This window comes from uncultured Methanobrevibacter sp. (genome assembly GCF_937881195.1).
Classification (GTDB): Archaea; Methanobacteriota; Methanobacteria; order Methanobacteriales; family Methanobacteriaceae; genus Methanobinarius.
The window spans coordinates 1-57,671 of record NZ_CALGFC010000006.1 but is presented as its reverse complement, the minus strand read 5'-3'; the positions used below and the strand labels follow the sequence as shown (position 1 = coordinate 57,671).

General features: G+C 25.5%; 53 protein-coding genes and 1 tRNA gene. 15 read left to right on the top strand and 39 right to left on the bottom strand.

Translation table 11 applies throughout. The features are described 5' to 3' along the window. The first annotated feature begins 92 nt into the window (after positions 1-92). From cbiM to Q0087_RS00675, 4 genes are all read left to right on the top strand, one after another. Positions 93-743, top strand: coding sequence for a cobalt transporter CbiM (gene cbiM, locus Q0087_RS00690; RefSeq protein ID WP_297897248.1), 651 nt, complete (start codon positions 93-95; stop codon positions 741-743). Beyond that, a complete protein-coding gene (locus Q0087_RS00685) occupies positions 744-1,031 on the top strand; it encodes a PDGLE domain-containing protein (RefSeq protein ID WP_297897242.1) in 288 nt (95 codons plus the stop codon). It begins immediately after the preceding gene. Between the two features lie 411 nt (positions 1,032-1,442). Then, the gene (cbiQ, locus tag Q0087_RS00680; protein WP_297897238.1) at positions 1,443-2,273 is read left to right on the top strand and encodes a cobalt ECF transporter T component CbiQ; all 831 of its coding nucleotides are present in this window, start codon (positions 1,443-1,445) and stop codon (positions 2,271-2,273) included. A 17-nt stretch (positions 2,274-2,290) separates the two neighbouring features. Continuing rightward, positions 2,291-3,142: an energy-coupling factor ABC transporter ATP-binding protein gene (locus Q0087_RS00675; RefSeq protein ID WP_297897236.1), complete on the top strand. Its 852-nt coding sequence runs from the start codon at positions 2,291-2,293 to the stop codon at positions 3,140-3,142. A 12-nt stretch (positions 3,143-3,154) separates the two neighbouring features. Here Q0087_RS00675 and Q0087_RS00670 read toward each other — a convergent pair whose 3' ends face one another. Beyond that, a complete protein-coding gene (locus tag Q0087_RS00670) occupies positions 3,155-3,709 on the bottom strand; it encodes a type II secretion system F family protein (RefSeq protein ID WP_297897233.1) in 555 nt (184 codons plus the stop codon). Between the two features lie 567 nt (positions 3,710-4,276). Beyond that, positions 4,277-5,926 carry a CpaF family protein gene (locus Q0087_RS00665; RefSeq protein ID WP_297897230.1) on the bottom strand — a complete coding sequence of 550 codons (1,650 nt, stop codon included), beginning with the start codon at positions 5,924-5,926 and terminating at the stop codon, positions 4,277-4,279. 282 nt (positions 5,927-6,208) lie between these two features. Between Q0087_RS00665 and Q0087_RS00660 the strand changes: the two genes are divergently transcribed. Continuing rightward, positions 6,209-7,528 carry a hypothetical protein gene (locus Q0087_RS00660; protein ID WP_297897228.1) on the top strand — a complete coding sequence of 440 codons (1,320 nt, stop codon included), beginning with the start codon at positions 6,209-6,211 and terminating at the stop codon, positions 7,526-7,528. Here Q0087_RS00660 and Q0087_RS00655 read toward each other — a convergent pair. From Q0087_RS00655 to Q0087_RS00625, 7 genes are all read right to left on the bottom strand, one after another. Next, on the bottom strand, positions 7,517-7,822 hold the full coding sequence (locus Q0087_RS00655) for a hypothetical protein (protein WP_297897226.1): 306 nt from the start codon (positions 7,820-7,822) through the stop codon (positions 7,517-7,519). The genes Q0087_RS00660 and Q0087_RS00655 overlap by 12 nt on opposite strands. After that, on the bottom strand, positions 7,819-8,523 hold the full coding sequence (locus tag Q0087_RS00650) for a DUF2953 domain-containing protein (RefSeq protein ID WP_297897339.1): 705 nt from the start codon (positions 8,521-8,523) through the stop codon (positions 7,819-7,821). Before Q0087_RS00650 ends, Q0087_RS00655 begins: the two co-directional genes overlap by 4 nt. 70 nt (positions 8,524-8,593) lie before the next feature. Continuing rightward, positions 8,594-9,028, bottom strand: a complete 435-nt coding sequence (locus tag Q0087_RS00645) for a GerW family sporulation protein (protein ID WP_297897224.1) — start codon at positions 9,026-9,028, stop codon at positions 8,594-8,596. Positions 9,029-9,334: 306 nt separating this feature from the next. Continuing rightward, the gene (locus Q0087_RS00640) at positions 9,335-10,582 is read right to left on the bottom strand and encodes a tripartite tricarboxylate transporter permease (RefSeq protein WP_297897221.1); all 1,248 of its coding nucleotides are present in this window, start codon (positions 10,580-10,582) and stop codon (positions 9,335-9,337) included. Positions 10,583-11,003: 421 nt separating this feature from the next. Continuing rightward, complete coding sequence (locus tag Q0087_RS00635; protein ID WP_297897218.1) at positions 11,004-11,273, bottom strand: elongation factor 1-beta; 270 nt, start codon at positions 11,271-11,273, stop codon at positions 11,004-11,006. A gap of 1,008 nt (positions 11,274-12,281) precedes the next feature. Continuing rightward, the gene (locus tag Q0087_RS00630) at positions 12,282-12,443 is read right to left on the bottom strand and encodes a zinc finger domain-containing protein (protein ID WP_042702070.1); all 162 of its coding nucleotides are present in this window, start codon (positions 12,441-12,443) and stop codon (positions 12,282-12,284) included. Position 12,444: 1 nt separating this feature from the next. Continuing rightward, entirely contained in the window at positions 12,445-13,083 is a 639-nt protein-coding gene (locus tag Q0087_RS00625) for a delta 1-pyrroline-5-carboxylate synthetase (protein WP_297897334.1), read from the bottom strand. Between Q0087_RS00625 and Q0087_RS00620 the strand changes: the two genes are divergently transcribed. After that, positions 13,010-13,243, top strand: a complete 234-nt coding sequence (locus Q0087_RS00620; RefSeq protein WP_297897209.1) for a hypothetical protein — start codon at positions 13,010-13,012, stop codon at positions 13,241-13,243. The genes Q0087_RS00625 and Q0087_RS00620 overlap by 74 nt on opposite strands. Before the next feature lie 68 nt (positions 13,244-13,311). Here the strand turns inward: Q0087_RS00620 and pth2 are convergent, their stop codons facing one another. Next, positions 13,312-13,653 (bottom strand): peptidyl-tRNA hydrolase Pth2, encoded by a 342-nt coding sequence (pth2, locus tag Q0087_RS00615; RefSeq protein ID WP_297897206.1) that lies wholly within the window; start codon positions 13,651-13,653, stop codon positions 13,312-13,314. A 442-nt stretch (positions 13,654-14,095) separates the two neighbouring features. Here pth2 and Q0087_RS00610 point away from each other — a divergent pair, with 442 nt between their 5' ends. Further along, positions 14,096-15,877: a ribosome biogenesis/translation initiation ATPase RLI gene (locus Q0087_RS00610; RefSeq protein WP_297897203.1), complete on the top strand. Its 1,782-nt coding sequence runs from the start codon at positions 14,096-14,098 to the stop codon at positions 15,875-15,877. Between the two features lie 248 nt (positions 15,878-16,125). Here Q0087_RS00610 and Q0087_RS00605 read toward each other — a convergent pair whose 3' ends face one another. The 8 genes from Q0087_RS00605 to nifH form a co-directional block, all read right to left on the bottom strand. Further along, positions 16,126-16,443, bottom strand: a complete 318-nt coding sequence (locus tag Q0087_RS00605; protein ID WP_297897200.1) for a NifB/NifX family molybdenum-iron cluster-binding protein — start codon at positions 16,441-16,443, stop codon at positions 16,126-16,128. 173 nt (positions 16,444-16,616) lie between these two features. Next, positions 16,617-18,047: a nitrogenase component 1 gene (locus Q0087_RS00600; RefSeq protein WP_297897198.1), complete on the bottom strand. Its 1,431-nt coding sequence runs from the start codon at positions 18,045-18,047 to the stop codon at positions 16,617-16,619. A gap of 288 nt (positions 18,048-18,335) precedes the next feature. Further along, positions 18,336-19,718 carry a nitrogenase iron-molybdenum cofactor biosynthesis protein NifE gene (gene nifE, locus Q0087_RS00595; RefSeq protein ID WP_297897194.1) on the bottom strand — a complete coding sequence of 461 codons (1,383 nt, stop codon included), beginning with the start codon at positions 19,716-19,718 and terminating at the stop codon, positions 18,336-18,338. A 57-nt stretch (positions 19,719-19,775) separates the two neighbouring features. Continuing rightward, positions 19,776-21,161, bottom strand: a complete 1,386-nt coding sequence (locus Q0087_RS00590; RefSeq protein ID WP_297897191.1) for a nitrogenase component 1 — start codon at positions 21,159-21,161, stop codon at positions 19,776-19,778. A 26-nt stretch (positions 21,162-21,187) separates the two neighbouring features. Continuing rightward, positions 21,188-22,582 (bottom strand): nitrogenase subunit alpha, encoded by a 1,395-nt coding sequence (locus tag Q0087_RS00585; RefSeq protein WP_297897187.1) that lies wholly within the window; start codon positions 22,580-22,582, stop codon positions 21,188-21,190. Positions 22,583-22,694: 112 nt separating this feature from the next. After that, positions 22,695-23,063: a P-II family nitrogen regulator gene (locus Q0087_RS00580; protein ID WP_297897184.1), complete on the bottom strand. Its 369-nt coding sequence runs from the start codon at positions 23,061-23,063 to the stop codon at positions 22,695-22,697. A 334-nt stretch (positions 23,064-23,397) separates the two neighbouring features. Continuing rightward, positions 23,398-23,715, bottom strand: a complete 318-nt coding sequence (locus Q0087_RS00575) for a P-II family nitrogen regulator (RefSeq protein ID WP_297897181.1) — start codon at positions 23,713-23,715, stop codon at positions 23,398-23,400. Between the two features lie 322 nt (positions 23,716-24,037). Next, the gene (nifH, locus tag Q0087_RS00570; protein WP_297897178.1) at positions 24,038-24,868 is read right to left on the bottom strand and encodes a nitrogenase iron protein; all 831 of its coding nucleotides are present in this window, start codon (positions 24,866-24,868) and stop codon (positions 24,038-24,040) included. A gap of 646 nt (positions 24,869-25,514) precedes the next feature. On the opposite strand from nifH, the gene Q0087_RS00565 reads away from it, so the two are divergent. Then, complete coding sequence (locus tag Q0087_RS00565; protein ID WP_297897176.1) at positions 25,515-26,669, top strand: homocitrate synthase family protein; 1,155 nt, start codon at positions 25,515-25,517, stop codon at positions 26,667-26,669. A gap of 183 nt (positions 26,670-26,852) precedes the next feature. On the opposite strand, the gene Q0087_RS00560 is transcribed toward Q0087_RS00565, so the two are convergent. The 3 genes from Q0087_RS00560 to Q0087_RS00550 all read right to left on the bottom strand — a co-directional run bounded on the left by Q0087_RS00560 (position 26,853) and on the right by Q0087_RS00550 (position 29,923). Then, positions 26,853-28,004 carry a pyridoxal phosphate-dependent aminotransferase gene (locus tag Q0087_RS00560; RefSeq protein ID WP_297897172.1) on the bottom strand — a complete coding sequence of 384 codons (1,152 nt, stop codon included), beginning with the start codon at positions 28,002-28,004 and terminating at the stop codon, positions 26,853-26,855. 213 nt (positions 28,005-28,217) lie between these two features. Further along, positions 28,218-28,925, bottom strand: coding sequence for a DNA repair and recombination protein RadB (radB, locus tag Q0087_RS00555; protein ID WP_297897168.1), 708 nt, complete (start codon positions 28,923-28,925; stop codon positions 28,218-28,220). A gap of 404 nt (positions 28,926-29,329) precedes the next feature. Next, positions 29,330-29,923: an L-threonylcarbamoyladenylate synthase gene (locus Q0087_RS00550; RefSeq protein ID WP_297897162.1), complete on the bottom strand. Its 594-nt coding sequence runs from the start codon at positions 29,921-29,923 to the stop codon at positions 29,330-29,332. Between the two features lie 415 nt (positions 29,924-30,338). On the opposite strand from Q0087_RS00550, the gene pgsA reads away from it, so the two are divergent. From pgsA to Q0087_RS00535, 3 genes are read left to right on the top strand one after another with little or no spacing between them, the layout of a single operon-like run. Next, positions 30,339-30,923, top strand: a complete 585-nt coding sequence (gene pgsA / locus Q0087_RS00545) for an archaetidylinositol phosphate synthase (RefSeq protein ID WP_297897328.1) — start codon at positions 30,339-30,341, stop codon at positions 30,921-30,923. Positions 30,924-30,954: 31 nt separating this feature from the next. Then, on the top strand, positions 30,955-31,188 hold the full coding sequence (locus Q0087_RS00540; protein WP_297897156.1) for a DUF357 domain-containing protein: 234 nt from the start codon (positions 30,955-30,957) through the stop codon (positions 31,186-31,188). A 42-nt stretch (positions 31,189-31,230) separates the two neighbouring features. Then, positions 31,231-31,476 carry a DUF357 domain-containing protein gene (locus Q0087_RS00535; protein ID WP_297897150.1) on the top strand — a complete coding sequence of 82 codons (246 nt, stop codon included), beginning with the start codon at positions 31,231-31,233 and terminating at the stop codon, positions 31,474-31,476. A 247-nt stretch (positions 31,477-31,723) separates the two neighbouring features. Here the strand turns inward: Q0087_RS00535 and fbp are convergent, their stop codons facing one another. From fbp to Q0087_RS00465, 14 genes are all read right to left on the bottom strand, one after another. Beyond that, a complete protein-coding gene (gene fbp / locus Q0087_RS00530; RefSeq protein ID WP_297897147.1) occupies positions 31,724-32,818 on the bottom strand; it encodes a fructose-1,6-bisphosphate aldolase/phosphatase in 1,095 nt (364 codons plus the stop codon). Positions 32,819-33,153: 335 nt separating this feature from the next. Next, entirely contained in the window at positions 33,154-34,512 is a 1,359-nt protein-coding gene (locus Q0087_RS00525; protein WP_297897146.1) for a B12-binding domain-containing radical SAM protein, read from the bottom strand. A 228-nt stretch (positions 34,513-34,740) separates the two neighbouring features. After that, the gene (gene thiI, locus Q0087_RS00520) at positions 34,741-35,904 is read right to left on the bottom strand and encodes a tRNA uracil 4-sulfurtransferase ThiI (RefSeq protein ID WP_297897144.1); all 1,164 of its coding nucleotides are present in this window, start codon (positions 35,902-35,904) and stop codon (positions 34,741-34,743) included. Between the two features lie 254 nt (positions 35,905-36,158). Beyond that, positions 36,159-37,421 carry a methanogenesis marker 16 metalloprotein gene (locus tag Q0087_RS00515; RefSeq protein WP_297897141.1) on the bottom strand — a complete coding sequence of 421 codons (1,263 nt, stop codon included), beginning with the start codon at positions 37,419-37,421 and terminating at the stop codon, positions 36,159-36,161. A 43-nt stretch (positions 37,422-37,464) separates the two neighbouring features. After that, positions 37,465-40,311, bottom strand: coding sequence for an alanine--tRNA ligase (alaS, locus tag Q0087_RS00510; protein ID WP_297897137.1), 2,847 nt, complete (start codon positions 40,309-40,311; stop codon positions 37,465-37,467). Between the two features lie 773 nt (positions 40,312-41,084). Further along, positions 41,085-41,393: a 50S ribosomal protein P1 gene (rpl12p, locus tag Q0087_RS00505; protein ID WP_297897134.1), complete on the bottom strand. Its 309-nt coding sequence runs from the start codon at positions 41,391-41,393 to the stop codon at positions 41,085-41,087. 141 nt (positions 41,394-41,534) lie between these two features. Then, the gene (locus Q0087_RS00500; protein ID WP_297897132.1) at positions 41,535-42,551 is read right to left on the bottom strand and encodes a 50S ribosomal protein L10; all 1,017 of its coding nucleotides are present in this window, start codon (positions 42,549-42,551) and stop codon (positions 41,535-41,537) included. 1 nt (position 42,552) lies between these two features. Further along, positions 42,553-43,191, bottom strand: a complete 639-nt coding sequence (locus tag Q0087_RS00495; protein ID WP_297897129.1) for a 50S ribosomal protein L1 — start codon at positions 43,189-43,191, stop codon at positions 42,553-42,555. Positions 43,192-43,743: 552 nt separating this feature from the next. Beyond that, on the bottom strand, positions 43,744-44,226 hold the full coding sequence (locus tag Q0087_RS00490) for a 50S ribosomal protein L11 (RefSeq protein ID WP_297897126.1): 483 nt from the start codon (positions 44,224-44,226) through the stop codon (positions 43,744-43,746). Continuing rightward, positions 44,226-44,714: a transcription elongation factor Spt5 gene (locus tag Q0087_RS00485; RefSeq protein WP_297897123.1), complete on the bottom strand. Its 489-nt coding sequence runs from the start codon at positions 44,712-44,714 to the stop codon at positions 44,226-44,228. Before Q0087_RS00485 ends, Q0087_RS00490 begins: the two co-directional genes overlap by 1 nt. Positions 44,715-45,171: 457 nt before the next feature. Then, a complete protein-coding gene (locus Q0087_RS00480; protein WP_297897121.1) occupies positions 45,172-45,351 on the bottom strand; it encodes a protein translocase SEC61 complex subunit gamma in 180 nt (59 codons plus the stop codon). 628 nt (positions 45,352-45,979) lie between these two features. Continuing rightward, complete coding sequence (locus tag Q0087_RS00475; RefSeq protein WP_297897119.1) at positions 45,980-47,062, bottom strand: acyltransferase family protein; 1,083 nt, start codon at positions 47,060-47,062, stop codon at positions 45,980-45,982. Positions 47,063-47,516: 454 nt separating this feature from the next. After that, a complete protein-coding gene (ftsZ, locus tag Q0087_RS00470) occupies positions 47,517-48,662 on the bottom strand; it encodes a cell division protein FtsZ (protein ID WP_323384203.1) in 1,146 nt (381 codons plus the stop codon). A 506-nt stretch (positions 48,663-49,168) separates the two neighbouring features. Further along, positions 49,169-49,750, bottom strand: a complete 582-nt coding sequence (locus Q0087_RS00465; RefSeq protein WP_297897116.1) for a pyruvate kinase alpha/beta domain-containing protein — start codon at positions 49,748-49,750, stop codon at positions 49,169-49,171. Between the two features lie 561 nt (positions 49,751-50,311). On the opposite strand from Q0087_RS00465, the gene comA reads away from it, so the two are divergent. From comA to Q0087_RS00445, 4 genes are all read left to right on the top strand, one after another. After that, entirely contained in the window at positions 50,312-51,088 is a 777-nt protein-coding gene (comA, locus tag Q0087_RS00460; protein ID WP_297897115.1) for a phosphosulfolactate synthase, read from the top strand. Positions 51,089-51,332: 244 nt separating this feature from the next. Further along, the gene (locus tag Q0087_RS00455; protein WP_297897112.1) at positions 51,333-52,256 is read left to right on the top strand and encodes a coenzyme F420-0:L-glutamate ligase; all 924 of its coding nucleotides are present in this window, start codon (positions 51,333-51,335) and stop codon (positions 52,254-52,256) included. A gap of 618 nt (positions 52,257-52,874) precedes the next feature. Beyond that, positions 52,875-53,396, top strand: a complete 522-nt coding sequence (tfe, locus tag Q0087_RS00450; RefSeq protein WP_297897109.1) for a transcription factor E — start codon at positions 52,875-52,877, stop codon at positions 53,394-53,396. A 331-nt stretch (positions 53,397-53,727) separates the two neighbouring features. Then, on the top strand, positions 53,728-54,219 hold the full coding sequence (locus Q0087_RS00445) for a TIGR00295 family protein (RefSeq protein ID WP_297897105.1): 492 nt from the start codon (positions 53,728-53,730) through the stop codon (positions 54,217-54,219). Positions 54,220-54,308: 89 nt separating this feature from the next. Here Q0087_RS00445 and Q0087_RS00440 read toward each other — a convergent pair whose 3' ends face one another. The 4 genes from Q0087_RS00440 to Q0087_RS00425 form a co-directional block, all read right to left on the bottom strand. Then, complete coding sequence (locus Q0087_RS00440) at positions 54,309-54,812, bottom strand: amino acid-binding protein (protein ID WP_297897103.1); 504 nt, start codon at positions 54,810-54,812, stop codon at positions 54,309-54,311. A gap of 786 nt (positions 54,813-55,598) precedes the next feature. Beyond that, positions 55,599-55,673: transfer RNA gene (locus Q0087_RS00435), tRNA-Ile, on the bottom strand. A gap of 351 nt (positions 55,674-56,024) precedes the next feature. Next, positions 56,025-56,321: an iron-sulfur cluster assembly protein gene (locus tag Q0087_RS00430; RefSeq protein ID WP_297897100.1), complete on the bottom strand. Its 297-nt coding sequence runs from the start codon at positions 56,319-56,321 to the stop codon at positions 56,025-56,027. A 328-nt stretch (positions 56,322-56,649) separates the two neighbouring features. After that, positions 56,650-57,558, bottom strand: a complete 909-nt coding sequence (locus tag Q0087_RS00425) for a DUF5591 domain-containing protein (protein ID WP_297897098.1) — start codon at positions 57,556-57,558, stop codon at positions 56,650-56,652. Positions 57,559-57,671: the final 113 nt, after the last annotated feature.

Here is a 57,671-nt window from a genome sequence, read left to right as displayed (position 1 = left end):
GGAATTTTAAAAAGAATATTTTAACAGAATATGAGGTAATACTTTATCAAAAGAAATAGTAGAAAAAGTATTACTTAGGAGGAAATGAAAGTATGCATATACCTGACGGTTTTATACCATTATGGCAATGTGCTATATATTATGTAATATTAATCATAGCACTATACTTCGCTAGTAAATGGGCAAAAAATAATCTTGATGAGAAACGTATTCCATTAATGGCAGTTTTAGCTGCAGGTATCTTCGCAATAATGTCTATGAATATGCCAATACCATTTGGTACAAGTGGACATATGGTTGGAGGTACTTTAGTAGCAATAGTATTTATGGCCCCAGAAGCAGCGATACTTGTATTTACAGTTGTTTTACTTGTTCAAGCATTGTTATTTGGAGATGGAGGAATTACAACTCTAGGAGCAAATGTTTTGAATATGGGAATAATTGGAGGATCAGTAGGATTGTTCACATTTAAAGGACTTAGAAACCATATAGGAAAATATCCTGCAATTGGAATTGCCGCATGGCTTGCAACATTTATAGCAGCAGAAGCATGTGCAGTTGAAATGGCTCTTGCTGGAACATTCCCGCTTGTTTTAGGTCTTGCATCAATGGGAATATATCATGCCTTTATTGGCATAATTGAAGCTATATTGACAATCATTGTAATAATGGCTCTTGAAAAATTCAGACCAGATTTATTAGCATGGAATAAGAAAAATAACTCTAATAGTGGAGCTGATTAGATGGAGAAGAGAGATAAATATCTAATTATAGTTGGAATTATTATATGTATTGTAGTTGCAGGTTTGTCCCCATTTATTGCATCTGGTAATCCCGATGGACTAGAAAAATCTGCAGAGGATTCGTCTGTTGGAGAGAGTGTTGCATATTCTTTTGTTGAATCACCATTTCCAGATTATACAATGGGAGACAGCGTAGCTGGTGAAATAGTTGCTTTAATTCTAGGTATTATAATAACACTACTTATAGGATTCGGAGTAGCATATATAGTTAGAAAACAAAAAACTTAAAATGAAAAATGAAAAATAATATTTATAAGTTAGTTTTATAACTAGCTTATATTTTTTAATTTTATAAATAAGAATTTTAATTTAAATAATAATATTAATTTTTAATAAAATTATTAATCTTTTAAAAATAATAAAACCTATTATAATTATTATAAAAGTATAAGATTAATAATTTTATTTAAATAATAAGATTATTAATTATAAGAATAAAAATATAAATAATATTAAATATAATTTTAAAAAAGAATAAAACTTTTAAGAAATAAAAAATATTTATAAAATTCAATATATAAAATTCAAATAAAATGCGAGATATTAAAATAAGTAAATAAATTTTATATATATGATTTTAAGTTGAGATAACTTTTTTTGCTGAGAAAATTTTAATTTTTATTAACCGGAGAATATTTAATGAATATTAACGAAACTTTAGACTTAGAATCATTGTCATCTCAACACTCCATCATACATGATTTAGAAGGTAGAATAAAACTTATTGCAGTTTTGATTATAATAGTATATACAGTTTTTTCTAATCAGTTAATAGTTCCTTTAGTTTTTGAAATATTTTTATTAATAATGATATTTTTAGCTAAATTATCTTTTAAAAATACATTTATGAGAGTAGCACTACTTTTACCATTTGGTGGATTTATTATATTATTTCAACCATTTATTCACCCAGGAACCATAATTTGGCAGAGCTCTATTTCATGGATACATGTTACTGATTTAGGATTAAATTGGGCAATACTTTTAACCTCTAGGTTGATTGTTTGTTTAACCAGCATTGTATTATTATCTTCAACAAGCCCAATGCAAGAAATTGTTCAATCATTGAGAAAATTGGGAATGCCTCGAGATTTAGCCATGATTTTAAGTATTATGGTAAGATTCCTATTTATTTTTGTTGATGAACTTCAATCAATCCGTAAAGCCCAAAAATCAAGAAATTTTGATATTCATAGTAAGTTGACCCCTTATAAATGGAGAGTTAAACAGGTAGGTTATTCAATAGCTATGATGTTTTTAAAGGCATATGAAAAAGGAGAAAAAACATACTCTAGCATGGTTAGTAGATGTTTCTCTGATAGTTCTGATTTATACCATGTGAGGAAAAATATAAATAAATCAGATTATATTTACATATCCATAATTATTAGTTTAGTGATTATTTTACAAATTTTAGTAACTTTTTATCCAGAATATCTAGGATATTTTGGTGTTGTTTTGTACAAATAATAAGGAAGAGTATAAAAATGAAAGAAACAGTTTTATCAACTGAAAATTTAGGATTTACATATCCAGATGGTACAGAAGCAATAAAAAACATTAATATTTCCATTAAAAAGGGAGAAAAGGTAGCAGTTATTGGATCTAATGGAGCAGGAAAATCAACCTTATTTTCACATTTTAATGGATTGAGTGAACCTACTGAAGGTTTAATTAAAATAAATGGTAACCCTATTATTTATAAAAAGAAAGAATTAATGAAAGTTAGACAAAAAGTTGGAGTTGTTTTTCAAAAACCAGATGATCAACTTTTTGCACCTAGTGTTATAGAGGATGTGGCTTTTGGACCTATGAATTTAGGATTATCATTAGAAGAAGTAGATAAAAGAGTAAAAGAGTCTTTAGAACTAGTCGGGATGATTGGTTTTGAAAATAAGCCCCCTCATCATTTAAGCGGAGGGCAACAAAAAAGAGTATCTATTGCAGGAGTAATTGCAATGCGCCCTGAAATCATGATATTAGACGAACCTACAGCAGGTTTAGATCCTCAAGGTGTTGAACAGGTTTTAAAGATTTTAAATGATTTAAATAAAGAAGGGATGAGTATTGTTATATCTTCTCATGATGTAGAAATGATAACAGAATTTGCAGATAAAATCTTTGTATTGCATCATGGAAAAATAATAAATCAAGGAAATACTGAAGAAGTTTTTTCAAATCATAAGTTATTAATAGAAGCTCATTTAAAACCTCCAAAATCATCCGAAATATTACATAGATTGCAAAAAAAAGGTTTAAATGTTCATATGAAGTTAACTGCCAAAGATGCTTCTGATGAAATCTTTAAAGCAAAACTTAAAAATCAAAACCAACCTTAATTATTTTATTTTTCATAAAACTGGTTCCATCTTTTTCATCATAACTCCCATAAATATTATTAAAATTGGAAAAAAGAATATATAAATAATCAGGACCAAATTACTTGGAATTATATCTCCCATTACTGTAGATGCTGCCATTAACATTATTAATAAAATTACTGGCCCTAATATTGCTATAAAAGTATAAATCATTACAAATGCGTTCAATTTCTGAGAATAATCTTTCAATTTGAGTTGAATATCATGGGAAATATCTTCAGCAATTATATTAAGATTAGAAGAAAGATTTCCCCCGGTTTTAATAGTACCAATAATTTGCTGAGTCACTCGATTTAATCCATCAGAAGAAACCCTATTGGATAAATTAAATAGTGCTTTTTCAGTTGTTTCACCATATTTAATTTCTTCAATGACTACTGAAAATTCATAGGACAATGATCCATATCCAGAATTGGATATTGAATCCATAACATCATGTAACCCTTTTCCTGACCTTAACTCTGTAACCATCTGACGAAGGGCATAAGGGAGTTCATTGGATATTTCAAGCTTATTTTTTTCCATATTTCTTTTGGGAGAAGTAATAATCCATAATATCCCAATTATATATAAAATTATAATGGATAAAGCGATTTCAAATCCAAAAAAGAAAAAGAATAAAATTATAGAAGCTATGAAAAATGAAAACAGAATAAATAAAAATATTTTAATATCCATATATTTTAGGATATATTTTATAATAAAAAAATCTATAAATTTATTATTGAGAATCTTAGTATTAAGAATAATATTAAAATATTCTTTTTGAAAATTTTTTTGATAATCAAAAATAGTATTTTCATTTTTTATGTCTTTTTTTGCTAAAAAACTCAAAATATCCTCAAAAAAACAATAGACATTAAATAAGTAATTTCCAATACTCAATTTATTATCTAAATCTTTTTTATGATTATTATCTTTAGTAATATATTTATTATTATTTTTATTATTAAAAATATAGCGACTAGTAAAATCACCAAAAAGCCAAAAAAACTTAAAAAATAGATTATATAACATTATTAACATCTCAGACAATAATATAAAGAATTGTTTTAAAATAATATCTACATCCTTTAATAAAAATTATGTATTTTAATGATCAAAATTAGAAATATACTCCAAAACGATTTTAGAATCTAAATAGTAATTACCAATAAACATATTCAGTTCATGAAAACTTCTAATATTATTATTAGATAAAAATTCTAAAACATTTTTTCTTTTATTTATTTCGTCAAAGATAGTTTTCATTTCAATACCTTTAGTATTTGCAATTTTTTCTAATGTTTTAGATGAAATTGACACATTTTCAATTTTATCTTCTTTAGAATTCCATTGAAAAATTTTATTTAATTGAATAGTTCCCTCTTCAATACCTACAACTTCAACAACCTCGGTAATCCTACGAATAGAAACACCATCAGATCGATAAATTCTATTCTGCATTATAATAAAATCAATTGCAGAAATCATCATTTCTGGAACATTCATAGGAGCGTTTGTAAGGCGAGTTATAGTTTCCCTTGAACTATTTGAATGAAGTGTTCCAAATCCAGAATGTCCAGTGTTAAGTGCTGTAAAAAGAGTTACTGCTTCTTTTCCTCTTACTTCACCTACAATTATTCTATCTGGTCTTTGCCTTAGAGAATTTTTAAGTAAATCATCCATTGTTAACTCTCCTTTATTTTCAATGTTTGAAACTCTTGTTTCTAATCTTAAAATATGTTTTTGAGGTATTTGAAGTTCAAGAGTGTCTTCTATTGTTATTATTCTTTCTCGAGGATTTATAAATGCAGATAATGAATTTAAAGTTGTTGTTTTCCCAGAACTTGTTCCTCCAGAAATAATAGTATTAGCAGGATTCACGCCAAGCCCATCAATACACAACCATAAAAAAGCAGCCAATTCACAATTTAAAGTTTTCTCATTTATTATATCAATTATTGTCAAAGGATCTTTTTTAAACTTTCTTATAGTTAAAGAAGGCCCATCTGCAGATATTGGAGAAATAGTAGCATTAACTCGTGAGCCATTTTCAAGTCTTGCATCCATAATTGGAGATTCTTGATCTATTCTCCTATTTACTTGACGAGCTATTGAATCAATAACTGAAAGAATTTCCTCAACATTTTCAAATACTAAATTTGATTCCATCATACCATGGTCCCTATGATAAACAAAAACTGGTTTATTGACACCAATTATCATTATTTCCTCAAGTTTATCATCATTTATTAAAGAATCAAGTTCACCATAACCAATAATCTCTTTGAATAGTTTATTAGCTAATTCATCAATTTTTTTATCAATGATATTCTCCTCTAAATATCTAGAATTAAAAATGTCCTCAACATAACTTTTATCATTTTGGTTTATCCCCTTCTTTTTTGAATTTTTAAGTCTTGATTTTTTATTATTTATTTCATCAATAGACCCATTATAAATTTCCAATAAATCTTTAGAAATAAAATCTGAAAAATCATAATTAGTATTATCAGTTTTGTTGATTATTTTCTTAGTTAAAAACTCTTTGATATCTAAAAATAACTCATTTTCATTTATTTTAGAATTTTTACCTGAAGATACAGCTAAATCAACTAGATTATTTCTTAATTCTTCCAATAAAGTCTTTTCTAACTTTGAAAAATTTGAATTCATCAATTTATATTTAGGAATTAAATTATTAGTGCTTTTAAACTTATATTTTAAATTTTCATCTTTTTTCTCTTTATTATCTATCATAAATTCACCGGATTAAACATATTTTAATAAAAATAATAGATTTGATAAAATAACAATTTTAAATAGTATTATATTGGAATCATCCACTTATTATCCAGAAAAAATATACTCATATTATCCAAAAAAATATTATAAATAATATAAATCTAGTAAAGAAAGGAGATAATTATAAAGAGAGATGATAATTACCTTCTTAAATAATAAAATAATACTAATTATTATTATTTTAATATTACTATTGATTAAAGTAAGATATAAAGATAACGAAAACAAAATAATATTATGGAAAAAATAATATTTTCAAAAAATTACAAACAACTTAACATTGATAGATTAAGTTATGACCTATCAAAGGAAATAATTAATATTGAAAATATCCATAATAATTTAAAAAAAACACAAAAATGCTCTGAATGCGATACTAATCTTCCAATTAAGATTAAAAAATTTAAAAGAATAGACGAACAAGTAAATTTATCTGATATTGACAACACCTTTGGTAGATGTGATTGTGGAAAAAGACATTTAGATATAATAATGACCCATGTTTTAAAGATAATGAAAACCGAAAAAGTTAAATTACGAGAATATAATCTTAGAAATGGACCCGTCCCATTGTTAACTCCATTAACAAATAATCCCCATAATATATACCTTAAAAATGATTCATTGATTATTTTACATGATAATTTAACAAGAGATATTGCTGAAATAATATTAGAAGAAGTTAGTGAAATAAAAGGAGTTTTAAAGGGAAATCCTAAAGACACCGTTGGAAAATTAGATGCAAATAGTGAAGAAAATTCATATAAAATTCTTAAAGGAAATGATATTAGATGTGATATAATTCAAACACCAATGGGAAAAATAGCTATAAATAAAGTTCAGCACCTAAGTTACATAGAATTTCCAAATACATCAGAAAGTAAAATAGTTAGTATATGTAACTATCTAAAATCAAAAAACTATTCTAAAGAAGAAATATCAAAGTTAAAAGTTTTAGATGGTACTTGTGGCAATGGAACTTTAGGAATATTTTTACTTAAATTAGGAGTTAAAGAAGTAGTATTTAATGATGTTTGGAAACCTTCTACAATTATGACATTAGTAAATTTAGAAGCAAATGGATTTAAAATGATTAAAGAACGATTTAATCAAAATAAATCAGAAAAATGGATTGAAGATAGCCTAAACAAGGTAGATTTTAGAAATAATATTTATAGTAATAAAAATAATTGGAATAATAAAAATAATAGGAATAATAAAAATAATAGTTATAATATAAATGATAATTATAATATAAATGAGGGTTATAATAGAAATAATTCTAGAAATTATAATACTAAAAGCAAAAATAGGGATAAAAATCTAAAAATAATAAAAAATAATTATGAAAATTTTGAAATTTCTATTGGAAAAAATTTTAGAATATATAATTTTTCTCTAGAAGAATTATATTATAAACTAAAAAGTTATGAATTCAATAAAAATAGTGAAAATAAAGAATTTGATATATGCATATTAGACTGTTTTCCTCAAGTAAACACAGACGAAATTAAAAAAATTGCTGAAAAAATAGCAGTGGATATATTAGTTATTTAAATTCAAAATATCCTCACAAAATTTTTCTATAATAATTTTATCAGAATTTTCACTCTTTTTAGATTCATCAATATAATATAAATAATATTCAATATCATTATTACTATTAAAATTAGAAATAATTATAGCTAAAGGTTTTATAGAGAAAACACCAGATTCTTCAGAATCTAAAATTATTATAGAAAGATCGTAATAGGGATAAATTTTTAAATTACCTAAATCAAATCCTTCTGTAAAAAATCTCTCATCAATTATATTAAAATTAAAAATATCAGATAAATTATCTTTAATCATTTGAAAAACTTCCTTAATTTTAATATAAGTTTAATCATGCTTTTTTTAGTTAATAATTTAAAAATTTTTAATACTGGTTTTAAAAGACTTATTTTAAATACAATCTCACTTTCAAAATCAAAAATTTCTTTATTAAATATTGGCTCTGCAGATAAATTAAAAGATTTAGATAAATTAGGAGTAGCTGAAAAAGCCCAAATATAGCCTAAAGTAGTTGCAGTATTAACAGGGCTAGAAAATCCTAATATTAAATGAAGCTTAAATTTTTTTAAATTTACTGAATATAATAGAGACTCGATTAAATCTAAAATATCCCAAAAGTTAGTTGAAATAAGAGGAAATAATTCTCTAAATTCATTTAATTTATTTTTAGAATTTTTATCCTTCACATTATCTTTATCTTTAGCACTATTATTTTTATTTAATTCATCATCCAAATCTTCAGAGCTATTTTTATCTTTAATATCATTAGACTTTCTTTTTATATTTTCTTTTTTGTCGTTTTCAGGTTTTTTATTTTTTTCATCATCTGGAAAGTTTTTAGAAAAAATTTTAAAAATTGAGAATTTAACTTCAATTTGCCCTTTAAAATCATTTCCTCTTTTATTTAAAAAAATATTTATATTTAAACCAAAATATAAAAAAATTAATATCAAAATAATTATAAAAATAATTAAACCCACTATTATTTCTATAATCATAGTAACCAAGCTATCCTTTTATGTAAATTTAAAATATTAATATATAATATTGTTAATAATATAATTAAAATTATTCAGAATCTTTTACAACATTAGATTCAACATTTTGATTTTCTAAAGGATTATCTCCAGATTTTCCAGCTTGTTTTTCATTATAGTTAGATATAACTTCTTTTATTAAATCTGTAGCAACAATACCTAATTCTGATATCGCTTTACTAGTTTCAGTGGCCTTTGTTAAATTTAATACTCTTACCCCATCAATTCCATCAGATTTTTTATCAACAACAACTATTGAAATGGGTTCAATCCCTGCAGCCGCACCTGAACCAAATCCCCCTTCAGAATTGGAATTATTCATTTGACCAGCCCCAAAACCTATTCCCCATTTCATAAAAGGAATTAATATTTTATCTTCAGTTTCTATTGGTTCTCCAATAAAATTTTTTACATTAAGAAGCTTCTTTAGTTCATCCACTGTTGTTTTAATAGAATTTTCAGTCATATTATCACCTAAACTTAATTTTTAGAAACTAAATATTTAATAACAAATATTAAAAATTTAATAACTATTATTTATTATTGATATTATATTATGTTTAACATACCTTAATAATTTTTTGAATATAATCTAAATATATAATAATCTTTTTAAATATTTTATACAATAAGAATTTATTATAATCTAAAATTTAATATTAAGTTTCGAATTAAAAATAAAAAAATGAAAATTAAAAATGAAAATTAAAAAATAGAAACAATAGTCGAAAGTTGATAAAAATAGAATAAAAATTAGAATATTTACAAAGATTTACATAAGTATGCCTAAATAAATTATCATTGCAGGGATTATTAAAACCCCCATTAAATGAGATTTAGATACACCAAGATAATGTGGAAGTAATCCCATTGCAGTTGATGTAATAAGAGCAAGAGTTATATAAAAAATATTAGCTTTGTAAATTATTGTGAATATATATAAAATTACTATCATTAAAATTATAACTGTAATAGATAATTTTTTATAGTTTAAATTTTGCATTATCTTTGAAAAACTATCACCTAACTTTAAGCATAGAATCAATGATATAGATACTGCCACAAGAGCCGTGAAAGTAAATATAAGTAAGTGATATAAATTAAATGTGCTTATTAAGTAATTCATGTAAACAGCTATCCCGCTCCTAGGATTACCTATAAGGTAAATACATATAAGAGAAAATAATGTATCAGAAGTGTTCAGTCCACTAATAGAACATAGAAAATTTTCAGTGTTATCTTCACCTCCTCCTCCAGCAACTGTTTGTGCAATCATACTTCCCTGTGCAGGCCCAAATCCTGGTAAAAATCCAAGAATAGCCCCAGAAACTCCACCAGCAAATATACCCCTTAACATGTTACTATTTAAATCAAGAGTGTAAAATTTATTTTGATGAGGTACAAAAGAATTGTCATTTAAACTGAACAATATAGTGCTTATTCCAAATAATCCTGAAAATATACACATCATAGAAAGCCCTGAGGATATAGGAGTTTGAAAAATAGTCCACCCCAATATACCAGAAAAAATAAACAATATTGAAGACCATATGAAAGACTTTTTACTACTACTAAGCCTCCAAAGAATATATATTGAAACTATTAAAAGTATTATAAACGTATAAGGTTTAATTATTCCCTGTACAACTGGCAAAAAAAACATGAAAATAGGAAGCATTATTATAATAACAATAATTGCCCCAAAGCCTCCAATCCCTACTATCCTAATAGCTTCTTTAGATCTACCTTCTAAAACCATACGATGTCCTGGCAAAACAGATACTGCTGTAGCTTCATCAGGTACTCCTAATAATATAGAAGGAATAAATTCTATCAATGCATGGGCAATTGACATAGCTACTAAAAAAACACAGAGGAATTCTGGTGTGAAAATTTCAAGTAAAAATGCAGAAAATGTGAAAATTATAGCTCCTGCTGTGTTAACATGAATCCCTGGAATTAATCCAGTTACTGCACCACATAAAATACCTAAAAAGCAAGCTAAAATAAGATCAAACATCCTATCTCACCTGCTATTAAATTATTATATTATATTATTGTTAATTAATATTAGTTATTAATTACAATTGTAAATATTATTAATTAAAAATTAATTATTTTACTAAGTATAAATTGATATAATAAAATTATAAAAATAAAAAAATGAAATGTTTTTAAATATAATAAAAAAACCAAATAAAAAAAAATAAGTTCAATATTTATTAATTAAATACAACAAGAATGATTAATAAAAAGATTTAATAATTAAAAAACTTTATAATTAAAGAATTTAATAATAAAAAGATTTAATAATTAAAAAACTTTATAATTAAAGAATTTAATAATTAAAAGATTTAATAATTAAGAAGCTATATTAATTAACAAAATAGAGAATTAATATTTTAATCTTTAAAATTAAGTTAATATATTTAAAATATAAATTACATTAATCTTCTAACATCAACAACTTCTATACTGTTGACACTTGGAATTTTCGCTAATTTTTCCTCTACTGCTTCAGTTCCACCTTCACCATCATCAACAATGAACATTACATTTAAAGCTACTAAACCAAAAGCAATAGGTTCTTCCTCTATTTTATGTAATTCCGCATCTTCATTAACTGCATTTTGAGCATCAATTTTCATTTGTTCTAAGTCGACATCAGGGCTTTCAGGCATTAATTTTACAGTTGCTACAACTTCTCCCATTTTAAATCCTCCAAATAAATAAAGTTATTTTAAAATATTTAAAATATTTAATAATATATAATATTTAAAATATTTAATAATATATAATATTTATAATATTTTATAATATTTAGAATATAAATACAATATAATTTTATTATTTTACTATATATATCTTATATGTTATTTTTTATCTTTAAAAACTCTTTTATCTTTAAAATTATTTATAATTGAATAAAAAATAAATAATTATTATTTCAAACTTTTCTTTTAAATTTTTTAAACTATTTTAATTTAAAATTTTTTAACTAAACATTTATTTTAATTAAATTATATTCTTTAAACTATCTTCTTTAAAAATCATAGAACCCTATTGTGATGCAGTATCTATCGATTTATATAATGAAAAATATAGCTAACTTTTTAGGTTTAAATGCATTAATAATATTTTATAAAAAATATCCATAAATAAAAATATTTATAAAAAATACTTATAAAAATATTATATTAACAAATGCAAAAAGATATATTAAATTAATAATATTTAATTATTTTGGTTTATTTTAGATAAAATAACTTAAAAAAGTATTTATTTTAGCAGAAAAGTATTTTTAATCGATTAAATCAATAATAATGGCTTAGGATATTATTATTAAATATAATAAATTTATGAAAGAAACATTAATATTACTCATTTTACTAAATATTTATATATTTCTAATATTTTTTTATAATTTTATATTAAAAATAAAAACTAATTGATAAATTTAACATTATGAAAATAAATTTTAATGATAAAAATTTATAAAAAGATAAAATTTGTATAATGAAAAATTTTGCATTATCAAAAATTATATGATAAAAAAATTATATAGTCAAAAATGCATAAATCAAAAATTAGATTAAAATATTAATAAATTTAATAAAAAGATATTAAAATTTAGATATAACAAATAGATATATTTCCAATTATTAATAGCATAAAAGATTGGAAAATATTAGATTAATAAATAATATCAAATTCTTAAATTAAGGTCCTTCAAAACCACAATCACAAACATAAGTGTGACCAAAAGTACGACATTTATCGCATCTTGCTATTAATTCACCACATTCAGGACATGGAAATTCAACATAAGTATCTATTAATGGAATTTCTTGTTTACAAGATTTACATTCTACTTTTTTCATTTTATTCACCTCTAATTAATGTATATCTAAAATTATAATTGGGTTTATAATCGTCATCAATCATTTTGTCACTATTTTTTCCCCCAATAAGAGATAAAACTCTCTCTGGGAAACTTCCATTGACAACAAAACAGTTATTGCCGAATTTAATTAGTAACTCACTGAGCATTAAGTCAACTGATGTCTCATTAAAAGTTAGTAGTTTTTTAGCATCAATTTCATCAAAAAATTTTGACCCAACACTATTCGGTTCTCGGCTATATATACCATCTACATTTGTAGCTATTAAAAGTTTCGCTTTTAAGATGTTTGAAACATATGCTGAAATTGAATCTGAAGTTACATTCCAAGAAGGATAAATATTTGAATTATCTTTTAAAATATCCGAACAGATTAATATAGGAATTTTTCCAGAATCAAGGATATTTTCAAGATTTTCAAGAGAAGATGTGATTTTTGTAAAGTCTAATTTATCATTTAATAGTTTAGCTGTGATATCCATAGATTGAATAGCAGTTTCATGAGTAACATCATTTGAAAATCCAATCTCGCCATCATATTTACGAATGAGATTTGCAAATTCTCCCCCTCCAGTAATTATAAGACAATTAGTTCCTTTTAAAGAATTAGCTAATTCGATAGCTTTTTTTGGAAAAAGACTTCCACCAATTTTTATTACCCACTCAATAATTTTTACACCCCGAAATAAAATAATATGGACAGAACAAACTAATAAAACACATTATTACAGCAAACTAAATAAAAAACATTATTACAATAAACTAAATAAAAATTCGTGACAGAAAAATGAATATGTAACTAAATTTATTATTTAACTTATTTTTATATTTGTTTAAATTATGTTTATTTAACTTAATAATTTTAAATCTTGAGTAACTTTATCAATTATTTCATCAGTATCTGGACCAATACCTAAACAAGTAATAGTACTAGCAGGTATTTCTGTTCTTCCAGCATCTTTTACCATAAAATTAGGAACATTATTCTTTTTAGCTATTTCTTTTATTTCAAATAAGGATTCTAAACTATTGACTTTCACAATCACTTTTTTTTGACCTTCTTGCTCCCAAAGCTTAATTTTATTAGAATCTGCTTTTTTGTATGCACCTAAACAAGCATGGCAAGCTTGAGCAGCGGTTTTACCTTTGGACATTTTCAAATCATTTCTTACTACAATAACTTGTTTCATTAAACTACACCTAAGATTAATATTTTAATAAAGAATTATAAATAAATTAGCATAAATAAAAAATAAAATAAGATAGAAATTATAAAAAATTATAAATAAATATATTTTAAATAGCTAAATTAATTATTGTAATAATATATTTATTAAACTAACAATATAAAATTATAATAAAAATAAATAAGTTATATTAAATTTAATAATTATGATTTTATAAATAATTTAATTATATTAATGAAGTAAATTATATATAAATAAACTATATTGAGTAATCTGAGTAAAGCGAATAGACTAAATAACATATTAAATAAACTAAATAACTTAAATAAAAAACTAAATCCCATAAAACAAAAGAAATCAAATAATTTTATTTTCAAATAGTAATTTAAGTTATAATCTACTGTTTAGTAGTATTATTTTAACAATATTATATATAGGTGATAAATTGAGTAGAATTTCCATATTAGACCATGATCGATGCCAACCAAAAAAATGTAATTACACATGTATTGAATACTGCCCAGGAGTCCGTATGGAAGAAGACACAATAATTATTGATGAAAAAACAAAAAAACCTTTAATATCAGAAGAGTTATGTTCTGGCTGCGGAATTTGTACAAATCGTTGTCCATTTAGTGCAATAAGCGTTATTAACCTTCCAGAAGCTCTGGATAATCCCATTCATAGATTTGGACAAAATATGTTTGAATTATTTGGACTTCCAACACTTAGTGATGGGTCAGTTATTGGTATGTTAGGACCTAATGGAATTGGGAAGTCAACAATAATGAGGATTTTATCTGGAGAAATGATTCCTAATTTAGGAAACTTGGAAGTTTCCCCTAAAAATTGGGACAATATAATTGAATATTATAAAGGTTCCCAACTTCAAAAATATTTTAAAGACCTTTCTGAAGGTAAAATAAAAGTTATCCACAAACCACAAATGGTTGATCAGCTTCCTAAATTTGTTAAAGGAAATGTTTCAGAACTTCTTTCAAATGCTGATGAAAGAGGAAAATTTGAAGAAGTAGTAGAGTCATTAGATCTTGAAAATGTTCTCAAACGAAAAATAAGCAATTTAAGTGGTGGAGAACTTCAAAGAGTTGCTATTGCTGCATCATATGTTAGAGAAGGAGACTTTTACTATTTTGATGAACCAACTTCATGGTTAGATGTTAAACAGCGTTTAAATGCAGTTAAAGTTATAAGATCTCTTGCAGATGATGGAAAATCAGTGATGGTTATTGAACATGATTTAGCCACATTAGATGCCATATCAGATTATATACATATACTTTATGGGCAAACTGGAGCTTATGGAGTAGTTTCACAAATGAAAGGAGTTAGGGTTGGAATAAATGCTTATATAAATGGATTTTTAAAAGAAGAAAATGTTAGGATTAGAAAACAGCCTATTGAATTTAGTATTAGACCACCAACTCCTGAAGATAAAGGAGACCCTATAGTATCATATACAAATTTAGAAAAATCCTATGAAGGATTTTCTCTCGAAGCAGAAGCAGGAGAAATATTTCACGACGAAATTGTAACCGCTTTTGGATCAAATGGTATCGGAAAAACTACTTTTGCAAAGATATTAGCTAATGAAGTAAAACCAGACGGGGGAAAAGTTGGAGATGATATAAAAATTGCTTATAAACCCCAATATATTGTTTCTGACTTTGAAGGCAGAGTTCAAGACTTTTTATATATGAATGCCCCAAGTTTCGGCTCAAATATTTTTAAAACAGAAATCATGAAACCATTTTCACTTGAAGATATATTGGACAAACAAGTAAAAGATTTAAGTGGTGGGGAATTACAAAGACTTGCAGTAGCAGCTACATTATCAAAAGATGCAGACATATATCTTTTCGATGAGCCAACAGCTTTTCTTGATGTAGAACAGAGATTAATTGCGGGTAAAACTATTAGAAAGATTGTAGAAAGTAAAAATGCAGCATCTTTAATAGTTGACCACGATATTGTGTTTATAGATTATATAAGTGATCGTGCTATGGTTTTCCAAGGTGAACCAGGACTTATTGGAAAAGCTACCAAACCCCAAGACCTTAGAACTTCAATGAATAAATTTTTAAAAGATCTAAAAATTACATTCAGAAGAGACAAAGAAACAAAAAGACCCCGTGTAAACAAATTAGATAGCTATCTCGACAGAGAACAAAAAGAATCTGGAGAATATTATTACTTAAAAGACAAATAAATATGAAACATTAGATGTATCAAGGTATATTAAAATAATATTAGCTATGGGTTATTTAAACACTAATAATAAACTTTAAGTTAATAATACTTAAAAATATATATAAAAATAGCTGAAATAAAAATAATAGTAATAGCAAAATAATAAAAATAGCAATAAGAATAAAAATAAGAATAAAAAAAATAAGAATAAAAATGTAAAATTATTCATAAAATAAATGATTATAAAATAAGAGACTAATATTCAAGCTAAGACAAATTTAAATGATTATGACATTCTTTTAATGCATCATCAACCTTGCAATCAAGCATTACTGCTTTTATGCCCATTTTTCTAAGCTCGATATGGGGCTCTTTTCCTATTTTTTTACATAATACGACTTTACAGTCATTTATAAGGTCGGTGGACTCTTTCCAACGATCCGTATGGTCCTCCAATACAATATTGGATTTTTTTCTTAACTCTAAAAATTCAATATTCTCAATATCAAATATAAAAAACTGATTAGCATCTCCAAAATGAAGATCAATTTCTTTTCCATCAGTAGAAGCTACTGCTATCTTCATAATATCACCATAAGATTAAAATACATATAAATAATACTAGAATAATTATTATATAATTTAATAATTTTAAAGTTAAATTATTAAAATAAATATTATTAAAAAGAATATTATTAAAATAAATAATATCAGAATAAATAATATTAAAAAATTAAACTTATTTATATAATCAATTATTAAACATTTTTCTCCTTAATAGGATTATCTTCAAAAATAATCTCCTCTTCTTCATCTAATTTATACCCTTCAAAGTCATAATAATAATCAATTATCATGTTAGTTACTTCATCCACAAATTTTATCCCACCAGTATATCCTAAAAGAGAAATTCTTTGAGCACCGATTCTATCAAAAATAGGGAAACCTACTCTATATAGAGGAATATTATTTTTATCAGCTATAGATGCACCATAAGCATTTCCAAATAATATATCAACTTTATGATCATCTAAAACATTTTCTAAATCAAATAAGTCACTATCTTCTAAAATTATTGGATTATAATTAATTTCTTTTGAAAGTTTTTTAACATCATCAAGGAATCTTTCACTTTTCATGCCAATACATAAAACTTCAGGAAGCATACCCATTTCGCTAACAAAATTAGCTATTCCAATAACCATATCAGGATCACCAAATATAGCTACTTTTTTTCGATAATTATATGAATGAGCATCAACTAAAACATCACAAAGTCTTCCTCTATCTCTTTCGACTTTTTTAGGAACTTCAATATTCATCGCTTCACATATATTTTTTACAAATTTATCTGTGTTTTTAATTCCAACAGGCAAATTTTCTGAAAAACATTTAACATCAAAATTTTTTTCAAGGAATTTTCCTGCTGAGTCTACATGTTTAGATAAGGATATAGTTGCTTTAGAGTTGGGAGTATCTTCAATTTCTTTAATTGTTGTTCCATATTTATGTAAATCTAATGTATCTTCTTCTAAAGGAGCATCAAGATTTAAAGAAGTATCAGTTAAAATTATACTTGAAACATTTAAATCTTCCATTAATTTTTTAACCTCACTAACATCACCAGGAGATAAATTACCCATGATGAGATTAATTTTATTATTTGGAACGTTAGGCCTACCTAAATGCCTTACAAGTTCAAAAACTGCTTTATCATAACCTTCAATGTGAGAACCAGAGAAACTAGGAGTTGAAACTGAAACCAGTTCTGGTAATTTCATTCCAATATTTGCATCCTCAAATTTACTTATTATTCCTTCAATATCATCCCCAATAGTTTCCGTAAGACAACTACTCATTATACAAATAATTTCAGGATCTTGCTTTTCAGAAACATTTTTAAGTGCATTTAATAAATTGTTTTCTCCGCCATAGATAACTGTTTTTTCATTAAGTGCTGAAGATGAAACTTCTATAGGTTCTCTAAAATGTCTAATCAATTGAAACCTCATATATGTAGCACAACCTTGAGAACCATGTATAAGAGGCATTGCATTTTTTAATCCCATAATAGCTTGCAAAGCACCCATAGGTTGACACATTCTCGCAGGGTTTTCAACCGCAAATTTTTTATCACTAACATATTTATTTTCTTCAAAATCTCCACAACAATCCATATTTTCATTCATTAAGATATCTCCCCATATCTAAGTAATTTCACCTTTTATTTAAATTTTAAAATTAATTTTTAAGCTAAATTAATAAAATACTAAATTAATAAAATATTAAATTAATAAAATACTAAATTAATAAAATACTAAATTAATAAACTACTAAATTAATAAACTAAATATTTGATTAAAATTATTAAATTATTTCAAAATAATTTTTAAATTTAAATGATAAATTAAAAAATGTTAAATAATTTTTAAATTTTATATCCATCATGTAAATTTTATATCCATCATATAAATTTTCTATTCATCATCTATATTTCTAGATACAGTATTCCAAACAGATGTTGAAACTGCTCCATCTACTTCTTTTGCAAATTCTAAAAATCCCTTAAATCCTGCAAAAGCTGAAATACGATCATGATTAAAGTCACAAAATCCAATTCCTAATTTTAATGCAATATATTTCTCTTTAGCTCCGGAAATAAGTAAATCTGGCTTAAATTTTTTTAATAATTTTTTAAGCTCATTAGAATTAGCATCATCTACAATTAATGTTCCTTCTTTAACAGTACTCTTAATGTTTTCATAGTCCTCTTTTATTCCATTTTTTGTTCCAGACATTATAACTTCCATGCCTAATTCTTCAAATGCCCTAACTAATGACCATGCTTTATTTCCCCCAACATACAAAGCAACTGTTTTTCCATTTAATCTTTCCCTATACTCTTCTAATTTATTATCTAAAGATTTTAATCCGTTTTCAATAAGATTATTTGCCCTGGCTTTCATTTCATCATCATCAAAGAATTCTGCAATTTCAGTTATTGAACTAATGGTACTTTTAATTCCAAAGAAATTAACTTTGATTGATGGAATCCCATATTTTTTTTCCATTTTTTTAGCCAAATAATTTGAAGATTTTTGGCATTGTACGATATTCAACTTTGCCCTATGAGATTTAGCTATATCTTCAATTTTAGAATCACCAGTCACAGTACTTATAATATTTAGACCCAAGTATTCTAATAAAGGTTTAATACCCCACAAATCACCAGCTACATTAAATTCCCCAATAATATTAATATCAAATGGAGTGATTGAATCAGAATCGGGTTCTGAAGTTCCTATAACATTATCAATTAATGCATCACAACCAATCCAATGGCCTTTTGTTTTATTATGATCTTGAAAACCTTCAGATTGTACAGGTATAACTCTACAACCAGTATTTTTTTCAGCTTCTTTACATACACTAGTAATATCATCACCAATAACACCAGAAACACAAGTTGCATAAACAAAAATAGCTCCTGGCTCGTGTAACTTGTGAAGTTCTATTATTGAATCATATAGCTTTCTTTCACCACCAAAAACTATGTCTTTTTCTCTTAAATCAGAGGAACATCCTTTTTTGTATAATTTTGAATCCGAAGATTTACTTCCTCTTATATCCCATGTACAAGATGCACATCCAATTGGACCATGTACAAGATGTATTGAATCTGTTATTGGCATGAGCACAATTCTTGCTCCTCCAAATACACAGGTTCTTTGTGTAACAGTTCCAGGAATTCCTGGCTTATCACACTCCGGAAGAGAAAGTCCTCCACCTTTAATACACATATGGCTTTGACGTTCCTTAAATGTGTCAATTATAGGCTCCACACAATCTTGTCTTTCCATAATCTAATATCTCCATTATTACCGTAATTTTTATACTAATTTATAATTTTTATATTATTATTGTTGTAATTTCCAATGTTTTTCTTCATAATATTTTGATAAAACTTCATTAGTTATCATTTCAATGACACGCTTAGCACCACGATATCCCACAATTGGTTGTGAATGATATCCTACCCTATCATAAACTGGGAATCCGAAACGTACTAATGGAATTCCAGTATCATAATTTATAAATCTAGCTTCACTTGAACCCAATATTAGTTCTACTCCATTATCTTTATCCTTTACATAATCTTCTACTACTTTCAAATCTCCTTCTTGAAATACATCTATACTTTGATTTTTACTTATACTTTCAATATCTGTTGGGAATGTTTTTTCTTCGGATCCAGTAGTTACCATTACAACTTCCATTCCTAGTTCCATTATTAAAGATGCTAATCCAGTTACAAGTGTAGGATCACCAAATATCACTGCTTTTCTTCCTGCCAAGTACCTTGCACTCACATCAGCCATTAAATCTAATGTTAAACCTCTCTCAGTCATTAAAGTATCAATAATTTCATATCCAGATAATTTATTCACAGTCTTAAGGAATTCATCAGTTCCTTTAATACCAATCGGAGGCAAATTATCTGTTACAGCAGGGACTTTATGTGTTTGTTCTAATGTTTCAGCTCCTGTTTTAGCATATTTAGCTATACTTACAGTACCACTACTTGCAGATACATTTTTCATTTCATTAACTGTAGTTCCACCTTTTCCAAAATATGGAGTTTCTTGTTTTTTTGGATTTAAAGGAGAATTAAATGTTTCTGAAATATCAGTCAACATGGTGTAAGGAACATACATTGAATCCAACATATGTTTTATTTCATTAACATCACCAGGATTCAATAAACCAGGTATAATATTAATATTATTATTATTATCATTTTCAATATTATCATTAGGGACAGCTAAATTTTTAATTAATGAATCAATAGCTACATCATAACCAGCAAAATGACTACCCGCAAAAGAAGGAGTATTTATTGGTATAATTTCAGTATTATCATATCCTAACTCTTTCAATTCTTGTTTGTTTGAATCTACAAATCCATAGACATCATCCCCAATAATCTCTGAACTACATGTTGTTATAACTCCTATAAGTTCAGGATCTTGTCTTTGTATAAGAGTTTTAAGACTCATACTTAAGTTTTTCTTCCCCCCAAAAACAGCTGTTGATTCATGAAAACTACTAACAGCTATTTCAATAGGTTCACGAAAATGTCTTGCAAGATGATACCTTGCAAAAGTACTACAACCTTGAGATCCTTGTACTAATGGCATTCCATGGTTTATTCCAAGAATAGCCCACATTGCTCCGAGGGGCATACATGTGACAAGTGGATCTATTATTACTTGCCTATCCCTTTTGTATACATTAACACTCATTTTTATTCACTTCCAATTCACTCAATTCAAAACTCCATTAAATCCCATACAGGAGCATTAATATTATTATATATATCCTTAGCTAAGTTAAGAAATCCTTCATATCCTATATAAGGTCCGTTTTCATAACTATGTATTTGTATTGAAGGTATACCATATTTATAAACCAAATATTTCTCTTTAATACCTGCAAGAATCAAATCAGGTTTATTAATTGAAATTAATTCTTCTAACTCCAAACTGTTAGGATCATCTAAAATAGCTGTTCCATCTTTAACTCTCGCTTTCATTTTATCATATCCATCGGAATGTTCAAATTCTGATGCAACAGCAATAATATCTAAACCTAACTCTTTTTCTAAAGGAATAGATAAATGCCAACTTTTTGGTCCTCCAGAAAAAATATAAATCTTTTTACCAGTTAATTGTTCTTTATACCATTTTAATTCTTCTTTAACTTCACCATGATATTTTTCAATAACCGCTTCAGCTTCTTTTTCTAAACCAAAATATCTACCCAACATACGTAAATTATCGCTACAATATTCAGTACTAAAGAAATCAACGTTTTTATAAGGAACCCCATATTTTTGTTCTATTAAATCAGCTATATAAGTTGCAGATCTCTGACATCTAACAAGATTCAATTTAGATCTATGCATCCAACATAATTCATCATGGCTTGAATCACCACTAAATCGTGACAAAATATTTAAACCCATTTCAGTTAAATATTTTTCAAGAACCCACATATCACCATCTATATTATATTCCCCAATTAAACAAATATCATAGCCAGTGGTTTTAGGTGGTTCTTTTGTACCAACTAAACGATCAAAAACAGCATCATTTGTTACATGATGGCCTTTTGATTGAGATACTCCAGAAAAACCAGGTGTATTGAATGCTACAACATCCTTACCTAATTCTTCACTCATTTCTTTACAAACAGCATCAACATCATCCCCTATTAATCCAGTAGTACATGTACTGTTAACATAAATAGCTGAAGCATAGGGATATTCTTTATTAGACTCAATAATAGTTTCTTTTAATTTTTTTGTTCCTCCAAAAACAACATTTGCTTCTTTCAAATCTGTTCCAAAACTATATTTTAAATTAAAATTATCAATTGGGAATGTTTCCCCATTTGGAAGTTCTGGTTTTGAAGGATATCTTTTTGTTCCAGTAGTATAATATTGACAACCTACAGGACCATGCACAAGACCTATTACATCTTTTACAGCCCCAGTAATAACTCCTCTACCCCCTGCAAGAGCACAACCACGTTCAGTCATACACCCAGGTATTGTGCTTTTGTTACAATCTATCTCACTATCCTGATCAGAGCAATGCTTTATGTAAATATGTTTTTCTCTTTCAGGTATATCTTTATTTACTTCAAATAGTTTATGTGGCATTAATAATCTCCTAATATCTTCTATAACCTACCAAATATTTATTTTTCGAATATTTATTTCCTAATATCTATATAGCTATTTCAAAATATTTTATATAGCTAAAGTTTGGTGATTAAAGTATTGCTTCTAATCCTTCCTCCTTGTTTCTTACTCTTACAGAATTTTCAATTGGACAAATAAAAATTTTGCCGTCCCCATAGTTTCCAGTATGATTGACTTTCATTAGCGCTTCTACAACTAAATTTACATCTTCATCTGGAACTACAAGCATTAACAATCTTTTTGGAACATATCGCATATGATCATTGTAAGAATGCAGTTCCTCATTATTTTTAATAACTTTAACTTCATCAATAAATGATTTTTGTTTTCCTCTACCCACAACACTTGTAGCTGTTAAAGAAGGATAACCTAATGCATCTAAGACCTGTTTTGTCTTAGAAATCATTCCTGGCCTAATAATAGCTAATATCTCTTTCATATGAATAACCTTGCAATTAATATGACTTAATAATTTTAATTTAATAATATGACTTCAACATTTTTTAATAATAATAAAAATTTTAATAATTTTAATTTCAATTTTAGTAATCAATTGATAATAATTTATAAAAATAATATGACTTTATAATATGACTTTATAATGAATTAAATTCTTGAATTAATAATCTTCAATAACTATTTACTTAGTCCTAAACACTTGCTACACTAAAAAAATTAAATTGAAAATAATTATGAAAATATGGAAATAGAGACTATTAAAGAGATTTAATCAAGATAGATTTAACCAATAAAGTAAATTAATGAGATCTGATTTATAAACCTTCAGATCTAGTTCTTACAGTATAAGTTTTTTCAACAGGACTTACGAATATTTTACCGTCACCAAAATTTCCAGTAACAGCAGATTCTGTTATTACATCTATAGCCTGATCTACAGATTCATCTTCTACAACCAACATTATTAGTCTCTTAGGTAGCTCATCATAGCTAATATTATCTTGATGAATTCCTTTTTGCTTACCTCTACCTATGACATCAATCTTTGTAAGAGCAATAAATCCTGCTTCATCTAAAGCATCTACTGTTTGCTCAATTCTTTCAGGCCTTATAATGGCTCGAATCATTTTCATTTAATACTCTCCTAATTTTAAATTAAAAAAAATAAATATTTAAAGATAATTTCTTATAATCAATTTTTTAACAATTCCAACCTTTTAATTAATTTTTATGGTTTAATAATTAATTTATTTAATCTATTTATCTGTTTACTAATTTATTTTAATTTATTTATATATTTAATAATTTATTTCAAGTTATTTATATATTTAATAGTTTATTTCAAGTTATTTATATATTTAGTAATTTATTTTAATTTATTTGATTTATTAACTTTTAATTAAACTTATTTATATTATTTAGTTCATCGATAATCTTATTAATTTAATAATCTTATTAATCTAAAATTCCAAATTCTACAACTAAATCTTCTAATTCTTCCATTTTTAAAGGATCAGGTATAACAAAGTTGTCATTATTAATAATCTTACCAGCTAAAGTTTTATACTCATTAGCTTGATTACATTCATCATCAAAATCAGTGACAGTTTTTTTATTGAATTCTGCTTTCTGTACAATATTATCTCTTGGTACAAAATGAATCATTTGAGTTCCGATTCTTTTACAAAATTCTTCAATGAGTTCTTTTTCACCATCAACATTACGACTATTACAGATAATTCCACCTAAACGAACACCACTTTGATTAGCATATTTTACCATACCTTTACAAAGGTTGTTAGCTGCATATAATGCCATCATTTCACCAGAAGCAACAACATAAATCTCTTCGGCTTTACCATCACGAATAGGCATTGCAAAACCACCACAAACAACATCCCCAAGGACATCATAGAAAACATAGTCTAAGTTATCTTCATAAACTTTAAGCATTTCCATCATGTTTATAGCTGTAATAACCCCTCTTCCTGCACAACCTACACCAGGTTCAGGACCACCAGATTCAACACATTTAATATCTCCAAAACCTACACTCATGACATTGTCAAGATCCATACATGCTTCTTCGCCTTCATCTCTAAGAGTATCCATAAGAGTTTTTTGCATTTTACCCCTAAGAATCATACGAGTACTATCTGCTTTTGGATCACATCCATGAATCATTACTTTTTTATCATGAAAATGTGCCATAGCAGCAGCAGTATTTTGAGTTGTAGTTGATTTACCAATTCCACCTTTTCCATAGATTGCAATTTTTCTTACCATCTTATTCTTCCTTATTTAACTTTATTTTTAATATTTAATTTTAATACATAGATTATATTACAAATATTTATTTAAATATTTTATTTTTAAAATAGGGCCTTTAAATCTGTTTTTAAAAAACAAAATTGATATTTAAAGATCCAAATACAAATTTAAACTATATTAATTATTTAATCCAAATAAACAAAATTTTTAATAATTTTAAAATTTATGTTAATTAATGATAAATAAATTAATACTAGGAAAACGGTTTCCGTCTTCCGACAACTTTATATTGTAGTTCATCATATATAAAGATTGTGCTAACAATGCAAAGATAAAATAAAAAATATTATGACAAAGTCCAATATTTAGATTAATACATTATTCAACTGTTCAGAAAATATAATTATATGTTAAAATATGCAATAATTTAAAAAAAATCTAAAAAAAGAAAACATAAGAGACAAAAATTATATTAAAATCAAAATAACAAAAGTCAAGTATTTAATAACAAAAATCAAGTATTTAATAAATAATTTATAATCAAAAAAAGTATTTTAAAGCTGATTCAAGCAAAATAAGCAAAAAATTAAAATTATAAAAAAATAATTAACAATGAAAAATGAAATTTATTAATAAAAAATAAAATTAAAAAGGTGTATAAATGAAAGATTATATTAGTCATTATAATAAGAAAGCGAAATGTAAATTTCCAAAAAATATAAAAATATGTGATACAACTCTTAGAGATGGAGAACAAACCCCTGGAGTTAGTTTAAGTGAATTTGAAAAGTTAGATATTGCTATAATGCTTGATAAACTAAAAATACCCCAAATTGAAGCAGGATTCCCACTTGTTTCAGAAAAAGAAAAAAACTCAATTAAAAAAATTGTTAATGAAAATTTGAATTCAAAAATAATAACATTATCGCGTGCTAAAAAGGAAGATATAGATGCGAGTTTAGATTGTGGAGTAGATGGGACAATAATATTCATTGGAACTTCAGAAATAAATTTAAAAAATAAAAGATTAACTCAAAAAGAAGCTTTAATGAAAAGTATGGATGTCATAGATTATGCAAAGGATCATGGTTTATATGTAGGATTTTCAGCAGAAGATGCAACAAGAACAGAATTAAACTTCCTGAAAGAAATTTATAAAGAAGCACAAAATAGAAAAGTTGATAGAGTACATATCGCAGATACAGTTGGAGTTATAACTCCCCAAGGAATGGAATATTTAGTAAAAGAATTGAGAAAAGAAATCAGAGTTGATATAAATCTCCATTGCCATAATGATTTTGGTATGGCTCAACAAAATGCAATTGCAGGATTATTAGCTGGGGCAAATATTGTTGAAACTACAATAAATGGAATAGGAGAAAGAGCTGGAAATACTCCTCTAGAAGAATTAATAATGTCTTTGAAAATTTTATATGGAATAGATCTTGGATTTAATACAGAAATAATAAAAGAAATATCTGAAACTGTAGAATTATATACAAAAGTAAATATACCAGATAATAAACCTATTGTTGGTAAAAACATATTTAAACATGAATCAGGAATACATGTAGATGGAGTAATAAAAAATCCATTTACTTATGAACCTTTTTCTCCATCAATTGTTGGACAAGAAAGAAATCTTGTTTTAGGGAAACATTCAGGATCAAAAGCTATAAAATCAAAATTGAACCAATTTGGAATAAAAATGAAAGAAAATAAAATTCCAGAAATCCTTAAAATAGTTAAAGAAACTAGTGAAAATGGGAATATAATAAATGATAATATTTTCAAAGAAATAGTTGAAAAAGTATAAAAATAAAAATTAATATACATATATTAAAATAAAAAAAGAATAAATAAATTGGGAATAAAAATGAGGATATTATATATTAAAATAAATATTTAAGAATAAAAATATCCAAAAATTAGAGATAATATATATAATAATGAAATATAAAAAATAAAAAAATATTATAATAAAAACTGAAGAATTAAGTTATTTTCTTAATTCTTCTACAGCAATTTTAAATTCTCTTACAAAAATTTTAACTTGTTCTTCAGGAATTGAAAAACTAACTCTAAGATAATTATCCCCAAATAGCTTACTTGTATAGTTACCTTGTCTTGTGAATATTTTTTTATTTAAAAGGTAATCTGCCATTTTTTTAGGATTTATTCCAGTAGCTTTAAGATCAATAGCTAACATATTACCATCTGAAGGATATACAGGAATAAAAACACCTTTTATATCATCTACACACTTCTTAATTAAAATTTGATTATTTCGAGTAGTGCTTGTAATTTCTTCAATCCATTTATCTTTTGATTTTAAAGCAGCTATTGCAGCTGATTGTGCAATCAAATTAGTACCCAAATCATTTATAAGAATTGTCCTAACAGAACTAATTGTTTCATTTGTTCCTATAATTGAACCAATTCTTAATCCAGCCATCCCAAAAATTTTTGAAAAGCTATAAATAGTTATTGCATTATTAGGAGCATAATGAGCAGCTAAAAAATGTTTACGTGCAAAATCCCTATAGGTTATATCATGTAACAAATATAAATCATTTTCAACAGCTATTTTTGCAAATTCTTTAATTTCTTCTTCTGTATAGCAACTACCTAAAGGATTTAATGGATCTATAAGGACAATTATCTTTGTATTTTCATCCATATATTCTTTTACAAGCTCAGGAGTTAGCTTATAATCATTATCACTACTATAAATAGGAACAGATATAACTTTATTAGAAAATCTACTCGCAAAGTTGTCAATAATAAGATAACCTGGATCACAAGTTATAACATTATCTTTTGGCTCCAAAATATCATTCATACAAAGATATAATGATTCAGTTCCTCCAGCAGTTATTAAGATATCCATATTTTCTAGATTAAGATCTTTTAAAATTAATCTTTTCAATTCTGGAAATCCCTCAGGAGGAGGATATTTACAATATTCTTTGCTTTCAACACAATTAAGCATTGCATCTCTTATATAATTCTCATTGTGAAGATGATTAGTATTTTGACCCATCCAGATAATTTCTTTATCATTAAAAACGTGTTCAAAAAATTCATTAGCTGATTTAAATCCTTTTGGAGGTATTTTAGCAGCTTTTGCATATTTTTTTGGTTGGATCATATTATCACAAAACATTAACATTTAATAAAAATAATAGTTATAAAATAATTTTACAACATAATTAATTATATTCAAAATGGCTTATAAAACTAATGGTTAATAATATAAAATAATAAAATAATGAGATAAAGTGTATAATGAATATTAAATTAATGAAATAAATATAAAAAAATAGCTAATAAAAAGAATTGAGAAAAATATTTGGATACAAAATTATTCAATACCATTGTTTGTAATAGAAAATTTAATATTTGTACCTTCTGCTATTGATTTATGTCTTTTCAAAGTAGCTATACGTTGTCCATTTATATCTGATTTTGAAAGTTCAACAATTATTTTACTCCAATATCTTAATATAGTTCCACCAACAGGCACAACGGTGCTAGTGTTTTCATCTTCAAATGTCGAATAAATCTGATTAGTTATAACAACAGCAAGATCGTGTTTACGAGACATTCTAGATAAAGCTCCCATCTGAGTACCTAATTCCATGTTTAATAAATTAGAATTTTTTCCTTCTTTTAAACGATATAGTGCTACTGCAGAATCTATTATTATTAAATCAAAATTATTTTGCTCAGAACTAATAAGTGATTCAATAGTTTTTATATTATTTGATTGTTCTTGGAATGAATTAGGCTCAAAAACAATTATATTATTAGCCACGTCATTAAAATCGTTTTTAGACAATTGTTTAACCCTATCAATTGAGATTCCACCCTCAGTATCTATATAAGCTACTTTTTTGTCCTGTTTCGCTACTTGAACTGCAATATTTAAAGATATGTTGGTTTTACCAGATCCAGGAGGCCCATAAAATTGAGTTATGTTTCTTTTTTCAATCCCCCCTCCTAATATAAGGTCTAAAGAAGAGTTAGTTTGAATTTTTGAAGGATTGCTTAAATTAGCTAGAGATTTCATATTTTCACAATTTAATCATATAATTACTTTTATTATAAGCTTTAAAAATTAATATCATATAATTCATTTTATTATAGATTAATTTAATTATATAATTCATCTTATTATAACTTAATTTTCTTATATAATAAATTTATTATTAATGAATTTTATTACATCAATTCTTAAAGTTTATAATATTAATATTGTTAATACTAATATTAATACTATACTAGATTGAATTATTATAAATTTAATGAAAAAATAGAAAATAAATAAAAATAGAATAAATAAAAAAGTTAAAAAAATAATTAAAAAATTAGAAAGAAAAAAGGTAGAAAATAAAAGGTAGAAAATAAAAGGTAGAAAATAATATAAATAATGAATATTAGAAAGATTAATAATAATATAGAATAATTCAGTCTTTAAAGGTTGCCTTTACCTTGTCTTAATATATCTTGTTTTTTCCTAGTTAAATCTATTACAGTAGAAGGTTTTGATTGTTCTAAAATGCCCACATCAATGACAAAATCTATTCCTTTATTTAGTTGTTTGATAATATCATCAGGATTATTTAATGTTTCTTTTCCAGATAAATTTGCACTAGTAGTAGTTATTGGAAAATTTTTTGTTAAATTTCTTGAAATAATACTTTCAGGAATTCTAATCCCAATTTTATGATTTTTAGTAGCATAGTCAAGTATTGGATCCTTTTTATATAGTATAAAAGTGAATGGACCAGGTAAATTTTTTTTAAGAATATTGATTATGTCTAAAGGTGTATCTGCAATTAAAGAAATCTCAGGGACAGATGAAACACATACAGATAATGGTTTAAAATAGTCCCTATTCTTAATATTATAAACCTTTTCAACAGCTTTTTCATCAAATATATTTGCACCTAAACCATAAACTGTATCAGTAGGATAAAGCACAACTCCTCCAGAACTTAAAACTTCTATAGCCTCATTAATTAAATTAAAATCAGGGTTGTTTTTATCCATTTTAACTATCTTCATTTAAATCACATGTAAAGAATTAAGAATACTATTTTTTAAATAATTATTATTATTTAAGATTATTATTGCTATCAATATTATACTAGTATTTGATTAAATAGTACTATAAAATTAAAAAATATTTTTGTTGAAAAATAATGTATTTCTATCCATGAAAAATTATCCTAATAATATAATATAGAAATATTATTCAAATTGATAAAACGCATTATAGAATCATAAATCGATTTTAGCAATTTAATTATGTTTCTAATTATTATTAATAAAAATTATCCATTAATCTTTAATATTTTTTAATTTTATAGATAATGGTTAATCCAATAGTAATGTAATAATTGTTGTATTTAATAAAATAAATAATTTTTCATTATTTTATAAAAAATTATATAAATATTTGTTTTCATATACTATAGCAATGTTAGAAAGATTCAGACCCCTTTTAAAAAAAATTCTTGAACCTATTGCTAAAAGAATAAATTTAAACCCAAATATATTAACGTTAATATCTCCCATAATTGCCATAATATCTGCAATATTTTTTGGAACAGGAAATTTACTGGTTGGAGGAATTTTTATCCTCTTGAGTGGTGTTTTTGATGTTTTTGATGGTGCAATAGCTAGATATCATGACAAAACATCAGATTTTGGAGCTTTTCTTGATTCTACAATGGATAGGTTTTCTGATGCAATAATAATTATAGGAATAGTTTGGGGCGGCTACACATCATGGTTATTTGGGATTTTAGCTATTCATTCAGCAATTACTGTAAGTTATGTAAGAGCAAGGGCCGAAGCAAAAGGAATTGAATGTAATATAGGAATAGCTGAAAGAGCTACTAGGCTTATTATTCTAATGGCAGGTGCATTTATAGCAGGAATATTTGGTGGTATTTATATGAATTGGACCATTATATTACTGATTATCCTTTCATATATAACAGTTGTGCAAAGAATTCATCATGTCTGGAAAGAAACAAGTTATGAAAGAAGAAGACTATAGAATAATATTAAAATAATTAGAAGGTAGAACAATGAACAATACCGATAGAATTTTAAGTGATATCGAAAAACTTGATGAAAGTTTAGATAAAATAGAATCTTTAAAATTGAACAAAGAAGAAAAAGAGATAATAAAAAGGGCAAAAAACTATAAAAAAGATTCTAATTACTACCTTCAAAAAGAAGATGAATTAACATCATTTGGATGTATAACATATGCACACGGATTAATTGATGCATTATTAATTAATCGGAATATAGAATAATAATAATAATATGAAAAATATGAAACATTACGGAGAATATAGATGATAGAAAACCTAGAATGGGAAGAAAAAATATTAAAAGACATTGATAAGTTAGAAAATAATCTTAAAGAAATTGAGGGGCTAAATTTTTCTAAAAAAGAAGAAGAAGCGAAACTTAGAGCAAAAGATTATATGGAAGATTGTAAATACTACCTCAAAAAAGGAGACCAAATAACTTCTTTCGAATGTATTAGCTATAGCCACGGACTAGTTGATACTTTAAGAATTATTCATGAAATTATTTGAATATAAAATGATAGAAAAGTAAAATTATAAAAAATAATCTAAAAAAATATTATAAATTTAAATTTTTTGAAAATTAAAATAGATAAAAATATATCCAATTCAATAATATTTATTAATAAAAGTTTATTATTAATAGAAAAAATATTGTTGTTATATATAATGTTTATAAAAAATAAGAAAAAATATTATTTAAATACATACTATTTTTATACAATAACTATATTAAAAAATAAAAAAATAATGGAAATTAATCCATTTTTTCAAAACGAGATTCTAATTTTTCTAAAACACCTGGAAGAGAAGTATATTCCATTTCTTCACTTGGTAATCTGTGTGGTTCAAATGGACCATGTCTTCTCATATAATCAGCAATATCAGAAGCTTGTTGTCTAGTTCTATCAAAAGCAGGATCATCAAATAAATCTACAGGCATTCCAAGTTTTGCATCAGCAATTGAAAATCCTAAACCAATAACTCTTGGAGGACCATCAAATCTAATAGGATTAGCATCATATTGAGCAGTAGGCATTAAAGGCCCATTATGAGAACCTCTCATCCATCCACTTACCAAATGAGGGAATGCAAATGGCTCAACAACTTCTCCAGCTGATGGAAAACCAGATTGCGCCCTTACAATAGCTGCTGGGTCATCTTTACCAACATAAGATCCTGCCATTAGATTTAATCTTTCAGTACTCATACTAGCAGCTATTTCACCATTCTTTTTAAAGATTCTTTTAATTACATATCTTCCAGTTGAACCTAAAAGTGCAAGTAAATCATATGATTCTTCAGGACAACTCATAATAACTTTTCTATGTTCAATTACATCAAATACTTCAAATTTAAATCCATCATGCATACTTGGATCAATAGTAAGTCCCGCAGTGTTAAATGGATCTGCAAATAACCTATATAATGGCAAATTAAATGCACCTGGCTCGGTTTTATCACAACAGAAAACAATTACCGGATCACTTGGTCTTTCTTTAAATTCCATTTCTGCTACACCCGGACCCATACCTTTAATGTTACCTGAAAAAGTATCAGATAATAAGTCTTGTCCCGCACCATATAATTTTAATTCTCTAGCTAATTCAGTAGCTTTCATAAATGCATTAAATGCAGTTTCATGGACTTCTTCATTTTCCTCACCATTTCTGTGAGTCATTATCATATCTATATCGTCTCCACAACGAGTTATATAATAATCTTCCAATAACCCATCTTCAAGAGCTTTTCCTAAAACTTCATCACAAGTTTCTAATAGAGCTGGATGAGCCACTAAATGGCCAGAAATACTTCCAACATCTGCTTTTATTACACTAATAGTTGTTTTCATTATATTACCTCAAAAATTGATTTTAATTATTCTAATATTTGATATTTTAGATAATTTCTATTTTAGATAATTTAATTAATTATCTTAGGATTAATAAATCATTTAAATTCATTATTAAATTGTCAACTATAATTTATCTACAAATTTATAGACATATTATTTATTTAACATCCATATTATATATATTTATTATTCTAATTATTCTTTTTAATTCATTTTAGTATTATTACTAAATTATTAGTAATTTTAAATACATAAGTTTTTAATATTATTAAAATATTTTAGTTCATAATTTTAAAAACCTATTTTTTAATAATTAATTATAAATCAATGAATTAACTTAAAACATGCCTAAAAACTCCCCAAATTGTTTTAAGAAGCATTGGACCATCAATTATCAATTGACGTATAAGATAAGTTGGCCTTAAATAAAACTTACAAAAAGCAATAGTCTGATATTTTCTTAAATCTTCTAAAGAACATTCAATAGTATCAATTATTGGAGAAATTAAAGTATATTTCGACCAATCTTTCACTTTAATCATGTTGTTTTCAAAAACTTGTTGGTAAAATTTAGTGCCAGGATAAGGAGTTGCTAAAGAAAAAATAGCATAAGAAGGCTTTAAATCCTTTACAAAATTCACAGTTTTATTTATACTTTCATGAGTATCTCCTGGCATCCCCAACACGACAGAAGCTATAGTTCGGATTTTTTCCTCTCTACAAATTTTAAATGCATTTTTAATTTTTTTAATAGTAGTATTCTTATTAACATTATCTAATATTTGTTGTTCTGCGGATTCAACACCCATGAATAAAGTTATACATCCTGCTTCCCTCATTTTTTTCAATACTTCTTCATCTAATGTATCTACTCTTGCAGTACAGCCCCATAAGACATCAATATCTCGTTTTATTATTTCATCACAAATAGCCATGACTCTTTTTTTATTTATTGTGAATGTGTCATCCATAAATGCAATTGTTTCTATATTAAAATTTTTAATTAAATATTCTATTTCCTCGATGATGCTTTCAACAGACCTCAAACGAAGTTTAGATCCATGCATTGATGCTGAAGAACAAAATGAACATTGCATAGGGCAACCCCTGCTAGTTATCATTGTAGACATTCTAGTTTCCATATTAAGAAGTTTATATTCTTGCATAGGAAGTAAATGTCTTGCCGGATATGGTAAAGAATCCAGATCGTTGATTAAATCTCTATCTGGAGTTATAATATTATTAAAAGCAATTCCTTTAACTTTAGAAAGATCTTCACCCTTTTCAATGGTACTGACAAGATCCAAAATGGTATATTCCCCTTCTCCACGAATGATAATATCAATAAAATCATGTTCTAATAGTTCTTCATAGTTAAAAGTAGGATGATACCCTCCCATGACAATTAAACTGTTAGGAAAAAGTTCTTTAGATATTCTAGCAGTTTCCAAAGCTTTTTCTATAGTTGGCGTTAATGCAGTAATGGCAATAATATCAGGATTGGAATCCTTTAAATTATTTTCAAAATCTTCCCAACTCATATCAGATGCTGAAGCATCAATAATATTTACCGAAAAATTATTTTCCTCTAAAACAGCAGCCATATATGCAAGACCCAAAGGTGGTGCAATAACTCCCATAAATTTATATTTAGATGCTGTTTGTGGAGGATTAACAAATGTAATTTTCATTTACCCAACTCCACATAAAATATTTAATTTATTAATCTTATTTTTATCAAAATTATTTTATTTAGAATAATTTATTTATTATAATTTTATATATTATCAAAAATATCTCATTTAAAATATGTTATTTAGAATAATTTATTTATTATAATTTTATATATTATCAAAAATATTTTGTCTAAAATAATTTATAATCATGATTTTTATAATTATTTATTATTAATAATACTTCTATTCTTCAGAATTTTTAAAAATTATCGAATTAAACGTATCATTAATTAATTCTTCCTGATTAATATCATTTTTAGCTTTTCTAACTCTTTTTATATCTGCCTTTGTTTCAGGATATCTTGGAACAGCACTACATCCCCCATCATCCTCTTTTGATATATCATATGTCCCTATTTTTTTAGCTATTCTTTCTATTTCAACTTTATCCATACCAATTAAAGGACTTAAAATAGGAACATCAACATCTTCCCTAGTAGCAAGAATATTAGGGAGAGTTTGAGAAGCTACTTGACCCACACTACTACCATCAACAATTCCTAATGCGTTCATTTCTTTAGCTAATTTGCCTGCAATCTTATACATTCCCGATTTACAAAGAATACACGTCATTTTTTCTGGAGCATCATCTTTACACTTTTTAAGATAGTCCCCGTAATTAACAACCCTAGATCTAAATTTAACTCCCTTTGAATATGATTTAAGTTGTTTAATAATAGAATCAAATTTTTCTTCAGATTTTGGTTTTGTATATGGATTATTATCAAAATGAAGAGCTATTATCTCACATCCTCTTTTCATCATAAGATAAGTTGCTACAGGAGAATCAATTCCACTAGATATAAGAGAAATTAATTTTCCTTGAGTTCCAAGAGGTAAACCTCCCGGACCCCTAATTTTTTCATGAAATATATAAGTTTCATTATCACGAACTTCAATAAAAATCTCAAATTTAGGGTTTGTCAAATTAACTGGGCAACCAAGTTTTTTAACAACAACTGAACCTGCAAAAGCTGCTAATTCCTGAGAAGAAAAATCATGAACCCCCACCCTCCTACATCTAATTGCAAAAGGAGTATCTGAAGATATTAAACCTTCTTCAACCAAGTTATCAACATAAATATTTAATGTATTTTCAATATCTTGGAAATTGCTGTAAGTAGATATAGCTGGAGAAAATGATACAATACCAAAAATTTTTTTAAGTTCAAATATAGCTTCATTAAAATTTTCTGGAAAAATGAATATTCTTGCTTGATTTATATCAATTTCACAATTAAAAGAGGCTTTAATATTTGATGAAAGCTTTCTTTCAAAACGACTTCTTATTTTAGGGCTTTTAAGGCCCAATTCACCATATCTTGCAATTATTAAACTATGTTTCATTTGATTCCTCTTTATTTATTAATATTAATATATAAATTTATTTAAAAAATGAATGAAAATATAAATTAGATTATAAAATGAAAGCTATAAATTAAATTATAAAATAAAATTTTAATATTAAACTATAAATAAAATTTTGATATTAAAATATATATTAATTAATAAATTAAATTATAAAATAAAATTTTAATATTAATCTATAAATAAAATTTTGATATTATAAATATATATTAATTTATAAATTAAAATATAACTTAAAGCATAAATTCTTTATTTTCAATCATCTCTTTTAATTTATTAGTTAATGACTTCGCTCTTTTTATATCTGATTGCCTACATGAAATTGGTATAGCATATTCATTTTCATCAATGATAGTATTTACAACACCCGTATCCATTTCAAATGCTCCTCCAATACAAGAATAAGAACACATCCCACAACCAAAACATAATTGAGTATCCAAATTTTTGTTTCCTCTTTTATTACTATAAGCGAATGTAGGACAACGTTCTTCAACTAGACAGTTACTACAATCAATACATTTGTTCATATGAAAAGTTGGTCTTTCATCATAGCTTTCCCATACCTGAGAATAATCTGTATTAGAAAGAGGTAAATGTCTACCCCTAATATCAGCTATAGGAAGATTTATATCTTTATTTAAAATTAAAAGATTTGAAAATACTTTTTCGTTGAGAATAGGGATAGGTAATGCTACAGAATCAAATATTTCAGGACCTTCAGAAGTTTTAAATCCTCCAAAATATTCAGAATCCATTTGATGCATATCTGCAGATAACATCATATTAGGCTTATTATCATTGCTTCTTGTTCCATTTCCCAATACAATACCTTCAGATCCATTAAGTAAAACTTTTGTACCTTTTTTAATGATATCCATATTTGGATCATTTTGAATAGGGTTAATCTCCCCACATCCAGAAAAAGAAAAAGATTTAAAATTTCCTTCCATAGGAATTGCATTAAATATTGATGAAACACTATCATTAGAGGGATTAATAAAAGCAGTATAATTTTTAAAAGCCATTCTTGTTCCAATAATTTCAGCCCTAGGAATATCTTCAATAGTGATAGAAGAAGAAAATTTTTTACCATCTATAGATTCTAAATCAATATCGATTTCTTTTCCCTCTAATAGGTCTTTAAATAAAAAACCCCCTCCGTATTCAGAATTATCTCTACTATGAGTAGTTCCATAAACAATTGTATCAATAGAACCCAACCATTCATTAGGACAAGGCCCTGAGAATCCTTGAACACCATTTAAATAAATATTTTTAGCTTTCTTAAAAATTCCTGGTTCGAAAATATCTAAGTGAAATATTGCCGCAGTACCAGACATTATGCCACAAGTACCACAAGTTACAACATCAACATCTTCAAAGTCTGGAACCTCTCCATTTCTAACTAATTCTTTTAAATCTTGAGCTGTGAAAATATTAGCTTCACCATTAGATATTTTATAATTAATCTCTTCAACTGTTCTTGATTTCAAAAAATCATCCCTAATTTTTATAATAAACAATAAAAATGTAATATTATCCTAGTTCATTATTAACAAGTTTAATAGCTAGTTCAGTAGCTTCTTCTATTTTATCAAATTTAGGACCTGCTCCTTGAGCAAGGTTAGGTCTTCCACCACCACCACCACCAAGTATGGTAGCAGATTTTTTGATTATTTCATTTATTTTTATATTTTTATCAATTGCTGTTTTAGAAGCCGCCCCTACAATTTTACCATTATTATTTCCAATTATAACAATATCAGCTTTTCCATTATCCGTAAAATCAGTAGCTATTTTCTGAAGTTCTTTTATATCTCCATTAATTATTTCTTTCAATATATTTAAACCATTAATCTCTTCTAAATTATCCGCCAAGTTATTAATTTTAAGATTAGCAATTTCAGATTTTAGCTTATTTAATTCATTTTTATATGATTTCCACTCATTGAAAAACCTTTCACATGTTTTAGGAAGTTGTTCAGAAGTTACTTTAAATATATCACTACTTTCTCTTAAAAATTCATCATTAGTTTGCATTGATTCAATCGCTGAATTTCCTGCTGAAAAATCAATTCTTTCAACACCATCCTGAATTCTTTCAGTTTTATTAATTTTGATTAAACCAATTTCACCAGTTTGTGGGACATGCGTTCCTGCACAGGCTTGAACATCTATTTTAGGAATATTTACAACCCTTATTAAAGAACCTGGAACCACTCCTCCCTGATAAAGAGTAAAACCATATTTCTTTTCAGCTTCATCCCTACTCATCCAAGTTATATCTAATGAGATATTTTCCATTACTAACTCGTTAGCTATTTTTTCTATTTGATCAATTTCATTTTGAGTTATAGGTTTATAATGAGATAAATCAAGCCTAGACCTTTTAATACCTTTTTGAGCACCAGCTTGCCATATATGATTACCTAAAACCTTTTTAGCAGCGGCAATTATTAGATGAGTAGCAGTGTGATTTCTTGCAAGAGCTATTCTCCTTTTCCAATTAATTTTACCGTTAATTTTTTCTCCTATTAAATTTAAATTATTCTTGAAATAGTTAACATCATCAACAACACTAATTTTATGTAAAACTACATCGCCAATTTTTTCAGCATGAATAACTTCCATTTGCTTTCCATTAATTGTTAAATATCCAATATCAGAAGGTTGGCCTCCCCCTTCTGGATAAAAAGCAGTTTGATCAAGTATAATAGAAACTTGGTGTTTTAATTTAGAATCAGAATTTTCATTATTTTCCATCCCTTTTTCTTTATTCTGATTTTTATCCAAATCTTCTTCATTAAAAGAATTTTCATCTTCATTGAACTTATCATCCCAAATAATATCTAAAATTTCCGCTTCAAACATAGAAATATTAAAATTATCATAGAATAAAAGATCTGTTGGAGGATAATCTATATCTAATTTAGATTCAAGGATAAATTTCTCCCCACTATGTTGATTAGCTACTAAAGTAAAGAAATTATCAGGTATATCAACTTTAAATTCATCTTCACCATAATTTTCATCTGATATCTCTTTTACAGTTTCAGGAGGCATTCCATGAGCATCATAAAGATCTATTAAAATTTCTACTGGCATTGAATCTTTATTACTTTTCTTTAAATTTTTAATTGTTCTTTTAACAACCCTATTACCTTTATCAATAGTCTTAGCATATCTTTCTTCTTCAAGATTGATAATATTCATAATATGATCATTACTTTCTTTGATTTCAGGATAAAACTTTGATAAAAATTTAAGTTGTATTTGCATAATAGAAGAGAGAGAATTATCCATTTTAAGTTCTTTCATAAACCTAATTGTTCTACGCAAAACTAATCTTGCAAGATATCCTTCTTTAACATTAGATGGAATAATACCATCCGCCAACATAAATGCTAGACATCTAGTGTGATCAGCTATAATATAAATAGCTTCCATAGGTTCGGCAGATTTAAGAAGTTCTTCAATAGATATATTAAGCTTATTAGCTACTTTTTCACGAAGAGAACGGATGTCGGCAAATGTTTCTATATCCATCATACCTGCAATTTGGGCATTTTCCGCCAAAATATTTTCATCTACATCGATATTTGTAATATTTTTTAATTCATTTATAACTGGAGCAAAGCAAGCATCATAAGCAGTAGGAGTTCCCTGACTAACCCATGCAAAACGTTCCAAACCATAACCCGTATCAACTGTTTTAATAGGAATCTCCTCTTTATCCCCATTAGGAAGTATCTTATATTGCATAAAAACAAGAGTTGCCAATTCTACTCCACGAACACAAACTTCATAGCAAGGTCCAGCATTTCCTCCACCTTCCCACCAAGATTCAATGAAAGTAATTTCAGAAGAATCAATTCCAATACTAACAATAAAATCATGACAAAGCTTAACAGTATTATCTTTCCAATAAACTTCATTATCTAAGCTATTAAAAGCATGATGAGCACCCATTGTAAAACAAGTCATATGTCTACCAGTTCTTCCCACATTATCCACATCATTTAGACGAATAGAGGGTTGAGCGATGACAAGAGGATTAGCAGGAGGTTCAACTAGGCCAGATGTTACCCATGGCTGAAAATCATATATTGAAGCCCCAACTAAAAATACATCATCCCTCCATCTTTTTGCCAATACCGGATAGCGAGAAACAGGCGTATGGCCATTTTTTTCAAAAAATTCCCTAAAAGACTTTTGAATTTCAAATAGGTCATAATCTTTATCAGTTGCAGGGTTACCAATGAATTCATATTCATCACATGGTGCATCTCCACAAGTAGATCTCTTTGGAATAGACCAAAATTCGTTTCCACATGTCTCACACTTCTGCTTACTAAAACCTAATTCTTTTAATATTTCAGTCATATTATCAATTTTAAAAGTTTTTTAATATGTTTTATAATTTTTATTATCTATAAAATATTTATAATAAAACATGAAATTCCTATCAAGGAATATAGAAATTAAATAATTGCCTAATTCTAATTATGATAGATTAATAATTAATTATTTTTTATTAAAGAGTTTAATAAACTTTAATTTGTTATAGTAAATAATAAACTAAAATTATTTATTGAATAAATAATTAAAACATTGAAAAAAATAATGAAATAATTGAATAATTAAATAATTTTAAATTTACTTAATATAAGTTAGTTAATATAATAAATTAGATAATTAATTAATATGAATAATGGTATAATAATTTAACTAATTTAATTTATTTAGATAATTCAGTGCTTTAATAATTTAGTAGTTTAATACTATAAATAATTTAATTAATATAACTTATTAAATCATTTTAGCAATATATAATATGTTTTGTTTAATCGTCTTAATAATATTAATTATTAAAAATATAAATTTATTTTGTTAAGTAATAATTACATTAGTTATTAATTAACAAAATAAATTTTGCAATAAAATAAAAATTAATACCATAATAAGTATAAAAAATTTCAATATTATTATTATTATTAAAATTAAAAATAAGTAAAACTAAAAACAAAAAAGTGTATTTAATAAATATATTCTTTATTTAATTAAAAATTATATAATTAGATTTTTAAAGAATATGGGCTTTGAATTGAAATAAGATAATATAAAAAAATAAAAAAATAAAAAGAGAAAAGAAAAAATTATCCGAATAAAGCACCTAATCCAGCTGCTGCTTCTTCTTCAGATGCTTCTTCTTCTTCCTCTTCTTCCTCTTCTTCTACTTCTTCAGTAGCTGCAGGAGCTGTTTCAGCTGCTGCTACAGGAGCTGCTGCCATAGCAGTAGTTGCAATAGCTTCTTCGATGTCTACATCTTCTAAAGCTGCAATTAATGCTTTTACTCTAGCATCATCTGCTTCGATTCCTGCTGCTTCAACAATACTTTTAACATTTTCTTCATTGATATCTTTATCTGCGCTGTGCAAAATCATTGCTGCGTATATATATTCCATGTTTTCACCTTATATTTAATTATATTTAATTATATTTAAATTTTAATTTAAATTTTAATGATTTAAACTTTTAATAGATTAAATCTAACAATTTTATTGAATAATTAAAAACTATAAACTTTAATTTGAAATTGTCATCTATTAACCAAAGAGAGCTCCGAGGCCAGCTGCTGCTTCTTCTTCAGCTTCTTCCTCTGTTTCTTCTTCTTCCTCAACATCTTCATTATCTTCAATAGTTTCTTCAACTACAGGAGTAGCTACAGAAACATTAGATAATTTTTCAACAAGCTCCTCATCAAGAGCACCTTCTTCATCGGATATTGCACTAGCTAAAGCTAACATTTTAGCATTTGCAAGAGCAATTAAAGGTTCTGTTGTTTCAGATGTGAGTACAGATGCATTCATAGCCAAATTAACTGACTTACTATTTGCATTTTGGATAATAGCAACAATAGTTTCTTTAGTAGGTATTCCCGCATTAACAGAAAGATTAAATGCTTGGGAAAATGCGCTTTGAACATCAGCCAATGTTTTTTCTTCATCAATAGTTAACAAATCAGAAGTATAAACAGACTCTTCTTCATAAGCTGCTCGTAAATCAATTCCTACTTCCATAGGTTGAATATCAAGTCTTGTTAACATACTAGCAACTTGTTTTGAAACAGGTTCACCAGCTTTAACAATAACATGATCTTTAGAAACTACAATCTTACCTTTGTCAATCTTAGCAGGTATTCCCACTTGTTGTAATTCACCAAGTATTGGTCCTGGTTCAAATCCAGTGTCCCCTCCAGGAACAATAATATCAGAATCAGGAATATTTCCTTCCTTAGCAGGTGCTGAGGTTTTACTGTCTTCTAATATTTTAAATAACTTGAAGGGATTCATATCAGTGAATACAATTGCAGGTTGGCCATCCATATGGTTAGAAAGATCTACAAGGTTTTGTTTTTTATCATTACAGTCTTTGAAAGCTAAATCAATTAAATTCTTTTTAGACATTCTAATGACAGCTTTGCCTGTTAAAGATTGTCTCATTTTCTGAAGTTGTCTAGCAGGTATATTAAGTAAATTTACTATACCGATTACTTCATGAGAATCAATCAAACCTTTAAGTTCTTTAACCTCTTCTTTCTTCCATTCAGCAACGTGAGCCATTTTAAATCACCCTCACTACTGAACCCATTGTTGTTTTAACAAACAGGGATTTTATTTGGTTTCTTCCTTTTTCTAAATTGCGGTCTAAGACTGTGAGAACTGCCTCGATATTTTCAGCTATTTGCTCGTCACTCATATCCTGAGTTCCGACTAAAGTTTGGATACTTGGTTGGTCTTTAACACCTATTTTAACAGTAGTTTGTAACCTTTGAATCAAAGGTTCTGCTTTAGCATTAGCAGGAACTGGTTTAGGCATTTTTTTTCTTGGACCTAAAACTGGCCCTAAGAATCTACCAACAAGTGGCATCATATCAGCTTGAGCTACGAAAAAGTCATGAGCATTAGCTACTTTTTTAGCTTGTTTTCTGTCTTTTCCATACTCTTCTAAAGCTTCTTTAGTCACAACAAGATCGATACCAGCATTTTTAGCTTGAACTGCTAATTCCCCATCCGCGATAAATCCTATTTTAACATCTTTACCACGACCATTAGGGAGAGCAACTTCTTCATCAAACCGATTTTCTGGTTTTTTGACATCCAAATCTTTGATGTTAATAATAACATCAATAGATTGTGTGAAGTTTCTCGGCTTAGATTCATCTTTTGCCTTCTTCACCGCTTCCATAATCTCTTGTGTCATATAAATCCTCCATGAACTTTAAGCCCATTGGATATATTTTGGTTTCATGATCAACTGAAAATCAATAAGATCATAGTAATTAATCTGATAATCAATTTAATATATTAATATAATGTGAATATAATTATAATTAAATATAATTAATTCTGATTAAATATAAAATTAAATACTTTAAATATTGATTTAATCAATTGTATGAATATAAATGTATCAATTACAAAAATAATAATTAATATAAACTAATAATTGATATAGAGAGATAATTATAATATTAAATAATAATAAAATTATCTATATATAATCTTATCTAATTCTAATTAATTAAATTAGTATATAAATCATATAATTAAGTAATATCATCTACAAATTATTTTGAATAATATTTAATAATTCTAGAATTTAAATTTAATAAATCTAGAAATTTAAAATTTAATAAATCAATGATTTAAACGTGAAAACAAAGATTCATAGAAATTTAATATAAAAACTATTAATTATTCTAAAGAATAATATCTATCCTAAAAAAATAATACTTATTCTAAAGAATACTACTTATTCTAAAAGAATACTATCATATTCTCCAGAATCAACAGCTTTTTGTGCTTCTCTTGGATCTTTACCATCCACAGTAATACCCATACTCACACAAGTACCCATTACTTCTTTAGCACCATGTTTATAATCATTAGCTAAAAGAGTATCAAATTTCATTCTAGCTATTTTTAAAGATTGTTCTACTGATAAATCAGCGACTTTATCTAAGCCAGGATCTTGAGATCCTTTCTCGATTTTTAATTCGTCCATGATGAGAGCTGTGGTTGGTGGAGTACCAATTTCTATTTCAAAATTTTTAGTATCACTATCAATAATTATTTTAACAGGCACTTTCATTCCTTCAAAATCAGCACTTTTTTTGTTGATTTCCTCAACAACTTGCATCATATTAATTCCGAAAGGACCTATAGCTGGACCAAGAGGTGGTCCTGGAGTTGCACTTCCTCCTTCTATAAGAATTTCAACGGTATCTTTAGCCATTAGTCAGCCTCCTTTTGTATAATTCTAATTTGATCTCCTTTAACAGTTACAGGAATCGGAACTGCAGCTTCTATTAACTCAAGAACAACTTCTTCACGAGATTCGTCAATACGAACCACTTTTGCCCTTTCTCCTTTGAAAGGACCAGATATAAGCTCTACTATACTTCCTTTTTGGATAGAAGATATAATAGGCTCAGGATTTAGGAATTTTTTAACTTCTTCAAAAGAAACTATATTAGTATTAGCTACACTTCTAGAATTACTTTCAACAATACCCCTTAAATGAGGAATTTTAAATGCAGGGTTTTGCATATCTATTTTAGTCGAAGATTCCACTAATATATAACCTTTTAAAGACTCTGGTACGAGAATAGCTCCTAAACCAATACCACTATCCTTTGATTTCCTAGCTAACATCCTAGCCACATTTCTCTCTTGACCTGTTGCTGTCTTAAGAGCATATATGGAATTTTTATAATCTTCCATTTTAAAATACACCTATACAGATTAAAATTTCATCTATTCATCTAATAAAGATTAAGATAAACTCAATACAAACAATACATATTAATACTATTTAATCAAGTTAAAAAAATACTTAATATAAATAGTTAAAAAGATACTTAATTCAATATAATAAGTAAATTTTTACAAGTCTATAATAATATTAAAATCAGTATTATATTATTTATATTAATGTTATATTTATATTATTCAAGTATTTAAAGTTTTCAAAATTAAAACAAATAATCAAAAATTAATATATTCAAAAATTAATATATTATCAATTCTATTATTAATCTAATTTAATAATTTATTAAATTATCAATATTAAAACATTATGAATTATTAATTTAATCATATTTAATATTGTTTGTTAATAATTTATTCAAAAAACAAAAACTTAATAAAAATAGAATATACTATTAAAATATCTCATATATTAAATTCCAATCAATTGGAAAATTAAAACTATTACAAATCCAACAGCACCAATAATAAGTATACCGATAGCTGTTACTTTTGAAAAATTGACATATTCTTCTCTATTAGGCTTTTTAGATACTTTTAATACTCTTTTACATTCTTTGAAAAAACGGTTCATTGATTCTTGAAAACTCATTGAAAATCCCCTATTTATCTTGAAATAAGGTTGTGATTTAATATTATAAAACCTTAAAAAATTTATTAAATAAACTATTTCATATGATTATTGAAATATTATATATTATTATCCTATATAATTTCATATATTTAATAATAATCAATACTTGAATTAATAACTATTAAATAATTATAATCTAATTTTTATTATAATCTAATTTTTTGGTTTAATGAATATTAAATAATAATATTAAGCTAAAATAATATTAAGCTAATTAAATTATTTAATTAATTATTGAGCTAATTAATTGTTAAGTATTTATAATAATATTATAATTATAATTCTACATTTATAAACTTTTGGTATAAAATTTATTTCATTTATATTGTTAGTTTGTAATATTTTTGATTTTTACAGATTAATAATTTGAATATTGGAAAAAATAAGTTGAATACTCTATGAAAAAATAAAAAAAATATATATAATAACTAAATTATATTTAAAGCATTAAAAAGTCCCATTGAGAAGAATTAACTGATAATCTAGAAGTATAAAGACAAATCATATTATATCAAAAATATAATTATGATTTTTCATTAAAATTAGCCCTAAAATAGATAAAATTTTTGATCCCCCAATAGAATAATTATTCCTTGATTCCAAAAAGGAATCTAGTTAATTTAGATCTTTTAACAATTTCATAACTAATAATAGTTAAAATAAAACTTCCAAATAATATAACAATTATTTGCAATATAAATGATGATATTAACAATAAAGTATAGTAAGCTACAATAACAATCCAAGTTTGATGAAAGATATATATTGTATAAGATGCTTTAGTAAAATACTCTGTCCATTTATTATGAAAGTTTAAATATTTATTACCTAACCCCATTAAAGATAATATTGCTGCCCAAGACAAAAATGCCGAAAATAAACCATAGAGAATATCTATAACCCAATAATAATCTGGCAGAAGAGAGAATATAAAAGGCACCATAACCATAAGATTTATTATCGAACATATTAAAAAAATAGAGACGAAATACCACTTGTATTTTTCTAAACTCTGTTGTATTTTATCACTAAACAATATAAAATAACCTATCATAAACAATGCAAAATAAGCTCCTAAACTCTCTCCACCAATATCCAAAATATCACTCATAATCCAAAAAATTAAAAATAGAGGAATTATTCTAATAATATTTATTTTATCAAAGTTTAATTTTATTGAGCTATTTTTATATAATATTATAATTGGCAATGCAATAATAGAGATAATAAATAAATATAATATAAACCACAAATGTCCTGGGGTGAATCCTCCAGTATAACCACTTAAATCACCAAATTTGGTGAAAAATGTTATTAATTGCGAAAAATAGCTTCCAGTATATCCCAGGTGAAATTTTTCAGCGAAAAAAGTTTGTATTGGAACTAATAATACTAATCCAGATACAAATGGTATAAACAATCGGAATAGCCGTTCTTTCAAATATTCTTTAGGAGTTCTCTTTTTAAGAGAATAATAAGTACTTATTCCAGCTATGACAAAAAGTAAAGACATAAACCAAGGCGCTAAAAAGACTATAAAGTCAAACAAAATGATATTCGGAGGCCCGTGAATATAAAAATTTTCAAATGAATAAATCCTAAACGTATGGAAAGGAAACAATAAAAGAATAATTATCCATCTTAAATTGTCTAAAAAATATTTTCTCATTTTATCTAAATAATTTTTATTATATTATCAGTTATATTATAATGAACATTCACTATAAAAATATATAAAGAATCATATATAAATATATCGAAAATAAGAGAATGTACAGTTTTTTGGAGATTTTTTATTTTGTATTAATTCGATGTTTTTGGTACGAATTATCTATCATATATTGTGAGACTTTTAAAATTAGAAATTATATGTTTATAAAATATTTTAATTTAGAATATTCTTGTGATTCATAGATATAAAGAACTTTCTGGTATAAATAAAAAATTAAAATAAAATTTAAAATTTGCAATTTAAATTTTAGACCAAACTCAAATTAAAAGAAAAAAATAATCATGAAATGATATAAAAAGATTTGATTTAAAAAAGAAAATAAATGATGGGATTAACTAAATAAGGTTGAAGAATTTATAAAAAACTTCAAAAATAATTAAAAAACTTATATTTAGAAAGTTCCATCAATAAAATCATCTAAAGGATCAGACTCAATTTCAGGAGAAACATTTTCCATATCAGCTACATCAATTTTTTCAATTGCTCTTTCACTATACTCATCTTGAGCTTTAACTCCAGAAACAACAATTGTTGTTCTAACCATGTTCTGTAGGTCTTCATCAATTTGAACACCCCAAATAACATTTGCTTCTGGATCTAATTTATCAGCGACAATTTGAACAATTTTCTCAGATTCATGTAAAGTTAAGTCAGAACTACCAGATATATTAATCAATGCACCTTTTGCATCAGAAATATCTAAATCGAGTAAAGGACTATTTAATGCTTCATGAACAGATTCTAATGCTCTATCTCCAGATTCAGATTCGCCCATACCAATCATTGCCATTCCAGAACCTTGCATGATACTTCTAATATCAGCAAAGTCGAGGTTAACCAAACTCTTTTTAGTAATTAATTCAGTTATACCTTTTACAGCCCTGCCTAAAATCTCATCAGAAACCATAAATGCTTTATTCAATGGAAGATTTGGAGCTACTTCCAATAATTTATCATTAGGAATTATTATTACTGTATCCGCAGTATTTTTAAGCTTTTCTAACCCTTTTTCAGCATTTTCCCTTCTTTTAATACCTTCTGCTGAAAATGGCATAGTAGCTACTGCGACAGTTAAAGCACCTGCTTTTTTAGCTAATTTTGAAATTACTGGTGCAGAACCAGTTCCAGTTCCCCCACCAAGACCACATGTAACAAAGACCATGTCAGATCCTTCAAGTTCATCTCTTATTTCATCTTCACTTTCTTCAGCACATTCTTCTCCAACATCAGGATTGCCACCAGCACCTAAACCATGACAAGTTTTTTTACCTAAAAGAAGCTTTTTGCTTGATTGACTGTAAAACAAATCTTGAGCATCTGTATTAACAGTTATTGTTTCAGCTCCATCAATACCAATTTCATTCAATCTTGATACTGTATTATTACCAGCACCACCAGCACCGATGACAAAAATTTTAGCACGACTTTGTTCCATCATGTCTATTAATTCATCATCCAGATCTGCTGAAATTCTTGTTGGAATCTGTTTTTCCATTCTCTTTTCAGAATCTTTAATTGCATCATTTAAAAATTTCACTTACTAACCCCACATTAAACAAAATTAAAACATATAATTTATAAATTATAATTTTAATTTATTTTATGTTAATTGATTTGTAATAAGTTATATTTAAATGCAACGGTAAAAATCTTGGAAATTTAAATATTAGATAATAATTTAAGATAAAATTCTAAAATTCAAATATATATAAGACTAAAATTAGATAAAAATTTTAATTGTAATTTAATCATAAAACTAAATAATAAATCAAAACGAAATTATTAATATTATCAATTATATGTTTAGTAAGAAAAAATATCTATAAAAATATATAAAAAATTTATATTAAAGTTCTAATAATCATGTGAAAAATCAAAAGCTAAAAATATCAAAATAAAATTAAAAAAAATTAGTAATATGTTAGAAAAATCTAAAAATAATATATAATTTAAGAATATTGGTTAAGAATCTTGGAAAATAAAAAAATCTAAAAGAACAACCAATTTAATCTATAGTTAGGAATTTAATCTAAAGACATAAATTTAATCTATAGGCATAGCTATTATCTCATGGATTCTCATATCAAATATATTAGTCATGTTTGCAGGAGTAATGATAGCTGCAGAGTCTGCACCAGTAGCTCTTCCACCAATAGCCAATATTTTTTCTCCTATAGGTATTAATCCTGCATCTGCCAACATAATACTTATTTCGCCACAAACTTTAATACCTTGTGAAAACATTCTTAATGTTTCGGCTATTATTTCGACAGGAGTAACCCCACCAAACTTGTTTGATATACCTCTTCCAACTCCACTAAGAGCATGAGAGCCAGCAAATGTAATTATACCATTATCTTCAAGTTTTTTCCTCATCTCTGAAGTCAATTCTAATTTATTTTCTTCTCTAAATCCTGCGTGGTGAGTCACATTTACAATAGTAATTCCATCAATAATTCCTTCATCTTCGAGGGAATCATGAAGTTTAAGTGCAGTTTTACCAGAAACAGAAGCTATAGCAATATATTTAATATTAGAATTTACTAATTTTTCTTTAACGATATCAATTAAATCTTCTGTATTTTTGTTACCTGGTTCTTCAAAATATCTTATTGTTTTATCCATAAAACTCAATCCAAAATTGCTTTTACTTAAAAATAGAATAATTCTAGCAAAAATTAAAATAAATTAAGATAATTTTAGTGTTAAAATATTATTTATTTAATATATTATTTAACTTTATATTAAATTAAACTTATTATTTAAATTTATATTATCAAAATGATCATATATTAATTAAAAAATTATTTTATTAATACTTCTAAAATCAATAGATCTAAAATTAATAAATCTAAAATTAATAAATCTAAAATTAATAAATCTAAAATTAGTAGATAATTTAAAAAATTAAAAATAAAAATATTTAAAAAAATATCTATTTTAAAAATAAAATATTGAAAATAGAATATTAAATTAAAATATTAAAAATAAAATATTAAAATAAAATATTAAAAATAAAATATTAAAAATAGAATATTAAATTAAAATATTAAAAATAAAATATTAAAATAAAATATTGAAAATAGAATATTAAAAATAAAAATATTAAAATATGATTACACCAAAAACAATAAAAATCATGAAAAATATAATTTAAATAGTATAAAATTATTAAAAAGTGATTATATGAAATGTTTTGAATTTTTACTTCCATCAAGAGAAGAAAAACCTAGAAATAAAGGATTTACAATGGTTTTAGATAAAGGACTTGGATTTGAAACTGCAAAGAATCTAATGGAAATATCTGGAGAGTATGTTGACTTTTTAAAATTTGGTTGGGGAACCATAATTGTTCACGATGAAGAGATAATCAAAAGAAAAGTTAAAATGTATAAATCATTTGGAATAATTCCTTACACCGGAGGAACACTTTTTGAAATTGCTTACATTAAAAAAGAAATTCCTAAATTCTTCAAAGAAGCTAAAGAAATAGGTTTTGAAGCTATTGAAATATCCGACGGATCAACAGATATGACAGAAAAAGAAAAATTAGAATTTATATCTGAAGCAAAAGAAAAAGGTTTTTATGTATTATCTGAGGTAGGGAAAAAAGATCCACAAGCAGATGCTGAAATTACAATAGAGAAAAGAATAGAACTTGTAAACTCTGAGTTAAAAGCAGGATCAGATATGGTAATCATAGAGGCACGAGAAGGCGGGAAAAATATTGGAATATATGATGAAAAAGGAACTGCTAAAGAAGAAGAAGTAGATTACCTACTAAAACATATACCTGAAGAAAAAATCATATGGGAAGCACCTAACAAGGATCAACAAGTTTATTTCATCCTTAAACTTGGTAAAGAAGTCAACCTAGGAAATATTTCAACAGATGACATTACTTCTCTTGAAACTATTAGAAGAGGGCTTAGAGGAGACACTATAGAAAAAATAAATAGCTGAAAAATAATTTTGAAATAATTACTTTAAAATAAATAATAGTAAATTTTTATTTACATTATTTATTATAATCATAATATATAGGCATGATAATACAGAAAATTATTAATATTAATATATTTATTTTTAAATCATTCCATTTTTAATGTAATAATATTAATAAATTAAAATAATAATAAATTAGAATATAAGCTATTTTTAACATTGAAAAGAAATTTAGACCATAAAGCTATCTAAACCTGATTATATGAATAAAAACAACTTAAAACTTAATTATCAACAAGCAAAAACAAACGAGGGAATTACTTATAAATATATAGAAGATGAAAATTTTATTATCATTCCTATTGAAACGAATTATATTGTAGCTAATGAAAATTTAGATAAAATCATTAAACCTTCTATGGACCTTATAGAAAATGAAGATTACCTAGTAATTGCTGAAACCCCAATTGCCATATCCCAAGGAAGATTAGTTGATGAAATGGAATATGAACCAAGTTTAAGTGCCAAATTTCTAGCTATTATTTGGAGTAAATATTTTTGGGGATATTTTCTTGGACCACTTTTTAGAATAAAAAAAAGAACTATAAAAAACTTAAGAAAATTGCCTCCAGAATCAAAAAGACATAAAGAAGTAGTATTACAATTATATGGATGGAAACATGCATTAAAACCAGCTTCTGAAGCAGGAATAGATTTAAGTAATGCTCCAGGAACTTTTGTATCATTACTCCCAAAAAATCCTGAAAAAGTGGCAAAAGAGATAAAACAAAAGATAAAAAAAGAAACCAAAAAATCAGCGAATGTTTTAATAATAGACACCGATGCTACTTATAAAAAGAAAAATAAATATTTTACTGGATTGCCCATAGCTATTGAGGGAATTGAGTCGAATAAAGGTTTTTTTGGTTACTTATTAGGACAGTTATCTGAAAATGTTGGGTCAACCCCACTTGGGAGTTCTGAAGAAATTAGTGTAAAAAAAGGAATAAAGATTGCAAATATAGCAGAAAACTACCAAAAATTACTTTCAAATAATATGGAAACAATACATAGCGTTAAAAATGTTTTAGGAGAAGAAATAGATAGTGTCAGTGTTGAATCACTTGATTCTATTATTCACACCCCAGCAGTTATAGTGAGAGAAAAGAATAAATATAACTTATAACATAATATATAATGCTATTTAGATAATAGTTTATGCACAGCATTACAATTAATATATCTGTTATACAATAATATAAATTAATAATATATAAAATATATGGTTTTTATGGATTATGATAAGATAATATACTGTTTCTACTTTATAATGATTTCGAAATTTTAATTAATATTACTTATTTGTAAAATAAATCAGAAAATTTTTAATTATTATAATCAATTTATAAAACAAAACAAGTTTTATGCATAATATCATGAAAATTTATTAGTTCCTAATTGAAATATATTTTGAAATATAAGTATTTATGAATATAAATATCATATTTTTAAGAACATTATTACTATATTTTTTATAATACTGAATATATATTTAGAAAAAAATTATCAATATAAAAAACTATCCTGATAATTAATTTTATATTATATGTAAAACATATATTATTATGGTATACATATTTTATTTGTATTTTTTTAATTGTATCATAATGTAGCTAATTGTTTTTTAAAGTGTTTAATTTTCTTTAAATACGATAATTGTGCCATACATGTTATTAAATTGTTATTGACATAATCATATGATGAGGTCATAATACAATTGTTTTTTGTGGAGAGGGTTGAGTAAATGTTAAGTGATCCATTGGTCCAAGAATTATTAAATGAAGTTGTACAGGATGAAGAAAATTTATCAATTGTTGAATGTCTAATAGATGGAACTAGTACTGATGAAGAAATAGCTGAAAAAACTGAAATCAAGTTAAATATTGTTAGAAAAGTTCTATATAAACTATATGATTCAGGATTAGCTAGTTACAAAAGAAGTAAAGATCCTGAAACACAATGGTATACATATTCCTGGAAATTTGACTCCAATGGAGTAAATACTCAGATTAAAGAAAAATCAACTGATGAAATAAATAACCTAAAAGAAATTTTAGAAATTGAAGAAAACAATATGTTTTTTGTTTGTCCAAATGGACATTCAAGGTTTGCATTTGATCAAGCTTCTGAAATGGGATTCATATGCCCTGAATGCGGAAATGAAATTGCTTTTCAGGAAAATGATAGCATAATTAACAGAATAAAAGAAGAAATTGCAAATTATGAAAAAGCATACTCTATTGCTAGGACAGAAAATGCGAAATAATTAGAAAAATCATATTTCGTATTATATTTTATTTTTAAAATAGATATCTTTTAAATATTTCTTAATTTAATCATAATCAGTTATAATATTAAGTATAATTTATAATAATTAATGTAAATGATAATGATTAATGATATTAATTAATAAAATTAAATATAATTAATTATTAATATAAAATATAATTAATTATTAATTTAAAAATTTAATAAATGAATTCTTTTTAATTTTTTATTTATTTTTTAATATTAAAAGTATATTTTTATAAAATTAATAATTTTAATCTACTTTTAATATTAAAAATATTTACTATTATATTTATTAGAGGTTTATTATGATAGTTAATCTTTTAAAAGAAGAAGGATGCCCAGATTGGGTTATTGAGCATTCTCTAGCAGTTTGTAATAAAGCTAAAGAGATATCTAAAAATTTTGATGTTGATGAAAAATTAATAGAAGAAGCAGCCTTACTTCATGATATTGGTAGATCTAAAACAAATAACATTGATCATGCTATTGTTGGTGCAAATTTAGCTATTGAAAAAGGATTTTCTAAAGATCTAGCAACTATAATTGAAAAACATGTAGGTTCAGGAATTTCAAAAGAAGAAGCTATTGAATTAGGACTTCCAGAAAAAAATTATATTCCCACTACAATTGAAGAAAAGATAATCTCCCATGCAGATAATCTTATAAATGGAATCGAAGAAGTTGATATTGAATTTGTAGCAGATAAATGGAAAAAATACAAAATAAATAATTTAGATGAATCAATATATAGATTAAAAAAAGTTCATGAAGAACTTATAACTTGTTTTGAAAAATAATCCAATTTAAAATAAAATTTATTCTTAAAAATCGATTTTTATTAAATTTAAAAATTTAATTTTTGATTAATTTTAAATTTTATAAAGAATTAATAAACTGAAACTCTTATCACACCATCAATTTTCAAAAATTTTTTTATAATATCTCCAGATACATTTTCTTCAGTGATTATTGTCAGTCTAGGAATCTCTTCTAGCTGAGTATCTGAAGCATATGCTTGTCTAATACTTATACCTTCTTCTGAAATTATTTTACTAACAGCTGTAAGTATTCCAATATTTTCATCTCCAACTTCTATTTCTATAACACCTAATCCAAGATTTTTAGCTATATTTTTAAGTAGTGTTCCAGCAGGCAAAATATTTTCAAAAATATTTGAAAGTTTCTCATCATTTAAAATAAAATCAACAGTTAACTTTATAGCTTTTCTATCAACATTAGCTGCTTTAGCCAAAGCCACATCATTTATTTTAAGATCCCCACAATAAATTTTATGATCATTTCCGACTCTTAGGCCCAATTCTATCATCTTACTTGCAACATTCATACGTGCAGGATACTTTTCAAACTTATACCTTAATGATTCCCACATAATATAGACCTCAGATAAATTAATTTTAAAAATAATTTTATTTTTAAAAAATTGATATATTAACTATTTTAATAATTAGACTATTTCTTATAATTATACTATTTCTAATATACTTTAAAATTAATTATAATATTCCCAATAATTACAAAATTATGCAAATATCTTTAATTAGTTTAAAATTACTTATAATATTCCTAAAATTCATATTATATATAATATTTTAAAAACATTACTATTTATAATATATCATTTTATTATTGATTACAATACAAAAATTATTTTATTAATGATATATTATTGAAAAACTCTTTAATATAATTATAAGGAATATAAATTTTAATATTCAGCTGAAAAAATCTTAATATTAAACTCAAAATTATTTCATTATATATTTAGAATATATTTGGCAAATTAATCAAAATATTGGTATATTTATTCATGAAATATTTATAATAATAAAAAACAAATAAAAATCATTTTAATCTTTAAATTAAAAAAATTTAGATAAAATAACAATGCAAAAAATATATAATCATTTAAAATATGAAAAGTACTAGCATCAATATATAAATAATTAAATAAAAAATTAAATTATTAATATAATAAAAAAAAATGATTTTTTATTGAGTTATTTTTAGAAAAAATGAACAGTCATATATTAGGATGCTTAAAATCAGCAAAGAAAAGAATATGAATAAAAAAAATAATTATTCTAAAAATAATTAAAATTTTGAATACTAAAAATAAAAATTAAACAAAAAAAAATTAATAATTAAAAATAAAAAATAGGCCAGCTGGGATTCGAACCCAGGACCTCACGGTTATCAGCCGTGCGCGCTAACCAAGCTGAGCCACTGGCCTATATTTCTTATATTGATATACTCTAATTAATCATAATAAATTATGAAATAAAATTAGGGCTAGACACAACATTTGGATTTCATCATATATAATATTTTCGATTCTAGTAAAAAAATTATTAAAAAATATTATAATTTAAATAAAAGATATTATAATTTAAATAATATATAATTTAATAAAAATATTATTATTTTTAAATTTTTATAAAGATATTTATTTATAAAATAATTTTGGAAACCCCAAAAAATAATATTAAAATAATACCTTTAAAAAATTAAAATATTAACCTAAAAAAAGTAGAATTGTGTAAATAATAGATTAAACAATCAAACAAAATTAGGAAATGAAATATTAGTTATCTGTTTTTTTATTTATCATTTCATTAATGGAATCAGCCATAGCATGGCCTTCAACAGTAATTTCAGTATCATCAATTCCATCAACAGATAAAGCTTGAGCTTTTGTATCTGCAGCCATACGAGCCACACTCATACATCCAGGATTAGTAGGTTTAATTGTAATTTTAGCAGTTGAACCATCAATATCAATATTTTGAACAATGCCCATTTCTACAATACTTACTCCCATATGTGGATCATTTACTTTTGAAACAGCCTCTCTTACTTTATTTGTTAAATCTTCTGACATATTATTCCTCACTTATATATATTTAAGTATTATACTCATTAATGAGTTTATAATAATCCATTTTAAGAAAAATTAAATTAAAAATTAAACTTTTAAAAAATTGAATTAATTATAATAATTTAAGTTATTTTTGTTTTTCAGTTATTTTTGTTTTAAAATTTTAGCTACAAAAATAATCATATCAACTTTTTGTTTTAGTCATATTTATAGATAGCTATTTTATTCTACCATTAGAACAAAAATTATATGAAAAAAATATATGAAAAATCAAACAAAAAATAATATAAAAAATTAGTTGAATTAATTATAAAAATAAAAATAGAAAAAATTATTTTTTCCTGTCTTTTATTTTGACAGCTACCCCATTGTTTAATTCTTCCATTTCTTTTCCAGATAAAACTGCTTTTCCAACCCCAACAACTTCATCGTTCCGAATAATTACGACTTCATCATTAGGAATAATATTTTTATCAGCTTTTTGAATACCTGGAGCAAATAAAGTGTTTGTTTTTAATTCAAAATCAATTTCAATAATATTAATGCCTAGATTTTTTAATATTTCTCCTCCAGGAAGCCTTAAAGAATAAAATCCTGTGTCTTTATTTAGAAGAGCTATCTGCTTACTATCATTAAAAATTCTCCTATGATAAAGACCCTTAGATATAGTATTATCTTGAATGAATTCCCCACCAACAATGCCAAATTGATATATAGCTATTGAACGGAGTTCATTGAGAAGTCTATCCCTGCCTTTAACCTTTTTATATTTTTTTAATTCATTTCTTAAATTATAAATTGAATCATTAGAGGTGGGCCTATTTTCTTTAGCAGTATAAACTACATCATCGAGATATTCTCTACATACTTCCTCATAGCCTCCAGAAACATTAGCTATGATTTTTTTATCACCAATATATTCTTTAAGAAGTTTTCCAGAAAATTTTTTCTCTTCAAAACTCCAATCTCCAGAGACAGCAACATCATAAGAATTTATCGGGAATGTGTTTTCCATTTCACGAGGACAGATCCCAAAAGGAGACGTTACAATAACTTCTTGATAACCTTTAGTAGCTCTCCTAAATTTCTGATGAGATTTAGAGTTTGAATAAGGTTTTTTCATACTACAGGGAAGAACAACTACAACCTCACCCATAGGTTTCATTAATTTCATTCTTTCTCGCCAACGATAAACTTCTGGACGGTATAATGATTCTTCACTAGAACATATCACATTCATAATATTAATTCCATTATTTTAATAATAATTTTTGAATTTTACTGAATTTTATTAAATATTATTAAATATTATTAAATATTATTAAATATTATTAAATATTATTAAATATTATT

Coding starts and splice junctions, on each gene's coding strand:
- Q0087_RS00640 (WP_297897221.1), bottom strand. CDS start 10,582: ATGTTTGATCTTATTTTAGCTTGCTTTTTAGGTATTTTATGTGGTGCA.
- Q0087_RS00550 (WP_297897162.1), bottom strand. CDS start 29,923: ATGAAGATAGTTAAAATGGATAAAAACAACCCTGATTTTAATTTAATT.
- Q0087_RS00665 (WP_297897230.1), bottom strand. CDS start 5,926: ATGATAGATAATAAAGAGAAAAAAGATGAAAATTTAAAATATAAGTTT.
- fbp (WP_297897147.1), bottom strand. CDS start 32,818: ATGAAAACAACTATTAGTGTAATAAAAGCAGATGTTGGAAGTATTTCT.
- Q0087_RS00535 (WP_297897150.1), top strand. CDS start 31,231: ATGATAGAAAACCTAGAATGGGAAGAAAAAATATTAAAAGACATTGAT.
- Q0087_RS00440 (WP_297897103.1), bottom strand. CDS start 54,812: ATGTGGGAATCATTAAGGTATAAGTTTGAAAAGTATCCTGCACGTATG.
- Q0087_RS00475 (WP_297897119.1), bottom strand. CDS start 47,062: ATGAGAAAATATTTTTTAGACAATTTAAGATGGATAATTATTCTTTTA.
- Q0087_RS00455 (WP_297897112.1), top strand. CDS start 51,333: ATGAATAAAAACAACTTAAAACTTAATTATCAACAAGCAAAAACAAAC.
- pgsA (WP_297897328.1), top strand. CDS start 30,339: ATGTTAGAAAGATTCAGACCCCTTTTAAAAAAAATTCTTGAACCTATT.
- Q0087_RS00645 (WP_297897224.1), bottom strand. CDS start 9,028: ATGACTGAAAATTCTATTAAAACAACAGTGGATGAACTAAAGAAGCTT.
- Q0087_RS00560 (WP_297897172.1), bottom strand. CDS start 28,004: ATGATCCAACCAAAAAAATATGCAAAAGCTGCTAAAATACCTCCAAAA.
- Q0087_RS00660 (WP_297897228.1), top strand. CDS start 6,209: ATGGAAAAAATAATATTTTCAAAAAATTACAAACAACTTAACATTGAT.
- nifE (WP_297897194.1), bottom strand. CDS start 19,718: ATGGAAAGACAAGATTGTGTGGAGCCTATAATTGACACATTTAAGGAA.
- Q0087_RS00500 (WP_297897132.1), bottom strand. CDS start 42,551: ATGGCTCACGTTGCTGAATGGAAGAAAGAAGAGGTTAAAGAACTTAAA.
- Q0087_RS00650 (WP_297897339.1), bottom strand. CDS start 8,523: ATGATTATAGAAATAATAGTGGGTTTAATTATTTTTATAATTATTTTG.
- Q0087_RS00465 (WP_297897116.1), bottom strand. CDS start 49,750: ATGGATAAAACAATAAGATATTTTGAAGAACCAGGTAACAAAAATACA.
- Q0087_RS00565 (WP_297897176.1), top strand. CDS start 25,515: ATGAAAGATTATATTAGTCATTATAATAAGAAAGCGAAATGTAAATTT.
- Q0087_RS00685 (WP_297897242.1), top strand. CDS start 744: ATGGAGAAGAGAGATAAATATCTAATTATAGTTGGAATTATTATATGT.
- pth2 (WP_297897206.1), bottom strand. CDS start 13,653: ATGAAACAAGTTATTGTAGTAAGAAATGATTTGAAAATGTCCAAAGGT.
- alaS (WP_297897137.1), bottom strand. CDS start 40,311: ATGACTGAAATATTAAAAGAATTAGGTTTTAGTAAGCAGAAGTGTGAG.
- tfe (WP_297897109.1), top strand. CDS start 52,875: ATGTTAAGTGATCCATTGGTCCAAGAATTATTAAATGAAGTTGTACAG.
- Q0087_RS00445 (WP_297897105.1), top strand. CDS start 53,728: ATGATAGTTAATCTTTTAAAAGAAGAAGGATGCCCAGATTGGGTTATT.
- Q0087_RS00425 (WP_297897098.1), bottom strand. CDS start 57,558: ATGAATGTGATATGTTCTAGTGAAGAATCATTATACCGTCCAGAAGTT.
- Q0087_RS00490 (WP_297897126.1), bottom strand. CDS start 44,226: ATGGCTAAAGATACCGTTGAAATTCTTATAGAAGGAGGAAGTGCAACT.
- Q0087_RS00480 (WP_297897121.1), bottom strand. CDS start 45,351: ATGAGTTTTCAAGAATCAATGAACCGTTTTTTCAAAGAATGTAAAAGA.
- Q0087_RS00580 (WP_297897184.1), bottom strand. CDS start 23,063: ATGAAAGAGATATTAGCTATTATTAGGCCAGGAATGATTTCTAAGACA.
- Q0087_RS00670 (WP_297897233.1), bottom strand. CDS start 3,709: ATGGAAAAAAATAAGCTTGAAATATCCAATGAACTCCCTTATGCCCTT.
- Q0087_RS00600 (WP_297897198.1), bottom strand. CDS start 18,047: ATGAATGAAAATATGGATTGTTGTGGAGATTTTGAAGAAAATAAATAT.
- Q0087_RS00525 (WP_297897146.1), bottom strand. CDS start 34,512: ATGAAAATTACATTTGTTAATCCTCCACAAACAGCATCTAAATATAAA.
- Q0087_RS00635 (WP_297897218.1), bottom strand. CDS start 11,273: ATGGGAGAAGTTGTAGCAACTGTAAAATTAATGCCTGAAAGCCCTGAT.
- Q0087_RS00485 (WP_297897123.1), bottom strand. CDS start 44,714: ATGGAAGATTATAAAAATTCCATATATGCTCTTAAGACAGCAACAGGT.
- Q0087_RS00575 (WP_297897181.1), bottom strand. CDS start 23,715: ATGAAAATGATTCGAGCCATTATAAGGCCTGAAAGAATTGAGCAAACA.
- Q0087_RS00585 (WP_297897187.1), bottom strand. CDS start 22,582: ATGCCACATAAACTATTTGAAGTAAATAAAGATATACCTGAAAGAGAA.
- Q0087_RS00590 (WP_297897191.1), bottom strand. CDS start 21,161: ATGAGTGTTAATGTATACAAAAGGGATAGGCAAGTAATAATAGATCCA.
- thiI (WP_297897144.1), bottom strand. CDS start 35,904: ATGAAACATAGTTTAATAATTGCAAGATATGGTGAATTGGGCCTTAAA.
- cbiQ (WP_297897238.1), top strand. CDS start 1,443: ATGAATATTAACGAAACTTTAGACTTAGAATCATTGTCATCTCAACAC.
- Q0087_RS00495 (WP_297897129.1), bottom strand. CDS start 43,191: ATGACACAAGAGATTATGGAAGCGGTGAAGAAGGCAAAAGATGAATCT.
- Q0087_RS00605 (WP_297897200.1), bottom strand. CDS start 16,443: ATGAAGATAGCAGTAGCTTCTACTGATGGAAAAGAAATTGATCTTCAT.
- Q0087_RS00655 (WP_297897226.1), bottom strand. CDS start 7,822: ATGATTAAAGATAATTTATCTGATATTTTTAATTTTAATATAATTGAT.
- Q0087_RS00540 (WP_297897156.1), top strand. CDS start 30,955: ATGAACAATACCGATAGAATTTTAAGTGATATCGAAAAACTTGATGAA.
- Q0087_RS00630 (WP_042702070.1), bottom strand. CDS start 12,443: ATGAAAAAAGTAGAATGTAAATCTTGTAAACAAGAAATTCCATTAATA.
- Q0087_RS00430 (WP_297897100.1), bottom strand. CDS start 56,321: ATGTCAGAAGATTTAACAAATAAAGTAAGAGAGGCTGTTTCAAAAGTA.
- cbiM (WP_297897248.1), top strand. CDS start 93: ATGCATATACCTGACGGTTTTATACCATTATGGCAATGTGCTATATAT.
- nifH (WP_297897178.1), bottom strand. CDS start 24,868: ATGGTAAGAAAAATTGCAATCTATGGAAAAGGTGGAATTGGTAAATCA.
- comA (WP_297897115.1), top strand. CDS start 50,312: ATGAAATGTTTTGAATTTTTACTTCCATCAAGAGAAGAAAAACCTAGA.
- Q0087_RS00620 (WP_297897209.1), top strand. CDS start 13,010: ATGAGATTTGCAAATTCTCCCCCTCCAGTAATTATAAGACAATTAGTT.
- rpl12p (WP_297897134.1), bottom strand. CDS start 41,393: ATGGAATATATATACGCAGCAATGATTTTGCACAGCGCAGATAAAGAT.
- Q0087_RS00675 (WP_297897236.1), top strand. CDS start 2,291: ATGAAAGAAACAGTTTTATCAACTGAAAATTTAGGATTTACATATCCA.
- radB (WP_297897168.1), bottom strand. CDS start 28,925: ATGAAATCTCTAGCTAATTTAAGCAATCCTTCAAAAATTCAAACTAAC.